The sequence below is a fragment of the Trichormus sp. NMC-1 genome (genome assembly GCF_001858025.1).
Classification (GTDB): domain Bacteria; phylum Cyanobacteriota; class Cyanobacteriia; order Cyanobacteriales; family Nostocaceae; genus Anabaena.
In genome coordinates this window covers 115,763-173,433 of sequence record NZ_LZQD01000002.1, presented here as the reverse complement: position 1 = coordinate 173,433, position 57,671 = coordinate 115,763, and the positions used below count along the sequence as shown (strand labels likewise).

Here is a 57,671-nt window from a genome sequence, read left to right as displayed (position 1 = left end):
ACCAAGAATACGTACTAAGTCAGCTTGACGAATTCCGCTAGATTCCATGATGTGTTGTAAAATTTCATGAGGTGTAGACTTATCCATAGGATAATTTTCTTCCTCATAATCTTCAATTAGTTTGACAAGCAATTTGTCCAAAGCTCGCTCCTCTGGAGTCAGATTTTTTTTAAAAGTTAGAAATTCAGCAACTTTTAAAAGACGTTCATACTCAGCTTCAGTTTCAATTACTTGAGGAGCGACTTCTGCTAGTAATTGACTATAACTTTTATTATCAAAAGTAATCGTCATTTTTCCATTTCTCTTTATTGTATTCCGCGTGAGTTAGCAAGTATTTGTAATAAACCTTTTTAGTTTCATAATTAATCCCTACAATTAAACGGTAATCATTACCTTTGATATTGAAAACTGTGAAATTACCAACCGCTTCAGCATCTCGGTAATTTTGACGCACATCTTCTAAATTTTGCCATTCAGCTTTTTTAACAGTTGCATACCAACTATCAATTTGTTTTTTGATATTGGGATATTTAGATGCATCTTCGCGGAGGTGGCGAATAGAAATTAAGTGCATATATCTCGATTTTTTTGTTGATGTATTGGGAATTATTCATTTCAATTGCTCCAGTGTTTTAAAACCCAGTAAGTATAGCAATTGTGCAAAACTAATCTACAAGTGAAAGTCAAAGCTTTACAAACACAATCAACTTTTGGTAGCTACATATCTAGCTAAATATATATCTAGCAAAAGTAGATTTTGTTTGTATAACGCTTACTTTTACATTGCAAGAAAGGTTACACATTTGAAATACTCATCTGGTTTATAAGAAATATTACAATTATGTAAAAATTTCGCACCAATAAAAGTCTAGGATACACAACACATAACTAACTTTTCCGATCTACATATTTAGCTTGATATCTAGTCTTCAAAAGTAGACTTTGCTTGTATATTCCTTACTTCTACTTAGCCGATAAATTTACATTTTTGGAATACCTCTTAATCTATACTCTCAAAATGAGAGCAAAATGTCAAGAGGTAATTATTGAATTTATAGGACTAACGCAAAATCTCTCTCAAACTTCTTCCCTTCGCGCTCTTTGCTACGCAACGCTACCGCGAACGCTTCTTCGCGGTTCATTTCTCTTGAATTCCCAAACCCTTGACACCCAACGAATATCAAGGTATAATTCGTATCGAATAGAAGGGGAGTAGCTGCTGGCGCGACATAAACAGCCAGTACATTTGAATCAACATACTGGCGATGAGCCTGGTTCAGATGGCGAATAATAAAGTATTTGAAAGCGAGACCTTCACTGAGTTCACACCAAACAATTGTGTGAGCTTCAGTGAGGTCTTTATAATCTCATTAGAAGCTCCACACAGGTAAAAAATCCTACAGGAGCTAGAGAGAGTGTTAACAGCATTTACCGCAGGTTTAGTTCTAATTACCATTTCCGAATTAGGTGATAAAACCTTTTTTATCGCTGTAATTTTGTCAATGCAGCACTCACGACGAGTTGTGTTCGTTGGTGTGACAGCAGCTTTAGCCGCAATGACGATTTTATCAGTGATATTTGGACAATTGCTGTCTGCTTTAACACAAGGCTCAAAAATTTATGTTCATTATGCGGAAATAGCTTTGTTTATTGCCTTTGGGTTGAAACTGCTCTACGATGCTAAAAAAATGCCTGCTAAAGCTGAAGAAGAAGTCATAGAAGAGGCAAAAGAAGCAGTAGAAAAGGCACATTTAGACAGTCAGCAAAAAAGCATTTGGTCAATGTTACTGAAGTCTTTCGTATTGACATTTATAGCAGAGTGGGGCGATCGCACACAAATAGCCACCATTGGACTAGCCGCAAGTAACAACCCCATAGGTATAACCATAGGAGCAATATTGGGACACGCCATTTGTGCAGCGATCGCAGTCATCGGTGGTAGATTAATAGCAGGTAAGATATCTGAACGACAAATCACCTTCATAGGCGGCTGTTTATTTATTCTCTTCGGTATCGTCGCCGCCATAGAAGGAAATTAGGTGATAGGAGTCAGGAGTCAGGAGTCAGGAGTCAGGAGTTAGAAGAAAGATAAATACTTTCTCTCATCTTCTCCATCTCCCTGTTTCCCTATGTCCCTCATGGACTGGATGTTGTTGCTGGAGATGGTGTAGTTTCTGGGGAAGAAGTAGGAGAAGCCGCTGGGCTGGGAGTCGGTAATCCTGCGGCTTTGTTAATCTCGTCTTTATACTCAGCAGGAGCTAAAGCAGTGGCACTTGCAAACAAAGGTTTTGCCTCATCAACTTTGCCCTGTTCTTTTAGTAACATAGCCTTTGCCAAAACAGGACGAAAATCCTTAGCATCTTTCTGAATTGCTTGGTCGTATACAGAGATAGCTTGAGTATCGTTTTTCTGAAAAGCGTATACACTACCCAAAAGCACCTGTACAGCGACAACATCCACACTTCCAGGCTGAATTGTATTCGCTTGGGTAGACGCAGATAGAGTATCTTGCAGCAAACCAATAGCAGCTTCAGGGCGTTTCTCACTGAGTTGGAGATTTACCATTCCTTGTAAAGCTTTGAGATCACCGGGTTTTGTTGCTAAGATTGAGCGATATGTTTGGGCTGCTCCTTCTTTATCACCAATTTGCTGCTTGGCTTGTGCCAATAACACACCATACTCTGTTTGTTGGGGATTCAACTTAGCCAGCTTTTCTAAAGGTTCAATTACTGCTTGAATATCAGCTGGTTTAACTTCACCTCTGCCTTGTTGACTAAGTAATTGCAGCCTTGCTTCTAAAAGTCCCTTGAGTGCAGTTTGATTTTCTGGTTCCCGTTGTAAAACTAATTCATAACCCCGAACTTGATCAGCCAGTTTTGACTTTTGATCAGACGAGGAAGAACTACTAGGGGTGCTGGTAGTATTTTGGGCTACCGATTCAGAATCATTGAAAGCCGTAATTATGGGTAAAATCGAAACCCCAATAAAAGCCAAAACTGCCAGACCTAACACGACCTGAACTATCCACCGATTGCGCGGTTGAGACACAATATTTTCCCTCTTCTGAATTTTAACGAGATTAACATTTACACAGATCGCAAAGTCAAAAATTTCTAAAACTTTGCGGAATACGGTCATTAGACTGTGAATTTTATAACAAATAACTATCTACACCGCTAAAGTAATTGATGACTTTAGGAGGAGCCTTCAGAATTGTAGCTATGCTATGCTTCCGAAACTAGTGTCAAGGCGCTAAATTACACATTTAGTCTCTAAATGCCAAATTTTGCGCCTTTCCGTTCGCTCTGGGCGCTCTAGAGCGGCTAAATTAAAAGGAAAGATACTTTTATCAGCCGCACCAACGCTCTTTCCAGCTACTTTTGTAAAATCCCATAATTGGGATGTGTCTCCGCCGCAAGGAGTTTTTATGAATTCCGACCTGATGCCGTCTCCTGAATCTGCTAACAGTACTGCCTCTAAAGAGGCTCCAACTAAAATCGACGCAGCCGCTCATGTGAAAACAGCAGCAGCCGAGTCCTCTCAACCTGATAATTTACCTGTTAACCCTAGTGATAATAACTCAAATGGGAATTTAGCCCATCGGCAACAACCGATTCCACCTCCCAGCGAAGCAATGCAGTATCGAGCTATCGGATTAGTCCGGGGTCGTTACTTTGCCAGCAGTGAACAATTTACTCAAGGAACATTGCTTACTGTCGATGGTGTAGAACTCAATACCGTCCTCTTAGGGCGGATTATGAGTTTGGTCAAAAATCACTTGGACTTAGAAACAGAGCATCTGTGGGTAGTTTATCCGCGCACCAGACAAGAAAATGACACATTACATATCCAAATTGTCGGAGTGTGGGAACCAGAAAATCTGGCTAAACATTTCCTAGAAGAAGATCACCAAGATTTTGGTTCACAAGAGTTACAGAAACCCGACGAAAGTTCTGAACCTCGAAAACCATCCTCAGAAATTCCTGATGGTTATTTTTCTGTACGTGGTGAAGTAGTTTACCAATCTTTTGACGATAAAAGTTTGGTGGTAAAAATTAAGCAAGCTCCCCGGAAGCCAACTGATAAACCTAAGTATTTTAAGTTGAAACTGCGGGGTGTGCTGACAACCAAAGCTGTCGGCAAGTTTTGGGATTTCAAAGTCAAGCGAGAAGTGGACGTATTAATAGTAGAAAATGCGGAAGCGATCGCTGATTTGCCCAAAAAACGCAAACCACCATTCAGAAGCGCCCCTCGTGGTGGTGGTGGTGGTGGAAGAAGACCATTCCCTCCCAGACGCAATGGGGAAGCGCCTCCACTTCCGATCAAAAAAACCAGCGGCGATGCTGCGTCTGCTACGCGAGCGGAGGTGTCTAAACCTGTACCAAAAACCCCTCTTCCTAAGCCTGTGAAGCGGACAAAACCAACCCAAGAGTAGGTAATGGGTAATGGGCAAGAATGTTATTTACCTTTTTCCCCATTACCAATCCCCCAAGATCAAAAATCAGTCCGACGGTCTTGGGGTAAAAAAGTCCGATCCATAGGAATAGGGGCAACAGGTTCTGTAAGGGTAAATGTGCCTGCTTCAATCCAGTGTTTTAACTCTAGAGCAACTTGTCGTGAGAGAAACATACTGGCTAAAGGAGCGACTCGCACCGCTTTACCCTCAATGGCGATTTTTCCAGATTTAAGTTGAGCGTAACTGACTAAACCAAAGGTGGGACGGACGCGACGAGGAATGGAAAAATCGACAATTGGCGCTACTAAGTCTTTATTTTGGACAGCGCAGCGTTCAATTACTGTTTCATTTAAAACCGGAAGTGGGACACCTACTCCCAACATTAAGGAAGGGCCATAACTTTTGAAGTAACAACCCCGCACCCAACGCGCATCCATTTGTTTGGCATCACCAATTAAGGCTAAAGTTGCTGAAGGGCCAATGGGTGTGCGATTAGCTAACCGCTTTTGTAAAGGGAAGTGCTGCGTACCTTCCCAAGCCACATAACCAATTCCACCACCTAAGAATATTCTTGTCCCAATCCCCACAAGTTGTAAATCGGGATCATTGAGAAGGGGGGAAATAGCACCAGGATTTGAGTAAACCGCATTACCTAAACGTGGTTGCAGGGGTCCCAGATAAGTGTGAAGAGGGCGATCGCCTCCATTTACCCCTACAATAAAATTTTGATAAAGATTGCGCGGATTAAATAAATAAAACTGATTGATAGTTTCACGAGTAACTGTCGTTTCAAAAGTGGCTCTTGGGTAGCAATCGGTAACTTGTCCTAATGCCCGTACTTGTACGGATTTACCTGCAATTAAATCTTGGATAACATGACCACCGCCACGTTCTCGGAGTTCTTCTCCGTCCATTGTTTCTACACCACAACTAGCACCTAAGTATAAATCTACAGCCCCAAAGCCGGGATATACTGGCACGCCATCTAACCAGCAACGGCGAATTTTGATGGGTGGATCTGTGTGTCCGAGGTTAATAATTGCACCGCTTGACTCCATTGGTTCAAAGGTGCCGGTGGTAATGACATCAACTTCTTTCGCGGCTTTGGTGACACCGATTTCTGTAACTCGTGCTTTTAATTCTTCAACCGTCCACACTACGGCGCGTTTCCGGTTGATTTTTTCGTTAATTTCCGCAATGGTTCGCATTTTTAAAGTAGCGGATTGACATCTTAATTATCGGGTGATATTGCAGCCAAGTAATTGTTTAAATCATCCAGACTGGAAAAATCTAACAGTGCGTCTCCTAAATCCTCTAAGTAGTAAGACTGAATAAAAAAAAAGTTAGTAGTAAGGGCTTTAGCCCTATCAAACCTAGCAAGAGAGCGATAAATCGCTCACTACGACAAAAATTTTATCTTACATTTAATTCTGTCTACCTGACTTGAGGCAGGAACAAAACCAATCAGTACCTGATTATGAGGGTGTGTGCGATAATCGCATTCTCAAAAAACTCAATGTAGGTAATTTACAGCAGATTGCAGATCAATGAGGTACAGAATCAAGATTGAAACCTAGACACATTCGCCTGTTTTACTCCTGACTCCTGAATTCTGCTGTATCTATTTATTAAAGAGCTAGACAGGAATGTTTAAAGTTCTGGTAAGTTTTACACTTTACTCCTCCCCGGCAACCTAAGCTTTGTTATATTTATTTAGCTGGAAACTTTATACAATTTGATACAGTATTTTACAACGTAGCCAGAAATCCTTATGGCTACAAAAACTTTGTTGGAGTTCTCATAAAAAATTAGTCATTGTATAACCTGACAAGCTTAAGTCCCAATGTACTACTTGTTAGTAAATTAAATCGGATTGCTATATCTAAATGTAGCATATATACAGGTATGAAAATGCATTTATTTTATAAACTAAAATTTACTCCTTCTCAGCTAGTAAGTGTGACAGTATTGCTGACATTACTATTGTTTATCCCTCAAGTTGGTCTTAATTGGCAAGCATATTATAATTTCAACAGTATTACTAAACAGGAATTTAACCTACAAAGACTAAGTGATGAAATTACTTATTTTGATGAAGTATTAACCATGTCTGCCCGCATGAATGCAGCTACAGGTGATATTTTTTGGGAAAAACGATATCGCCAATTTGAACCTAAACTTGATGTGGCGATTAAAGAAGCTATTAAACTTGCTCCTGAAACATATAAAAATGAGAATGCTCAAAAAATTGATGTTGCTAATCAGCGGTTAATTGCCATGGAATATGAATCTTTTGATTTAGTTAATAAAAATCAAAATCAGTTGGCACAGCAGCTATTATCCAGCCCAAAATACGAAATTAATAAACAGATTTATGCCGATGGTATTGCTAAAAGAAACCGTAATATATCACTAGGCTTGCAACAAAAAGTTGTTGAATATCGGCAAAGAATGATTTGGGCTATTTTAGGCTCTATTATCAGTTTAACAATACTTATTCCAGTATGGCTTTCAGTATTAGGTTTATTGCAAGAATACTTAAAAGCTAAAAAAAATGCTCAAGCTGCCTTAGAAGAAACTAATTATATGTTAGAAATGCAAGTTGCAGCTAGAACGGAAAAATTAAAACAGAAAAATATTCAATTACAACAGACATTACAAGAATTGCAGCAAACTCAAGTACAACTGATTCAAACTGAAAAGATGTCTTCACTAGGTCAGTTAGTCGCTGGTGTTGCTCATGAGATTAATAATCCTGTTAATTTCATTTCTGGCAACTTAATACATATTAGGGAATACAGTCAGATATTATTAACCTTGGTTAAGCGATACCAGCAAGAATATTCTAATTACAACCCAGAAATAAATATTTTAATTGAGGAAATAGAGTTAGATTTTATTATTGATGATTTGCCAAAAACATTATCCTCAATGGAAGTTGGCGCTGAACGTATCCGTGAGATTGTTTTAAGTTTACGGAACTTTTCGCGTCTTGATGAAGCAGAAATGAAACCTGTGAATATTCATGAGGGGATTGATAGTACGCTGTTAATTTTACAAGATATTCTTAAAGGTCAGCATAAAAAGCAAGAAATTGCAATTATTAAAAAATATGAAGATTTGCCTCTTGTTGAATGTTATGCAGGAGGATTAAATCAGGTATTTATGAATATTCTTATTAACGCCATTGATGCTTTACGCCAACAGGAAATAGATTCTTATAGAGAAACTAAACAACACTCCAGTTCAATTATTATCCAGACTCAAATAAAAAATAAAGAGAACGTAATTATTAGCATTAAAGATAATGGTATAGGAATAAGGGGACAAATTAAAAATAGATTGTTTGAACCGTTTTTTACTACTAAGCCTGTAGGTAAAGGTACTGGTTTAGGATTATCTATTAGTTACCAAATTATAGTGAAGAAGCATAGGGGAAAGATAGAGTATGTTTCTGAACCTGGAAAGGGAACAGAATTTTTGATTGAGATTCCTATTAAGCAAATAAAGCCAGATGGTACAACCCATGATTAGAATTTAATGTAGTTTATCAAAAAAGCGATCGCTACAGCAGCCATCGCTTTCAGATATGCTATTTACAATTAATCTTCATCCTTTCCTATAACTTCCGCTTCCTGAAAGTCTTTGATATCAGCAGATTCAGAAACCATCACCAACTCAGTCGCTTGTTGATGATTATGCCTCCACTCATCCAAAACATCTTTAACTAATACTTCTTGTACCCAAATTTTAGCGACAACAGTTAAAGGCAGTGCTAACAATAATCCTAAAAAGCCAAAGAAAGTCACAAAAAATAATTGAGAAATTAACGTTACTGCTGGTAGTAAAGATACCTGATGCGCCATAACTATCGGCGTGAGAAAATTACTCTCAGCTTGTTGAATAAAAAAGTAAAGAATTAAGACAAAAATAGGTTTCCAGGGATTATCTAAAAGAGCAATTGCCATCGCCGGCACTACACTCATAGTTGGTCCGAGATTAGGAATTAAATTCATAAATCCCGCTAAAACGGCCAATGCTAAAGCTGCCTTTACACCCAAAAATGATAAGCCCACTAAGCTCATCAATCCCACTACAAAGACAGCAATAAAAGCCCCTGTCACCCATCCTTCTAATGAACTTTCACACTGAGCTAAAATTCCCGCTACCCGTCGTCGATAAAATGAGGGAAATAACCGGATAAATACTTTTATATAAGCATCAGGATCAGCTAAAAACATCCCTGTCAACACTAACACTAATAAAATATTTAGAACAATTACCAAAGAGCCAGAAACAAAGGCAAAAGAGTTTCCCAATACGCGATTGAATAAAGGCTGTGCTTCTCCTATTAAAGTGTTAAAATCTGGGATGAAGGGTGCTAATTGATCAGGAATGTGAGTTCTTTGTTCGTCAATCCAACTATTAATGCGCTCAAATCCTTGGGGAACTCGTAAAGTTAGTTCTTGAAATTGCTGGGCAAAGGGTGGAACAATCAGCCAGAAAAAGCCAATCACACCAGCAAAAAAGAGAGTTACTGACAAGACAACAGCAAGGCCACGTTTCATCCCTAAGCTTTGCAAACGTTGAGCTAACCGATTTAAGGCCGTTGCTAAAACAACAGCAGCAAATATCAGTAACAGCACTTCACGCAGTTGCCACAATATATATATAGATAGAACTAAGGCGATTAAACCAATCCATTGACCAAGTTTCACAAACTGACTCCCAAAGCTTGGTGAGACGAAATTTTCCAGCTATGCAGATAGGTTAGCTGATTTTAGAGATTCCTACTAGAGATTTTCAGTTAATTTTGTTTTTGTGCTGGAATTCGCAGAAGTAAAATAGTTATCATAATCACAGTAGGCAACAAAACTAGAATTAGTGCATTTGTTGATGTTTCGGGAATTAAAAACGTCGGAGCGGCATACTTAATCAAGAATGATATTAAAGCCGAAAGTAAAAGTAGCTTAAGTAAGAAACCTAGTTGATTTTTCATCAAAGTACGGCAATACACATTTTTTGGGTAGGGTATACACGAATTTAGACTTCACTATCCAGTCTCTACAATAGAAAACAGATACAAAACTTTACTTCTTTAGATCCTGTATCTGTCAACATCCACAAAGTTGATTTCTGGAAAATGGTCGAATAAACGCATTTTATAGTTATTTACAGATTTTCAAAAGGCTGGATTTGAGGATCTGAGTGCCAAATTCATTCTATTTCTTTATTTCCATGATTTATCTACCAGTTTCATTACTATTATTTCTGGCTTTATTGCTGTTGCTGCCATTTATTTGGTTTGCTGTAGCAGTAGACGTGGTGGAAATTGCGGTAGCCAAGTTGGGTTTTTCTCCTAGTATTGCTTTTGTATTGTTGTTGCTAGTAATTATTACCAGCACAATCAATATTCCCATCTACCGATTAGAAGCTCCCGTCCAATTAGCAGATGAATTTGCGGCACTGTGGTTAAAGGAATTTTGGGGTATTCCATTAAGTAATGTGCAACGTTCTACCGTGGTAGCTCTGAATGTGGGGGGTGGATTAATACCTGTTGTGTTGGCATTATACCAATTTTATCAGGGAAATGTGCTGGCAATTCTGCTAGTTACTGCCATTGTGACTGTTGTCAGCTACTTTGCAGCCCAGGTAGTACCGGGAATTGGAATTCAAATGAATCCATTGCTTGCTCCTTTGACTGCGGCTGTTTCTGCAATGCTAATAGCCTCACCTCATGCTGCACCAGTGGCTTTTGCTGGTGGTGTTCTAGGTACTTTAATTGGTGCTGATTTGCTTCATCTCAAAGATATTCAAGCCATGAGTGCGGGTGTATTTAGTATCGGTGGTGCAGGTGTATTTGATGGAATTGCTTTATGTGGATTATTTGCTTTGTTATTAACTTGAAAAAAGGGAACAGAGATCTTGTCGTTACCTGAACCACCAAACAATAATTGACGTGAACCTTCAATTACTTGTAGTTCATCTGCGTCTGCGGCTCCAAACAGATTGTTAGTACCATTGGCTTCAGCTACAACTAGATTATCTTCACCATTACCACCATCAACAGTGGTATTGAGAGCAGGTCCATTTGCACCAACAATGACGGTATCGTCACCATCTCCAGCGGAAACAGAAGAGTGGCTATTGACTGTAACAACATCATTACCATTACCTGCAAAGATGTCATTATCGTCGGTGGAATTTATTGTATCGTCTCCGTCACCTGCAAATAATGCTTGTCCTGCTTCAGGGCTGATTTCTTCGCTATTGGTTGTCCCGAAGATGAATGGTGTTTGAATCTGAATAGAGAAGGTATCTGTTGCGATCGCTCCTTCTTTATCTGTAGCGATCACTTTTACATCCAGTTGACCTGCATCTCCATATGCAGGAGTACCACTAAATGTTTGAGTTATGGGATTAAAACTCAACCAATCTGGTAATTCACTTCCATCTGCTAATGTTGCTGAATATCTAATAGGGAATAGGGAATAGGGAGAGATGGGAAGGTTAATAAACCAATGACTAATGACCAATGACTAATGACTAACAAATAAATTTTATTGAGGTGACATTATGCCTGTGGAAACTAATAATAACAAACAGATGAAAACGCCAAAAATACGACAGTTTGGTAGTAGTTTCCTAATTTTATTGACTCTTTTGTTATTGCTGAACTTGATAGTTCCCAGTTTGTTCGGGACTCGATTGCAGCAAGTTCCCTATAGTGATTTTATTGCTCAAGTACAAGCTGGTAAAGTAGATAAAGCAATTGTGGGGAGCGATCGCATTGAATATTCTATCAAAACCCAAACCCCCGAAGGTAAAACCGTTGAACAGGTATTTAGAACTACACCTGTAGCCATCGACTTAGATTTACCGAAAATTCTCCGCGAGAATAATGTCGAATTTGCCGCACCACCACCCAACGAAAACGCCTGGATTGGCACTTTATTGAGTTGGGTAGCACCTCCGTTGATTTTCTTTGGGATTTGGGCATTTTTAATGAATCGTCAAGCTGGTGGTCCTGCAGCGTTGACAGTAGGTAAAAGTAAAGCTCGCATTTATTCTGAAGGCAGCACAGGTGTAAAATTCCTAGATGTAGCAGGTGTAGATGAAGCCAAAGCTGAATTAGAAGAAATCGTTGATTTTCTCAAAAATGCGACCAAATACACCAACTTAGGGGCAAAAATTCCCAAAGGTGTGTTGTTAGTCGGACCTCCAGGTACAGGTAAAACATTACTAGCAAAAGCGATCGCAGGTGAAGCTGGTGTTCCCTTCTTCAGTATCTCCGGTTCTGAATTTATCGAACTATTCGTTGGTGTTGGTGCTGCGCGAGTCCGCGATTTATTTGAACAAGCAAAACAACAAGCACCCTGTATCGTCTTCATTGATGAATTAGACGCTTTAGGTAAATCTCGCGGTGGTGCGGGTGGTTTCGTCGGTGGTAACGATGAACGAGAACAAACCCTCAATCAATTACTCTCCGAAATGGATGGTTTTGACGCTAACACCGGTGTAATTATCATCGCTGCTACCAACCGTCCCGAAGTTCTTGATCCAGCTTTACGTCGTCCCGGTCGTTTTGACCGTCAAATTGTCGTCGATAGACCTGATAAAATTGGTCGGGAAGCAATTCTCAAAGTCCATGCTAGAAACGTTAAACTTGCGGAAGATGTGGATTTAGGAATTATTGCCACTCGCACACCTGGTTTTGCAGGTGCAGATTTAGCTAACTTAGTTAATGAAGCGGCGTTATTAGCAGCGAGAAATAATCGTCAAGCAGTACTAATGGCAGATTTCAACGAAGCCATTGAACGTTTAGTTGCAGGTTTAGAAAAACGCTCTCGTGTATTAAATGAACTTGAGAAAAAGACCGTTGCTTATCACGAAGTTGGACACGCTATCATTGGTGCTTTAATGCCTGGTGCGGGTAAAGTTGAGAAAATTTCTGTTGTTCCCCGTGGTGTCGGTGCTTTGGGTTATACAATTCAAATGCCAGAAGAAGACCGTTTCTTAATGATAGAAGATGAAATTCGCGGACGCATTGCCACTTTATTAGGTGGACGTTCTTCCGAAGAAATTGTTTTCGGTAAAGTCTCTACTGGTGCTTCTGATGATATCCAAAAAGCCACCGATTTAGCAGAAAGGGCAATTACAATTTATGGCATGAGCGATAAACTCGGACCAGTTGCTTTTGAAAAAGTCCAACAGCAGTTTCTCGAAGGTTATGGAAATCCTCGACGTTCAATTAGTCCGCAAATGACGGAAGAAATTGACCGGGAAGTGAAAGAGATATTGGATAATGCTCATCATATGGCTTTAAGTATTCTCCAATATAACCGCGACTTACTAGAAGAGATTGCTCAGGAACTATTGCAAAAAGAAATTCTGGAAGGTAGTTATTTACGAGAAAGACTTACTCAAGCACAAGCACCAGATGAAATGTCTGAATGGTTGCGGACTGGTAAGTTAGATGCTGACAAACCTTTGCTGCAAACTTTATTGGTTTAGGGTTTTTTAAAACGCAGAGGAACACGGAGGTTAGCGCAGAGTAACGCAAAGGTTTTTACCTACGTTACTCTGTTTTGAAAAAGGGTGTTATTTAAACGATGCTGGCAGAAAAAGCAAAGTCATTAGCTGTGAGACTGTTAGCGGTAATTCCCACTAACAAAGCTATTTCAGTTGTTCCGTTTTTGAGTAAAGTATCAGCACCTGTTTGTTCTCTGGTTACTTGACCAAAGTTGAGGACACTGACTCCACCAAAGCCGATTTTGTCAACTCCAATAGTGAAATCTGTAATGGTATTTTTGCTAGTTGGTAAACTACCGTTAGCAACCCAAAATTGCTCATTACCACTACCACCGGTGAGTTTATTCCCTCCTGCTTTTCCAGCAAAAAGAACATCATCACCGTCACCACCAGAGAGAAAATCATTCAGGTTGGAGACTAAAACATCAATTCCAGAACCACCAAAAAGACGGTTGTTGCTACCCGCACTGGTGATCTTGTCGTTACCTGAACCACCAAACAATAATTGACGTGAACCTTCAATTACTTGTAGTTCATCTGCGTCTGCGGCTCCAAACAGATTGTTAGTACCATTGGCTTCAGCTACAACTAGATTATCTTCACCATTACCACCATCAACAGTGGTATTGAGAGCAGGTCCATTTGCACCAACAATGACGGTATCGTCACCATCTCCAGCGGAAACAGAAGAGTGGCTATTGACTGTAACAACATCATTACCATTACCTGCAAAGATGTCATTATCGTCGGTGGAATTTATTGTATCGTCTCCGTCACCTGCAAATAATGCTTGTCCTGCTTCAGGGCTGATTTCTTCGCTATTGGTTGTCCCGAAGATGAATGGTGTTTGAATCTGAATAGAGAAGGTATCTGTTGCGATCGCTCCTTCTTTATCTGTAGCGATCACTTTTACATCCAGTTGACCTGCATCTCCATATGCAGGAGTACCACTAAATGTTTGAGTTATGGGATTAAAACTCAACCAATCTGGTAATTCACTTCCATCTGCTAATGTTGCTGAATATCTAATTAAATCAGGAATAATTCCTTCATCCAGTAGTGTATTCTCAAATGTTTGGGAAATGTATTGATGAAGCTTGGTAGTGGGATGGGCTTCATCCCAGTATGCATATTCATCAGGGTTAACAGTCCCAGGGGTGATATAAATCAGAGGTTCGGTAAGATTAGTGAAGTCGTAATTTTCAGGATTAGCTTGAACTTCTTCATTAAAACTAAAGATATCTACTACAGATAAATCAATGTTGAGAGATGATTCTAAATCATTTACTTCTTGACTTAAAGCATTGTTAAACTCAATAGAAAATTCTCTACCATCGGCAGTAGGATTTGCTGGATTTATGTAGGGTCTAGCTTTTAAATCTTCTAAATTAGCAACAACAATTTCCTTTGCCCCTAAACTACTTAATGTCGTAATTGCATCACCAATACTTGTGGCTGCATTCTTAGCAACTTCGACAGGATCAGCCGTAGCAGCGAGAAAATTAAAATCATTATGACCAGCCCAGATTATGTATAGTGTATCTTCACTAACCGGAGTATTTGTATTTTCAGTTGTAAATTGTTGAATTTGTGTTAATACTGATGGGATAGGATTATTCTCAAAACCCGGAAAAACAACATCTTCGCCTGCCTTTGCTCCACCATGAGCGAAATTTATGACTGATTCTTCGCTAAAGGTTAATTTAGATCCAAGATAATCTACCCAATTCGGTCCGTCAGAAAAACGTCCTTGGTAATAATAGGGTGATGCGGGATAACCAAATGGTTGGGGATCAACGTTCTTGAATATTTCAAAAACATTTCCAGTATCAGAAAGGCTATTACCAAAGACTACTAAATTATCAAAGGGGTTGATAGCGTCTGGATCTGAAAAAATATCGTTAGAAATCGTAAATCTAAACTGGGAATTTGCCTTAGCTTTTTGATCTAAAACTGGATTATTGAGGATAGGTGATTGATTCATGGTAGATACTAAGTTTGCGTTTTCAGAATTGTTGATAATTTATTGCACAACTTATAGGAAAATCTTATGAATTTTCCTAAAGAAATGTTTTTGAGTTAAAAGGGTAAAATTATGATATTCTATTGAGTCTAATTCAGAGAATATAGGCATTTACCCAAAAAATGAGGATGCTTGTAAAAGCATCCTCAAGAAGTATAAAATTTATTGTACAAATCTGCAACCCCAAAAAATCTATTATGGTATTTGGGGTAATTATTTATTTTCATTTAACCAAAACTTAACCAACCAAAAACTTCTTTCACTGTTAGTTCTAATTCAATACTCTCAAGAATTGGTAACTTATCATCACCTTCATATAATTCAATTTTTTGACCAGGAAACACTGCTAATACAGTTTCTTCTTCTGGGTTCATCAACCATCCTAATTCTGTGCCATTGCGGGAACAATGTAATAATTTAGTTAGCACCTTTTTCTGTTGCTGATCTGGAGAAAGTATTTCAATTACCCAGTCAGGATGAATTTCAAAGCGGTTGCTGATTTTCCCTGATGCCGTTTTCGGTATTCTTTCCCAACGGAACACTGCTACATCAGGTACAATAGTGTCACCACCAAAAGTACAACGTAGTTCTGGGAAAGCATAGGCAATTTTTTGATCTTTGGTTTTGGCATTGATAACTTCAATTAAATTAGCCTGAAGTAAGCTGTGTTCACCCTGTGGCATAGGTTTCTGTGTTATTTCCCCATTAATAAACTCTGATGCTGGTTTAGTTTCTGGTAATTTAAGAAACTCATCTAGAGTAATTTGGCGATCGCTGGCTATAGTCATAATCACTAATGATAAAGCTTATACCAATTCTAAATCATTCTTGAATAATAAGATCCCCTACTTCTCAAGGAAGTAAGGGATCTGAAAATGATGAGTTTAATATTAACTCCGTTGCCAAATTTTAATCGTCTTATCCAAACTCCCACTCACCAACATTTCCCCAGAAGCAGTAAACGCTAAAGCTGTAACTGTGTGAGAGTGACCTGTAAAAGTACCTAACAATTCCCCTGTTTCTAAATGCCACAATTTGATAGTTTTATCCGCACTACCACTAGCAATTATTTGTTCATCTGGACTCAAAGCAACTGTATTGACAATATCTCTATGTCCCTTGAGAGTGTGTAGTAATTCTCCATTTACTAAATTCCAAACTTTAATAGTTTTGTCTTGACTCCCGCTAATCAAAAATTTAGCCTTAGCACTAATTGCTAGAGAATTAACGATATGAGAATGACCCATTAGGGTATGTATTGGTTTAATTTCTTGCTGGCGTTTCTTATTGAGTGAAGATGTTAAACGCCAAACTTTGATTTTACGATAGCTACCTGTAATCAAAATTTTGCCATCTTGACTTAACACCATTGAATGGGCTGCTGTATCATCTAAACATAGGGTATTTTCTACTTGGCGATCGCGCAAATTCCAAAACAGAATTTTTCTGTCATCACCACCAGTTGCTATCATTTTTCCATCTGGTGTAAACGCAACACAACGAACACACCCATTATGTTTATGCCAAATATCAATTAAATCTAGTGCGCCAGTATGCCAAATTTTAATTGTAGAATCTGCACCTACACTAACTAAAATTTGTCCATCTGTACTAAAAGCTAAGGAATTAACTTCATCTACCAAACCAGAAATAGACCAAGGCGATTCTGATAATGTCTCGATTAATTCACCTTTAGCTAAATTCCATAATTTTGTCTCACCACGACTTCCACTAGCTAAAATTGGGACAACTTCTACATTGTTATACTCAGCATCTTTTCCTCTTAAAGTCTTTAGAGAATAGGCTAAACAGTTAATGCCTTTAGTGTGTCCTTTTAATGTTTGCCAGCATTCCCAATCACCAATAATCTTCTTTTTTGGATGTTCTGATGGCAATGTTTGAATTATTTCTGCCACCATTTTATCATCAATTATGGGCAGATTATCTTTTTGTACAGATAAGGATTGTAAATACCAATCTAATCCCCCAGCATACAATAAACTACTAGGAGTAAGATATAGTTTTGGTTCATGAAATTCTAATTGATTGCTGGGTAAAAAACCAGTAATCACAGTTTGCTTATGGTATCCTAATTGGGTAGTTCCTGGATAAAATAAAGATAGGAAAATTAAGACTTGGTGGTTTTGAACATCTTCTTGATTAATTGACCAACGTATTTTGTCTTTTTTAATCCCGTTAAAACTTTCTCCATCAGCAACATTAATTTGAATACTCACTTTCGGGTTATTAGTCAATCGATAAATAAATTTACTTTCACCACGTAAATTTCCTTCATCATCTAACACCATATTATCTAAGGTGTCCTGCGGTACTTTTCTCACCAATTTACCCAATCGTTCCGTAATGATCCGATCAACAATTTTTTCACGAACAAGATAATCTTCTGCTTGACGCTGAAAATATGTAGGAAAGGGAATTGTCCAATCAGGTGGTTCAGGATATTCTGGTGGGGTTGGTGGCGGGTTTTTGGCAATAATTTCGGCTTGTTGGCGAGAACATTCAAGAATGTTTGCCAATGAATCGCCCCAAAATGCCATAATTTCACTGTGACAACCTTTGACTTGACCTTCTAAGAGAGATAGATCAGTAGTTTTAGGTTTTTTTACTCGTTGAAGAAAGTCAGCTTGTTGAGCTTTTAGTAAACTAATCCAATCCATCTGCATGATAGCGGCACACTATTGCATACCCAGGGTAACTTATACCAACGCAATTACTCAATTTTATAACCTCTAGTTAAGTAAAAATTCAGTAATTCTAACAATCTCATAGAAGACAAACCAATTTTTATGTTTATGCTCAAGATACATCTGGATAATAATCAAATGTTTGATCAACTGATTGAGCAGGATATAGAGATTTAGATGATTTCCATAAATTCTAACTAACTTGACGAACTAGTTACTGTTTCTAGAGAAACAGTTATCCAGACAAATCAGGTGTATGGTTTGCCAGTCAATCAATTTTTTTCGGGAATGTAATTTCTAAAATTGAGCAAAGCAAGATATATTAATTATTTGTGTAACCCATGCATCTATCTGAGAAAATATCTATGTCAACTACATCTTACATTTTTGTAGCTGGGGCTAGTCGCGGTGTTGGACAAGAAATTGCCAAATATTTGACAGCACAACAAATCCAGGTAAAAGCACTATTGAGAACAGAAGTTGCCGCTAAGGAACTAGAAGCTATTGGTGTTCATCCGATTTTGGGAGATGCTTTGAATGTGGATGATGTCGAACGGGCAATTTTAGGAGATGAACCTATCCAAGCTGTTATCAGTACCTTGGGTGGTTTACCTACGGATGATGTAAAACCTGATTATCTCGGTAATAAAAACCTGATTGATGCCGCAGTTAAAGCCGGAGTGCAAAGGTTTATTCTTGTAACTTCGATTGGTAGTGGTGATAGTGCAGTTTCTATGCCTCCCCAAGCATTAGCAACTCTCAAACCAGTTTTAATTCTCAAAGAACAAGCTGAACAATACTTAATTAATAGCGGACTGAATTATACAATAATTCGTCCGGGCGGTTTAAAATCGGAACCAGCAACTAATAATGGCATCTTAACTACCGATCCACGTATTGTTGGTAGTATTCATCGCGCTGATGTTGCCCAATTAGTTTGTCGGTGTTTAAATTCTGATCATGCTCATCATCAAGTGTTGTCAGCACTGGACAGAAATATGATCTATCCCGGTTTACCAGAATTTGTAGAATTTAGTTTGGGTTAATTTGTCTGTAGGGTGGGCAATTCCCACCATTCACAGAAAATAACGAACGGCACGGAAGCCACTTGGCTTTAGGCAGTGGAGGAAGTGCCAACGGCGAATTTATTCGCTGTGATCTGATAGAATTAAATCGCAAGTAGGAATAACCATCAACGCAAAGAAGTGTTTTATTAAGGAGAAACCCCTGATTTATCTCGTCTCGGTATAGCCGCAGCCTGGGTAAACAAGTAATGGTAAGATACGGAGCGTTTAACATTAAAAATTGATGGACTCGGAAAGCAATAAATGAATCTAAAAGTAAGCGCAATTGCAATACCTGTCGTAGTGGTAGTTGCCTTGAGCGTCTAGGAGGATAATTGACTATCCTTTTTAAGCAGGTCTTAAAGAATCTGCGTGTCTTTAGACCGCAGAGTGTCAATTCTATATTCCCTATCCTGAGGAACAACTTTTTCTATAACCCCTAAGTATGGCAAATATTTATAACTAAGTATTAAAGTTTCTTAAAAACAAGATTAACATTTATAGTCAAAGTACGTAATAATGCTAAGTGCATAGAAAAAAGCCAATCGGCAACTTCTCTATCAGCCAACTGCTCATTCTCGGAAACGGGCAACACATATCTGAACAATTGCTGATATAGTCATATATCGCTGTAGTCAAGACTATTGTTTTCCCTGGGAAAAGGCACTTTTTGCATCGATTGAGCAAATTATCTAGCCTCTCCACCGACAAATTATTTCTCGACTGATTAAAATAACCTTGTATACAATAAGAACAGTTTGTCAAGTTGCATAAGGCTGAAATCTCAGCCTTGCGCTAATGTGTTAATAAGGCAGAATTGAGTGAAATCTAAATTCATCTGTCACCCTGTTGCTTATGCTACAACCTCAACTCCTAAGTTCAGGTTATTGGCACAGCATCTACAAGGTCAAGCGCGACCACTGAATCCACTACTAAGAGTTCTACCGAGCAGTTAGCCCTGCTCAACTCTGGTAAACTAACTGCTGGATGAAGGAAATGTAAATATGGGTGCATTAATCCTGCTGACTTAAGTTAACATTCAACGTTCTGTTGCCAGGGAATTATTGGAAGTCCCTAATATCTAGAAGCTTTTAGGAGCCAGTGTGCCTACCTTTTAATCTAATGAGAATGCCACTGCAAAACCAAAAAGTTTTCGACAAGATTTAATGGTGTGACTACCGTTTTTAATGTCTTTTTGATAAAAGTGGCTTCACCTTTCTGAATGAGTTGGCGATTAACACACAAAAAGAGTGCAATTTCTGTGAAACAGGCTACAATCGGAACAGTCTTTACAGGTAAATCTGCCAGCAGTCATAATCCATTGGACTGAAATGGTAAATTTCTTGATTAAAGTCCGTCTGGTTTTAGACCAGTCCACCAGAAGTTGTATACAACGGCGACAGCGACGAAATTTACTTTCCTAAAAGCAAGTCACATAAGAGTGATAGTTGCCACTAAAGTAAAAAACTCCGCCTCCTAAGAGGGGCAATAACGCCAAAAATATCACCGGCAATTAGCCAAAAGTCTATTTTCGGTGAATAATTAGCTCGATTAAAAGAGCAGTAAACACATCTTGAGTAATTGATTCTGCAAGGAGCATGAGGAACGCGGCATGAACCAGGCTAACAACGTACTCGATAGCATTTATCAGCCTGACCTAGAAATGATAAATCCGCCTGAGATCGAAGAAGAACTCTTATTAATTGAGGATGAAGAGGACTTGCTGCTTACCGATGACGGCGAAATTGATGATTTTTTAGAGCCTCAGTCTGATGAGGACGACGCAAAGTCTGGAAAAGCCGCTAAATCGCGTCGTCGGACACAAACGAAGAAAAAGCATTACACCGAAGATTCAATTCGCCTTTATTTGCAAGAAATTGGTCGAATTCGGCTGTTGCGAGCGGATGAAGAAATTGAATTGGCGCGGAAAATTGCCGATCTGCTGGAATTAGAACGGGTAAGGGATCGGCTGTACGAACAGTTAGAACGCGAACCTGAATTTAAAGAATGGGCAGAAGCAGTTGCACTACCATTACCAACCTTCCGTTATCGTCTGCACGTTGGACGCAGGGCGAAAGATAAAATGGTGCAATCAAACTTGCGCCTGGTAGTTTCAATTGCCAAAAAATACATGAATCGTGGCTTATCCTTCCAAGATTTAATTCAGGAAGGCAGTCTGGGCTTGATTCGCGCTGCTGAGAAGTTCGACCACGAAAAAGGCTATAAGTTTTCTACCTACGCTACATGGTGGATTCGTCAGGCAATTACTAGAGCGATCGCTGATCAATCTCGCACTATCCGTCTACCGGTTCATCTCTACGAAACCATATCACGGATCAAGAAAACTACCAAACTGCTCTCTCAAGAAATGGGTCGCAAACCCACTGAAGAAGAAATTGCTACTCGCATGGAAATGACCATCGAGAAACTGCGGTTTATTGCTAAATCTGCCCAGTTACCAATTTCTTTAGAGACACCGATTGGGAAAGAAGAAGATTCTCGATTGGGCGATTTTATTGAATCTGACGGAGAAACGCCAGAAGACCAGGTTTCTAAAAATCTTCTGCGCGAAGACCTAGAAAAAGTACTCGACAGCCTTAGCCCCCGCGAAAGAGATGTTTTGAGACTACGCTATGGCTTAGATGACGGTCGGATGAAAACCCTCGAAGAAATTGGCCAGATTTTCAACGTTACCCGCGAAAGGATTCGTCAAATTGAGGCTAAGGCACTCCGCAAGTTACGTCACCCCAACCGTAACAGCGTTCTCAAGGAGTATATTCGGTAGTCATTGGTCATTGGTTATTGGCTGATGAAACAGGATAAATGACAAGAAACCAAAAATAAAAAACCTGGTAGTTTTAAGTAACCACCAGGTTTTTTTGTTTTACAGATAATTCTTAGATATCAACGTTTACAAAATTTACAGGATACCCCAAAAGTGTAGGAAGCCTTGGCCAGAAATAACTTCAATTAAAGTAGCTGCTAAAAAGCCAATCATTGCCAAGCGACCATTCCAAATTTCTGCTTGAGGAGTAAAGCCCCAACGCCAAGCGTTGCGATCTTCAGGTATGGAAGTAATAGTTTTTGTTGCGTTAGCCATGGTTCGCACTCCAAGATAAATTTACTAAGCTTTATTGCCTTATGTAAACTAATATAACAAATATTTTCAATAATGCAAGGCCAGTTTATTTTTTTGTAGAGATTTATTAACTTAAGTTGACAAATCTCCTAAATCGGCAAATCTACTCAAACTTGAAGCTGGGCAAGCAAGACACTTACAAAATAAGGGAACAGGGAACAGGGAATAGGGAACAGATAAGAAACTTTAGTTCTGAGTTTAAAGCTCAGTCAAAAAAAAGGATGTTTTTTGAAGGACAGTGGCACGAAAAAAAACAGTGCGGAGCCGGAGCCGCTCCGCCTCCGGTCATTATTTCAATCTCATGTTTTTAAACATGAGTTTTCCCTGTTCCCTCTGAACTCACAAGAGTTTGATTAAATGAGGATCTGCCAATTAGATGTGTTTGAACTTGTCTAAACTCGCACTTCCACAACTGAGATAATTTTCTCATCGCGGTTGATTTGCAAGACATTCTCACCTTTCGCATCTCTATCTAAGATTGGCACTGTGTCTACAGGAATTCTCACCACGCGCTCTTTATTCGTCAACAGAGCTACTTCTGTACCTGGGATGGCGCGTACCATCGCTGCTAGATTGTCAGTTTTGTTGTTAAATTTCAGCATTTGGATACCTAAATCGCCACGATTAGCAGCCCTTAAGTTACTTGCAGGCATTCGTTTGGCGTATCCTTCTTGAGTAACTAGCAATATCTGGTCATCTTTAGCGACAGTTACACAACCCACCATTTGCTGATTTTTCAACAACCGAAATGCTTGTAAACCCATTGCGGCACGTCCCATTACAGGCAATTGTTCATCATTAACTGCAAAGCGCAGCAAACGCCCGCCTGAACTAGCTAAAATTAGATGCTCTCCGGTTTTGGTGAACTGGGTAAAAGATAATTCATCATCATCTTTCAACTTCAAAATCGTAATTCCGCGCCGAGTCAGGTTTGTGAATTCTTCCAGAGACAGACGCTTAATTCTCCCTTGTTTAGTGAGGAGAATCATCTCAGTCGTTGCGGGTGTTTCGGGCAGTACAAAGCGGCTAACAACAGCTTCTGCATTACCTTGTGCCGTACTTGTGAGCATGGTAATGAGTGGTGTTCCGCGTGGAGAACGTCCAGTTGTAGCGGGAATTTCTCCCACTTTCACAGGGTAGACTTTACCACCACTATTGAGGATCAATAAATCTTTATCAGTATCAGTTGACTCGGTGTGGATAATGAAGTCGTTCTCATGCAAACCATTTTCCGTTTTCGGCTTTTTCCCTGTCGGAGAAATGCGACGCACATAACCCCGCTGGGTAAACTCTAGAACTGCTGCTTCTGGTGGTTGTTCCGATTTGGGATTGTGGATTGTGGATTGTGGATTGTCCTCTGTTTCTGTTTTTCCCTTTTCTGGTTTGATCGGGGTTTCGCAGGGCGCTAAAATTTTTGTCCGTCGAGAATCACTATATTTTCGCTTGAGACTACGTAAATCCTTTTTCAACGCTTTCAATAATTCCCGTCTGTCATCCAGCAATCTCCGCAATGAGGTAATTTGCTCGTTCAGTTGGTCAAATTCCTGCTGCAAATTTTGCTGTTCTAAACTGGTAAGGCGGCGTAATGGCATGGACAAAATGGCATCTGCTTGTACTTCGCTCAAATCTAGTCGGCTACAAAGGTTCAATTTGGCTGTACTACCATCAGCAGCTTGCCTTAAAATTGCAATTACATCATCTAGGTGAGACAACGCTTTCAGTAAACCGGCGACAATCTGCACTCGGTTTTCGGCTTTACCTAACTCATAACTGTAGCGACGATTGAGAGTATGTTCTCGGAAATTCAAAAATTCCTGCAACAGTTGACGTAAACTTAACTGTCGGGGTTGTCCATTTACCAAGCCTAACAGAATTGCTCCAAAGGTAGTTTGTAAAGCGGTTTGGTGATACAAGTGTTGGAGGATTTCTTGCGGGTTGGTATCGCGTTTGAGTTCAATGACTACTCGCATCCCTTCGCGATCGCTCTCATCCCGCAAATCAGAAATTCCTAGTAAGCGTCCTTGATTGACCAAATCTGCTACTTTTTCAATCCAACCCGCCTTATTCACCTGATAAGGTAATTCAGTAATAATAATTGCAGTTCGCCGCTTACTGCCTCTCGTGGCAGGAATCTCTTCCATTGTCGCCACACCCCGCAACAAAATCCCACCCTTACCTGTGGTGTATGCTTCCCGAATCCCCCCATTACCAACAATTTCTCCCCCGGTAGGGAAATCTGGCCCCGGAATTAGCTCAAATAATTTTTCATCCGTTACGTCTGGGTTGTCAATTAAAGCAATCAACCCATCGACTATTTCCCCTAAATTATGCGGGGGAATATTCGTCGCCATCCCCACAGCGATACCAGAACAGCCATTGAGCAGTAGGAACGGTAACTGAGCAGGTAATACAGTAGGTTCTTGCTGGGAATTATCGAAATTACCGCTAAATTCCACGGTTTCTTCGCCAATTTCCGTTAGCATTCCCTCATGGCCAATGGGTGAGAGGCGTGTTTCTGTGTAACGCATCGCCGCTGGTGGGTCGTTATCCACGCTACCAAAATTACCATGTCCTGCCAGTAAGGGATAGCGGCTGGAAAATTCCTGTACTAGCCTTACCAAAGCATCATAAACTGCTTGATCACCGTGAGGATGGTACTTACCCAACACGTCTCCAACTACACGAGCGCATTTACGATAAGGTCTATCTGGTGTCAGCCCAAGTTCATGCATGGCATATAAAATCCGTCGATGGACTGGTTTTAAGCCATCACGCACGTCTGGTAACGCTCGCCCAACTATGACACTCATGGCATATTCTAGATAAGACCGTTGCATCTCGGTGTGTAGGGCGGTTGTGATCACCTGTCCCGTTGAGAGAAGGTTTAACTGTTTGGCCATGAGCTTTTTCCCTGAATTTTAACTACACAAAAGTCGGTGGAACTTAACACTGTAGAAACCACAGCATAACGGATCAAAGGGGATTCATAATAAAATCTTGATCCTCAGAGGATAAAAAACAGTAGTATTATCCTTGATACTGGGGATACACATTGATTAATAAATAAGGTAGCAGACATTATTTGCTGCTTATGTCTTATACCAGATTGGGAGAGGTTGTCTTATTTCATCGCGTTGAAACACACTAACCATCCATGTTCCCAATCCAAAATCCAAAATCCAAAATTTGTTTTAATCCTCCTTCACCCTTATAGATTAAATTCTCATGAAAACTGTATTAATTGTCGAAGATGATCTGATTAACGCTCGTGTTTTTTCCAAAATTCTGACCAAGCGTGGTGGCTTGGGTGTGAAACATACGGAAAATGTGGAAGAGGTGATAAAAATTGCTCAAGCAGGGGAAGCTGACCTGATTTTAATGGATGTTTCCCTATCTCGTAGTGTTTACCAAGGTAAGTCTGTTGATGGTATCAAAATTACACAAATGTTAAAATCTGACCCGCAAACAGCCAACTTACCTATTATTTTGGTGACAGCACACGCGATGGAAGGCGATCGTGAGAACTTTCTCAAGCAAAGTGGTGCTGATGGCTACATCTCTAAACCCGTTGTTGACCATCAACAATTTGTTGACCAGATTGTGGCTCTTCTCCCTACACAAGATTCTTGAGAACTGACGAGTGATGTCAGAAACCTAAATTCATCACAATTTTGGACTACTTCTGTTATTCCTTAGTTTATATGTACTACAGATAGGTAAAGTTAGGCAAGTATTAATAGGTAACGGGTAATAGCAACACTAATTACCAATTACCAATTACCAATTAATAAAGTTACTACTTTGTCGGCTGTTGTATTGGTTCTGCGGTCTCTTCTGGTGTTTCTAGACTTGTTAGAATGCTAGGTAATTCTAAGAATTTTTTCGTATCAGACAGCAGGCGCTCACCCCAAAGGTTTTGCTTGAGAAAATCCAAATCAGCATAGCGCTGATCGATGCGGAGTGCCGCTATTCCCATTGCTACTCCTTGTTGGGTATCGCCTTTAGTATACAAAGCTACAGCAAGTGCTAATAAGGGTTCTGCAGCTTGCTTATCAATCGCAACTGCCTCTCGCCATTGCTTAATCGCACCTTGAACATCACTTTGTTCGTATTTGATTAAGCCAATGTTGTTAATTGCTGGCCAGAATTTTTTATCTTGGGAGACAGCTTGATTAAATTGAGCGATCGCATCGGGTAAGCGACCTAACATATAGTAAGCATTACCCAAATCAAACAAACCCTCTGAGTCATTGGGTTTTAACTTCAACCCTGTTTGGTAATGGGCAGCAGATGCTTGATAATTTTGTTTCTGAAAATTAGCTGAACCCAAAGCAAAGAGAATATCAGCATTTTTGGGATTGAGGGTTTGGGCTTTTTGTAAGACAGCGATCGCTGCATCAAACTCTTTCATTTGCAAATGCAAGCCACCCAAGAGCAACCATACTTTATCATTTTTAGGAACCAATTGAGTAGCCAGCCGCGCTCGTGGCAAAGCCAAATCAAGTTGCTGAAACTGTGCTAATTGAGCAGCTTCTTGAGCAAAGATCAACCCCTGCTTCTCCAACTTGGCTGTATCAAGTTGCAGTGTATGAGGTATCAATGCCTGTGCGTGGACAGATGAGGGCATATTCCACAAACTACAGACAACCAGAAGAGAAATCAAACGAAGGTGTTTTGGCACACTACCGCCTCTAAACCACAAATCAAAGAATCTTTCAGATAGCTTAGACGATCTCCGCTCTAGACGAAAGGTAAATTTTACCGAAACAGTGCTGAGTGCTGTTAGCTTTGTTCGCGGCGTTTAGCCCGTACTGAGTGCTGAGTACTAACTACTCTCTCAAAATTGACAACAGAATCACTCAGGACTTGTGCAACTGGTAGATTATATCGTGTCTGGTTCAAGACTTATCGTTGCCGCCCTGTCCGTTGCTTTTAGCACAATTTTACCTAAGAGTGTTCCAAATAAAAAAATCCCCAATTTGTATGGTGGGTTACGGACTACCCTCCTAACCCACCCTACGATTTTTGGGTAATTTATTTTTTTGTGTTCCCTAAATCCAGACAGCAGCCGTTTGCTTGGTAGCCGGAAATACTCCAAACATCTATAAGATTGCTGAATAAATCTTCATCTTGACATTACGATCAATACGGATTAAATTAATAAGTGACCACACACTTATTTATGGCACGTACACCCAAAATCACCAATCAGCAAATTTTAGATGCAGCCCGTGAAATTTTTCTCGAACAAGGGTTTGGTGCTTCAACCTTAGAAATTGCCCAAAAAGCCGGAATTTCTGAAGCGTCTATTTTCAAGCGCTTCTTAACCAAAGAAAAACTATTTTTTGCGTCAATGGGAATACCGGAAAGACCACCTTGGGTGCAAGAACTTGATTCTTTATCTGGAAAAGGAAATCTCAAACAAAACCTAATTAATTTGTGTCTACAAACTTTAGAATTTCATCGTCAAGTGATGCCACGATTGATGATGTTGAAAGCGTGCGGTAATCTACTTCCAGAAACGGCAAGTATGATTAAGTCGAAACCTATCCGCGATGTCAAAGTATTCACTAAATTCCTAGCCCAAGAAATAGAACAAGGACGGCTGCGCCCCAGCGACCCTCAAACTATTGCTATGATATTGCTAGGCTCACTAATGAACTATGTTTTCCTAGAACAAATGCACTCTGGAGAAGTTATAAAAACAGCAGAAACAATATTTGTCGAAAATCTCGTGGATATTGTTTGGCAAGGTATTGCACCCATTCAAGATTAATTGCACAATTTAACTAAAACCTTTTTTTGGGAAATTAATAAGTGATTACTTACATTTTATCATTATTACTTAGCAAAATTAATTTTCTAGTTCAAATTTTTTAGCACAACTAGCAAAATTAAACCAATCAAGTGATGACTTATCCTATATTTGATTGCTAGTATAAAAGTAAAAATAACAATCAACAATGTATTGATTTTATTGATGATTCCCATAAATAGTATTCTTGAGTATTTAGTTCAAAAAATTAACAACGTTCAATTTTAGTAAATACTGCCAAATAATATGACCACTCACATAGAAATTCCGCTAATTGGCAAAAAAATTAAGTACCCATTTCGCTGGTTCATGGGGTTGATAGCATCTGGTGTTTTAATAGTTGGGACAACCACAGCCTTAAAAATAGCAAATCAACAAAATAGTAAACAAGATATTACTAAACTTACTGTTCCAGTTGCAGCCAAAAGCATCACGGTGCGGATTACCGCTAGTGGGAAAGTGCAACCAGTACAAAGCGTGAATATTAGTCCCAAAAATCCGGGAATTATCACCGATTTGGATATTGAACAGGGGGAAAAAGTCCAAAAAGGGCAAATTATTGCTCGGATGGATAATTCCGAAATTAAAATGCGAATTCTCCAATTTCAAGCTAATTTAGAGCAAGCCAAAGCACAATTAGCAGAGAGTCAAGCGGGGAGTCGTCCTGAAGAAATTGCCCAAGGAAAAGCGCGTGTAGCACAAGCTGAGGCTCAGTTAGCTATCATTCGAGCGGGGAATCGTTCTCAGGAAATTGATCAAGCCAAAGCTGCTGTAGACTCAGCTAAAGCGCAAGTAGAATTAACCCAAGCTAGGGTAAAACGTTATCAGGGATTAGCTAAAGAAGGCGCTATTTCCCAAGATTCCCTAGAACAATATATCAGTGAAAATAAAAGAGCAAAAGCCAGTTTAGAAGAAGCTCAACGGCGATTATCTCTGCAAAAAGTGGGGAACCGCAACGAAGATATCAAAAAACAAGCAGCCGTAGTTGCTCAAGAACGGGAAGCACTACGACAGTTGGAAAATGGTAATCGTCCCGAACAAATTGCTCAACTTAAAGCCTCTGTAGCGGCGGCTGTAGCTCAGTTAAAGCAGCAGCAAGTGCAATTGGAAGATACCATTATTCGCGCTCCTTTTGCAGGAATTGTGACTCAAAAATATGCGAATATAGGAGCTTTTGTCACCCCAACAACTTCGGCTTCTACGAGTACGTCAGCAACTTCTAGTTCAATTGTGGCCTTAGCAACAGGTTTAGAAGTTTTAGCTCAAGTTCCCGAAGCTGATATTGGTAGAATTAAGCAAGGACAGGAGGTGGAAATTGTCGCTGATGCTTATCCAGATCAAGTATTTAAAGGGCGTGTCCGGTTGATTGCTCCTGAAGCGGTGGTGGAACAAGGTGTGACATCTTTTCAGGTGCGGGTGGTGATTGATAGTGGTGCAGATAAATTGCGTTCTGGGTTAAATGTGGATTTAACGTTTTTGGGCGATCGTATTAACGATGCTATAACCTTACCCACTGTCGCAATTCTCACCGAAAATGGCAAAACTGGCGTATTGATACCAGATGCGAATAATAAACCTCAGTTTCGAGAAATCACAATTGGAGCGCAAATCAAAAACGAAACTCAAGTTTTAGAGGGTGTAAAACAGGGTGATTTGATATTTGTGAACCCACCCCAAGACTACAAAATTCAAAAATCTAAAGAAAAGAACAATTCATGAACTTCCTAGAAAGCGTGCAAATGGCGGGTAAAACCTTACTCTCTAACAAGTTACGTAGCGCCCTGACAATGTTGGGTATTATCATTGGTAATGGTTCAGTAATTGCGATGATTGGGATTGGGGAAGGGGGACAAAAGTTTGTAGCCAATCAATTAAATTCCTTGGGACCAAACGTTGTATTTGTGATTCCCGGTAATGAAGAAACTCAACGGGTTTCTAGAAATGTGACCAGAACTCTGGTTTTAGAAGATGCTAATGCGATCGCAACTCAAGTACCCACAATAGCAGCAACCACAGCGGAATTGAATAGTAGACAGGTGGTGACTTATAAAAACAGAAATACCGATGTTAATATTATTGGTACAACTCCCAGCTTTTTGAAAGTGCGTGATTTTGAAGTAGCGACAGGAAGATTTTTCACCGATATCGATATGAAACGCAGCAACCAAGTTGTGGTGTTAGGTGCAAAATTGAAAGAAAAACTTTTTGGTAATACTAATCCTATTAGTCAGCAAATCAGAATAAAAAACGCCAGCTTTCAAGTAATTGGAGTGTTAACAGATAAAGGTTCAAATTTGGGTGTAGATTATGATGAATCAGCATTAGTTCCGATTCTCACATCAGCAAATCGTTTAGTAGGAAGAACTTCTCCCTATGGATTAGAAGTAACCTATATTGTTGCTTCTGCAAAAGATGCTGATAGTGTGGATGCAGCACAATTTCAAATTACAAATTTACTCAGACAAAGACATAAATTAGTTGGTGAAAATGACTTTACTATTCGTACACAAAAAGATGCTTTGCAAACAGTAGGTCAAATTTCTAGTGCTTTGACAACCATGCTGGCTGCAATCGCTGGAATTTCTCTCTTTGTCGGTGGTATTGGGATTATGAATATTATGCTCGTTTCTGTCACCGAACGCACCCAAGAAATTGGATTAAGAAAAGCAATTGGTGCTACCCAGCAAGACATTTTACTTCAGTTCATTATTGAAGCAGTCATTGTTTCTGTAATTGGCGGTTTAGTTGGTACTGGAGTTGGTGTCGGTTGCATAATCTTAGTATCAGCCCTGACTCCTTTAGAAGCGAGTATTTCCATTGTGTCCATTACAATGGCTGTTGGTATATCTGGTGGAATTGGATTATTTTTTGGCGTAGTTCCTGCCCGTCGTGCAGCACAACTTGACCCAATTGTGGCATTAAGAAGCGCATAAATAATTCGTAATTCGTAATTCGTAATTCGTAATTCGTAATTCGTAATTCCGAAAAGGCGGTGCTGTGAGGAGAAAAATAGAATATTTTTTCTACATCCTACATTTTTTTATCACTTACATTGATAACTGGCAATGTAGTTTATTAACGCAAGTTTTGACAAAGCTAATATTGTATTGTACAATAATGTTGTACAAGTTTGAGAAAAGATAATGTTGAACAAAGAAACCACTTACTCTCAAGCAAGGTTGAATTTAGCAAGTATCTTAGATCAGGTGTGTGATCAGAGTGAAATTATGGTCATTAAGCGTCGTAATCATAAAAATGTGGCGTTAATTGCAGAGGATGAACTTTCAAGTTTATTAGAGTGTGTTTATTTATTAAGATCACCTGAAAATGCCAAACGTTTATTTCGGGCTTTAGAATGGTCTGAGACAGAAACAGAAACTCCTCAAACATTGGCTGAATTAAAAGAGGAATTAGGAATTGAATCGTAAGCACAAAAAAAAGCCAGATGAGAATGAAGAAAAACAATTATCTGGTTATATTCCTATTTTCAGTCCTGATTTTAAAGCAGATTTAGCTTGGTGGTATAGTCACGATCCCAAAAAAGGCAATAAGATTTTGGATTTAGTAGAGGATATTCTTGATGGTAAACCGTTTACGGGTTTAGGTAAACCAGAGCCTCTTAAATATATTGCTGCTGATACTTGGTCACGACGCATTGATTTGGAACATCGTTTAGTTTATAAAGTTACCGAAAATAAAGTTTATTTTTTACAAGCTCGTTATCATTATGAATCAGATTAAAATTAAAATTAATCAATCGCACTTTTTTGTTAATGTGTGCGAGTCGTAGTTTTAAAAAAAGGATATAATTATTGTGGCAAATACTCTGACCTTAACTGATTCAAACATTCCTAATTCAGCACCAAAATCAGGAATTATTTGTTTAGAGAACATCTTTAAAATTTATGGTAGTGGTGAAACCGAAGTAAAAGCCCTAAATGATATTAACTTAGTTATCGAAGAAGGCGAATATTGTGCAATTATGGGGCCTTCTGGTTCTGGAAAATCTACCGCGATGAATATTATCGGCTGTTTAGATCGTCCTAGTTCAGGAAATTATTATTTAGATAGTCTGAATGTAGCCCAAATCGGTGATACAGAATTGGCACATATTCGCAATAAAAAGCTAGGGTTTGTATTTCAACAATTCCATTTATTAAACCAATTGACAGCAATGGAAAATGTGATGCTGCCAATGGTGTATGCTGGTGTTAAGCCTGGGGAAAGAAAAGAACGGGCAATTGAAGCATTGATAAAAGTAGGTTTAGAAAAACGTCTCAATAATAAACCTACCCAATTATCAGGGGGACAACAACAAAGAGTAGCGATCGCACGCGCCATTGTCAACCGTCCCGTTGTTCTCCTTGCTGACGAACCCACCGGCGCACTTGATTCCCGCACAACTCAAGAAGTTTTAGACATTTTTGGTGAATTAAATGCTAGTGGTATCACTGTCGTTATGGTGACACATGAAACAGAAGTTGCGCGTCAAACTAAACGCATTGTTTGGTTTCGTGATGGTGAAGTGCTACATTCTCACCTGACACCAAGTGAATTACATCAGCTTGTAGTTTCTTGATTAGAATATCGACAGTCAAATCGAAGGATTATCATCAAAGCGGGATCAACATCAAAGGTATTAAAAAACCATCATGCTGCAAATCACCAACAAAACCACCATCCCGATTAGCGAAATCAGTATTAGTGCAATTCGTTCTCAAGGTGCAGGTGGTCAAAATGTCAATAAAGTTGCGACAGCGATTCATTTGCGCTTCGACATCAACGCCTCTTCTCTATCACCACTTTACAAAGAACGTCTGCTCAATTTGGGAGATCAACGTATCACCAAAGATGGAATAATTGTCATCAAAGCCCAGCAACATCGTACTCAAGAACAGAACAAAGAAGACGCGCTCAACCGTCTGCAAACCTTAATCAAAAGCGTCACTGTTATCCCCCCAAAACGCAAGCCCACAAAACCCACACGCAGCGCTAAAAATAAACGCATTGACAGCAAAACAAAACACGGCGAAATTAAAACCCTACGACGCAACATCACAGAATGAGCAGCGCAACTAATACATCTCAGGTAAAGTGATACATTTTCACCTCAACCGAGTTGATTTAAATGAAATTATACCATTTATTTATCGTTGTAAAGACGTTACATGGAACGTCTCTACGGTATTTATTTGGTGATTGTTAATTCCCAAGTCAAAATTCTGAATTTTGAATTTTGAATTGGATTTTCAATTAATTATAAACTCGATGTTTTTCCTGTTTCTGCTTGCGTCGCAATTGGTTTAACATCGCTATAACCCATCTCCCCAGCAATTGTCCGCAAAATAGAAATTTGCTCTTGAAATTCTATTTCTTCAATTCGAGCAAGTAAATCATTAATTTCCTCAGTTGATTCATAATTATCTGGCATTCCTACCACTGTATCCCCCATAGCTTCTGCCCAAACATACCAAATGAACAACTGGTTATTTTCTTTTAATGCCCCATAAGCACGAGAATAGGCTGTATCCTTACAGTTAACTATATCCCGCATAATTTCTAGTTGTTCCTCATCTGATAATTGCAAATAGTCTCCTACCAACATGGGAGCTAATTCTGGTTCAGCTGCTGAGGGAGCCGCTGGAGTAACAGTATCACCCATTTTTTCATAAACAAAATATAGCCAAGCTAATTTGGCATCGGTATCTAAAGCATTAAACTCTGCGACTAAATTTTGAGTTGACTGGCTCTGAGCTTGATGAGAAATAGTTTTATTGTAACTAGCGGTCATAATTAATCCTCAGCCTAATTTAACAGTTAAGACTTATAGGATTATCAGATTTTAATAATTATTATCTACCTCCAAGAGAAGGATGTTTATTAAATAGCTAAACTAGATATTATCTACCCTGTAATAGAGGGTAATATCTCTCTTGTGGAACAAGATTTTAGTAAATTATTTTGATAAACTCGCTCCAGCAACGTAAATGTTAATTAAGGTTTTAATTATGTCTGATAAAGTGCAGCCTAATCCCAGTGAAGCTCCCACCCATGATGCACAATTAGCTGCTGAACAAATAGTTAGTGGTGAAAAAAAAGCACCAAAGGTAGATTTTGAAGCTGATTATGCATCTGCACAGCAATTCAGTGTCAGCGAAATTGACCGTACAGGTGAAGGAAAAACTGCTGCGGAAACTGCCACTGCACCTAAATATGAAATCCCTGAACAAGAAGAGACAAAAACTGAAACACAGTCCACAGGTAATCCTGATGATTATGTAGAGATGGCTAAGGAAATTGGTGCTTCTAAGATTGAGGCTGTCACTATTGTTAGTGATGATTTAGTACAACAAGCTTTGCAAAAGGGTGAAGCCGCTAAGAAGTAATTCCAATTATTTAACATCAAAAACTTATTTTTTGCCCAAGCTCAATCTTTAATGAGGTTGAGCTTTTAACTAATTCTGGGGTCTAAATCTCCGTTACAGAAGAATTCAGGAGTCAGGCGTATTGCAATACGCCCGTACAGGAGTCAGGAGTAAAACTGGCTTGCTGTCTAGGTTTCAATTTTGATTCTGTACCGTATGGCTACGCCACGCAAGCTATCGGCTGACGCTCACGGCGAAGCCTCATTGATCTGCAATCTGCTATATAAAACTTAATTACGAATTATTTTTTATCACTTCTAATAATTTACTTGGATGATCAATTAAAAAATTTGGATTTTCTTTGGCTAGTGCTTCTGCTGAATTAAACCCCCAAGTCACTGCAATTACCTTGATATTAGCTTTTTTTGAAGCTTCGATATCTCTGGTTTCATCCCCTACATAAATCACTGATTGAGGTTTAATTTGCTTCTGCCTTAATACATTATTAATAATGGTGGTTTTACCAAAAATTGTGACTCCTGAATGGATAAATTCAAAAAGATAACCTAAATCATGACAATTCAGAAATTCGGTAACATTCTCTTGAGAGTTAGAAGTAATAATTCCCAGTCGAAAATCTTGACTTTTAAGTTCTATTAATACTTCTTTCATTCCAGGTATAGGATGAAAATCTTTGATTTTGTCCTTTAATTCTGATTTTACTTTTTTAACTAGAAAAGGTATCTTAAACAGAGAGATACCGGAATATTTAATAATTTCTCTAGAGGTTAAATTCCTCAACAGAGCAAGTTCATTGGGCGTGATTTGTATATAACCAAACTCTAAAGCTAAACGATTAGCAAGAGTTACAAGGGCATCTACAGTATCAGCAATTGTGCCGTCGAAATCAAATATTATTACTTTCTGAGTCATTCTTTAGCCTAGATGCATCAAGATTAGCACGCGCATTCCGTCGTAACATTTCTGGTTTAATCCGTCGTAAGGCTGATGCGGTAAATTGTCTATCCCACTCCTGATCTGAGATTTGCGCTAATTCTACCAGCTTGGGTGCTAAATTCCCAGGATAAGGGCGAAAATCTGTGACATCACTAACCTTAGCAAAACGCTGATTCCAAGGACATACATCTTGGCAGATATCACAACCTGCAACCCATCCCTGTAAATGAGGTGTCAGGGTTTCCGGCAATGTTTCTGCCCGGTTTTCAATGGTATGATAAGCGATACAGCGATTGGCATCTACTACAAATGGTTCGGTAATTGCACTACTAGGACAAGCCTCGATACAACGGGTACAAGTTCCACAATGTTGTGTGGCTGGGCGATCGCTCTCTAGTTCTATATTAGTGAATATTTCTCCCAAAAATACCCAAGAGCCATACTCTCGCGTAATTACATTACCATTTTTGGCAATCCAACCAATCCCCGCTTTTTGCGCCCAAACTTTATCTTGCACTGGGCCTGTATCTGCGTAATATCTAGCTTTTACACCTTCACCTAATGATTCTAACCAGGTAGCTAATTGCTTGAGTTTCTTGTGCAGAACCTTATGATAGTCCCGTCCCCAGCCATAACGAGAAATTTTGGCGTATTCTTCACCTTCTGGACGTTGATCGGGTGTGTAATAATTTAGCGCCACACACACAAGCGATCGCACTTCTGGCATGACTAAACGAATATCTTGGCGCTTGGGATTAGCCATCCATTCCATATCAGCATGATAACCAAGTTCCATCCAAGCTTGCAGTCTTTGTACTTCTTTTGCATCTATCTCATTTACAGATGCAATACCAACTTGATGAAAACCTAACTCCCTGGCTTTTTCTTTCACCACACTGCTGCTGGTTGAGACACAATCATTCATTTTTCTGATTCCGAATTCTGCCAGTAGGTTGATGTTAATTATACATCATTAATTTAATATATTTATGAGATTTCGTTAATAAAACTATATGTGAATATTAATGTAAAATTATTAAGAAATAATGCACAATAGTTTTCAAGAGGTCAAGCAACCCAGAGTGATGCAAACCTCCCACTAGTTAACAGCTGATTGAGTTAATAGATTGTGGTGACAATATGACATTCACTTCTGATTCAGCTTCAACCCGCTTTCCTAGCACTTTTAACTACGGCATCCAACCGGGTGATGCTGTGGCTGCAACCACTGCTGTATTCAAAGCCCTCAGCGTGGATGACCAACTAGCTGTACTTTGGTATGCGTACACAGAGATGGGTCGTTCCATCACCCCAGCAGCTACAGGCGCAGCACGTTTGCAACTAGCCGAAGGTCTTTTGAATCAAATTCAACAGATGTCTCATGCCGAGCAGTTAGAAGTAATGCGGGACTTGGCGGCTCAAAGAAATTCACAAGTTTCTCGTGCTTACGGTATTTTCAGTGTCAATACGAAGTTAGCTTTCTGGTATGAGTTATCAGAATTAATGGCGAAAGGATTGGTTATTCCTGTACCAGCAGGTTATCAAATCTCTCGTGACGGCGCACAAGTTTTAGAAACTCTCAAGGAATTAGATTTTGGTCAACAAATCACAGTACTGCGGAAAGTAGTTGCTGACATGGGCGTTGATATTTTCGCTGACTAAGCAAGTTTAAAAAATTCGTAATTTTTCGGATTTAATTACCCCTTTTCCATACCTAATTTTTTTACATGGGTCTAAATCAATACCTTTCAGAGGGAACTCTTAACTCTTAACAGTGAAACCCACCCTTAAAAGAGTGAGATTGAAAACTTGGACGTTTTGTTGTTCGGGCTATGTCAAAACAAATTTTCTTTTCTGACTGAGCTTTAAACTCAAAACTAAAGTTTTAGGGAATAATACACTTTCTATTAAGAGTTGCCTATTCCCTATTCCCTATTCCCTGTTCCCTTTGGTTTGTAAGCCTTTAGCCTCCCATAAGGCCTTACTTTCTGAAATTACGAATTATTTTGATATCCTTCCAACCTCAATGTCTCAATGAATAGTTCTCAGGTACTTCTCTGGGGACTATTCTTTATTAAAAATCCCCAATCCCATAAAATGGCTATGACATCTGCTGAATTTTCGCTGTCAACAGAATTTAAGATTGAAGGAATTACAGAAACCAGTATCCTACGTTATTTTTCTACTTTAAACGCTGGAGACTTTACAGCTACTGCTGCGTTATTTGCTGAAGATGGTGTGATGCACCCACCATTTGAGTCTGGTATTGTAGGAAGAGATGCGATCGCTGCATTCTTACAACAAGAAGCCCAAGACATCAAAGCTGAACCCCGTCAAGGAATTACTGAAAACCTGCCAGATAACTATATCCAAATCCAAGTAACAGGAAAAGCACAAACTTCTTGGTGCGGTGTCAATGTTCTCTGGCTGTTTATCCTTAACCAACAAAGGCAAATTTTAGACACTCACATCAAGCTTTTAGCCTCTAGGAAAGAGTTACTTTCTTTACGTCCACCTAATTCAGAAAATATTTAACCTTTAGTACCTTTAGTAGCAATAGTTTGCTCTAAAGAACGCAATAACAATCTTCTTCCTAGCTCAACGTCTGATGGCGAACATTGCCAATCTGGATGTGCTGTCATTAACAGACTATCTAAAGTTTCTTGATCAAAAAGATGCCATACAGGAGCATCATTAATTCGGCTTTCTAGAGCAAAACAGTTAGGAGAAATGCAGCGAATCATACAACGGCTGGAAACTCTAGCCAAACTCATCATCTGCCCAGGTTGTAGAGAGCGAAATTTGCGGATCACTTCTTTGAATTCATCAAAAGAAGACACTATTAATCCAGGAAGAGCCAATGTAACCTTCTTGTCTCCATTCACCGCAATCCAGTAATGACGACTCGGATCAATTCCTTGTAACCAGGGTGATTCATCATCAAGACGATAGCGAGGCGACAAACAAAATAAAGGTTGCATAGTATAAATTTGGTATTAATTTCAAGATTTTTATTACCCAAAAGGGCTTTCAAGACTATGGAATTTAGCCTTTAATAGCCTTTATTAAATTATTTGATAAATAACACTGATAAAGCAAATAAATTTAGCAAAAGTTATTAAATCACTTAATATTTCTTAATCTATTTCTTAAATCTACACAAATAAATTAATCAGAAATTAATCGGATAAATCGATGATTTTTCCATCTTTCACTCTACTTTGACAGAAGAGGGTAATCACCCTGGGTAAAAATATATAGATTTTGGGCTATAGTTTCGGGCTAATTTTGGGCTATTTTACTAATTTTGGTAGAGTAGCTTCTAGCTTGAGACAGTTAGCACCATTCACTTGCAATTTATACTCTACCTTATCCATTAGGCGATTCATAATTAGCCACCCATAACCGCCTTCTTGCATTTCTGTGGGATTGGGCGCAAAATAAGTGGACATATCAAAGCCTTCACCGTAGTCCCAAACTTCGATGGATAGCTCTCGGTCTTTTAGTTCCAGACGTAGTAAAACTGGCAGATTTGGCTTGTCTTTATGAGCATGACGTACTACATTAGAGTATGCCTCTACTAACGCCAGCCGCAAACGACCTGATTGCGCTGACCAATCCACAGATTCTCCCAGTTGGATTTTCAAGCATCCCAGTAACCAAGTTTCGACGATGTTTACGAAACTCAAATGACTTGGTACGTGAAGCTCACTTTTCATTACTTACAAAACCTCCAAAGAAAGTATAGTTTGGTCATCTTCTTGGACATGATTATCTGCTTGGATTACTCTTAGTAAATTTTCAAGAGACAGTGGTTCAGGTTGGTTTTGTATGAGTAGCCACAAACCTTCTTGATTTAACATAGAACCATTTATTGTCCCAGAGATCTTATCGGCTTTTACATAGTTTTTTATTTTATCTAATACTCTAACTTCCGTAATACCATCACTAGATAGTAGTAATGTGTCCCCTGAAGCAAGTGTCAATCGTCCCGACTGTGCCTGCCAGTTCGGTAAAATTCCTAAAGGTACGCTGCGGACTTTAAGATACTCAGGTTGAGTGACTAAATTTGCTGGACTTGACCACAGTAGAGGATATATGTGACCAGCATTAGCATAGACAAGTTCTTTAGTAGCAGGGGTGTAAGATGCAATAACAAGAGTAATAAAATAATTGTTACTGATTAAGTCATCAGCGAGAGCGTAGTTGAGATTTTGCATAACAACATTCGGCTCGGCTGGTGATTCTTGCGATAATTCCCGACGCAATAAAGAAATAGCGCTGGCCATGAATAAAGCCGCTGGAACACCTTTACCGGAAACATCACCTACTGCTATCCACAAGTCACCTTTAGGATGAACAAACACTTCAAAAAAATCTCCTCCCACTTCCCGTGCGGGGTGGCAGCAAGCTTGTATTTTTACACCTTCAAGATCAGGTAAGGTTTGACGGAGCAGGTTGTTTTGGATTTGGCGTGCTACTTGTAATTCAACCCGGATTTGCTGTTGTTTTTCTTGCAGGCTTTGGTAGAGTTTGGCTTGGGAGAGAGCTAAGGCTGCTTGTTCTGCCACACCTGTAATTAGTTGAATGTCTTCTTCTTGCCAAGGATGTTCACTTCCCCAATGATAAAGAGAGAGAATCGCTAGTAAGTTCTGCTGGTAGGTAAATGGTACAACTAAATATTGAAAGGGGTGTCCATTATGTTTGTCTTGAGTTAATTGATAATGCTGGGTTTGCAGGACTACTTCAACTAAATCAATGGGGTCGCAGGGTAGACTGACCGTTGGGGAGTTAGGATCTTCATAGAAAAATTGTTTTTGTGTCAGGCGATCATCTTCTACGAGTCTCAGTAGAGAACTAGTAGCAGCAAATGTATGTCCAATAGTAACAACAATATTCTGCAAAATACTGTCATAGTCTAAAGATTCCCGAATTACCTTTGTGACAGCGTTAAATAAGGATTCGCGTCTGAGGGCATGACGCAGTTCTTTTGTCCGTTTTTTTACTAGACGATATGTATCGCGGGCTTGCTCAACTAATGCCTTTAGCTGTTCAGGCTTCCAAGGTTTAGTGATGTACTTAAATACCTGACCAGAGTTAATTGCATCTACCAAATCTTCAACATCAGTAAAACCAGTCAGCAAAATCCGAATTGTATCGGGATAGCGTTCCACTGTGCGACTGAAAAATTCTGTGCCATTCATCTCTGGCATTCTTTGGTCAGAGATAATCACCGCCATTTCCCCTTCTTGATTTAAGATGGCCAAGGCATCATGGGCATTATCTGCTCTATATACTTTAAAGTCTCGCCAAAACGTGCGGTAGAGTAGATCTAAGTTGTCTGGCTCGTCATCTACCACCATCAGCTTGAGCTTTTCTACCTGTGGTTTAGTCATATTTGACTATAATTTTTAGTTCATTTTAATGGCACGATAATACCAAGTTTAGATTACTTGATTATCAACTAACCGTCAGACAGCATTCTTTTACACTTATGAAAAATTTAAAAAGCCAAAAGGCTATTTCAAATCTATCATGTGCCTAAATGGGGAAAATTATAGTCATCTATTCCACTAACCCAGAACGCAAAGCGTGTACTGCTGCCTGGGTGCGATCATCAGCACATAGCTTGTTGAGAATATTGCGAACGTGAGTTTTTACGGTGCCAATAGTGATGTAAAGTTTTTCCGCAATGACTGCGTTGCTACAACCTTCCACTATTAATTGCAACACTTCTAATTCTCTGTCTGTGAGGGAGTTAGATTGGATCGGCTGTTGATGTTCGGCTGATTCTGAAGAATCTACAAAAGGTTGATGATCTGAGGATTTAGATGCTGAGTTAGGTGGATTTTGTTGGGCTTGTTGTAATACTATACGAGCGATCGCAGGATCGATCCATGCATTGCCATTATAAGTGACTCGCACTGCTTCTAGTAAATTATCAAATTTGATATCCTTCATGCAGTAAGAGTCTGCTCCTGCTGCAAAAGCTGCCAACACTGCCTCTTTATTATCCCGTAGTGTCAAAATTAACACTTTTGTATCTAAATCTTCACTGTCAATAATAGCTTTTACCTCTCTTGTTAGCTCAATACCATCCTTATCTGGTAAACCGATATCGACAATCGCAATATCAGGTTGTAATTTTTTTAGCATTTTTAGCCCCTCAGCGGCATTGGTGGCTTCTCCTACAACTTCGATTTCATCCTTTTGTAGTAGTGCTGTCCGAATACCCACACGAGTGAGATCATGATCTTCAATTAGCGCGATCCGAATTTTACTCATAGTTAACTTACATCAGCTACACTAAGTTTTACACTGCTCACGCCTAAAAAGCATAAGACTCTTAACTTACAGTCAGTTTAACTAGTTTGCTCAACTTCTATGTCCGTAGTGTAGCGGGAATTTTCGCCATTATGAATACTTGAGGACTTACGCACCATTAGCAGTATCTATAGTTTCTGTATTTAAGCCATGATAAAACTTACAAGTTCATTGTTGCTGGGTTTGACGATGGGAGTAATCGCACTGACAGCTACCCCAACTTTCAGTCAGTCTAGCTCTACGAGTAAAGATGCATTTCAATGTGGAATGATAGATGGCAAAAGAACTACATTCGTTTATGATGCCAAAACACAGGAAAAAAAACCATTAATTCACTGGGAAAGCAAGTATATAGATTCAAATACTGACATTAATAAAGCTTGCAATAATGCTGTTGAAATATTAAAAAATCGCTCTGATATTTTAATAGGGGTTGAGATGAATGCCAACAATCCAATGCTTGTTTGCATAATTGATCAAGAGGGTGATACCTGTAGTAAAAACCCTAAGAATCAATTATTTGTTCTGGAAAAAACAGTGACAGAGAAAAGCTTCAAAACAGATATGTCTGAAATATTTAACAGCGCGTGGGTTACTTTAGATAATGTTGAGTTGGTTAGAGGCAGTGTTGGTCAAATGTACACACAAATTAAATCTAGAGCTTGGTGGGATCTGTTCTAAGATTTACTAAGTAACTCAGAAGTCTGAAAAAACCGCCTTAGCAATTCTGATTTGAGTTGTGAAAATAGAAATTCTTACATAGCCGACTTCTCCAAAAAGTCGGTTATATTTTTTTTCTGTTTAGATATAGTAGAACTCTTTTCTCGTTTCCATACAGACTATCAAAATGAATTATGGAAACCTTTGTTTTATGTGAGCATAAAAACAGCCCGTCTATGATAGCATTTTCTTGTTCTCTTTAACACCATTTATTGCCTAATTTATTAATGCATCAGTTATAAACTAGATTTTGGAGCTTCAACGGGAATAAAACCAAAAGTAAGCTGATATCTACAATCTGCCTGGGAAAAAATTTGATAAACTAAGCTTCAATATAATTTGGTGTAAATCTAATTAAGAATAAACTATGTATAAATCACTTAAGGTATCGTCAGTGTTAGGTTTACCAGTTCATGTAATGACAAATTATACAGACTGGTTACTAGAATGTCTACAACAAGGCCGAGGAACTCATGTAGTCACCCTCAATGCAGAAATGACTATACAGGCAGAACGAAATCCATCTCTAACAGAGGTAATTCAAAATGCTGACTTAGTAATTCCAGATGGTGCAGGGGTTGTTCTGTATTTGCAGTGGCTGTTAAGGCAAGAAGTAGAACGCTGTCCGGGAATTGAACTAGCCGAAAAACTATTACAAGAACTCGGTCAACAAACAACTGCACCTACGGTATTTTTCTATGGAGGAGCTACGGGGGTGGCCGCAAAATCAGCAGAGTTGTGGCAGCAGGAAGTTCCTAATCTAAGTATCGTAGGTACTTACTCTGGCTATCATAGCCCAGAAGAAGAAGAAATATTACAACAAACTCTGACTGAGTTGCAGCCACAAGTTATCTTTGTAGGTTTGGGAGTGCCACGTCAAGAGTTATGGATTGCCAAAAATCGGCATTGGTGTCCTCAAGCAATTTGGATAGGAGTTGGTGGTAGTTTTGATATTTGGTCAGGGATAAAAACTCGCGCTCCCCGTTGGTTAGCGAATAACAATTTAGAATGGCTGTATCGTTTGTATCAAGAGCCTTGGCGTTGGCGACGAATGCTGGCGTTACCGGAGTTTGCCCTGAAAGCCTGTATTTATCGTTTGACTGCAAGGAGCGTTAATAGTGTTGAGTGTTGATTAGAGATTAGATATTAGATATTGGTAATTAGGAAACAGGTGATTAGTAAACAACGGATAACTGATAACTTATAACTGATAACTAATAACTTCTAACTAATAACTTTAAGCGATGCCAATATTAAAAACTCCAGAAAAGACAGACACATCTGTTCATAACAAGGTAACAGATAGTCAACAGCAGGCTAGTCAAACCGAGACAATAGTAGAATTGCGCTCTGTAACTAAGACTTACAGTACAGGCTATCATGCTCTGTTGGATGTGAGCCTAGAAATCAAAAAGGGAGATTTTTTGTTTATTACAGGCTCTAGTGGTTCTGGTAAATCGACTTTTTTGAAATTATTGTATGGCCAGGAGTTGCCCACACAGGGAGAGGTAATTGTTGATGATTTGAATGTAGCAAACTTGCGGGGCGATCGCTTGTCATTCCTGCGCCGTCGCATAGGCATTGTCTTTCAAGATTATAAATTGATTCCCCAGCGCACAGTAGCGGAGAATATAAATTTTGTACTGCAAGCTCAAGGCTACACTCGTAAAGAAATTCAACGACGTTTAGAACCAACTTTAAAATTAGTAGGTTTATTATCTAAAGCTGACCGTTTTCCTGATCAACTTTCTGGGGGAGAACAGCAACGGGTAAGTATTGCACGAGCAATTATTGCTACTCCTCCCTTGATACTGGCAGATGAACCAACAGGGAACCTTGATCCTGATAACTCCTGGCAAGTAATGCAGATTCTGCAAAAGTTAAATACCTTTGGGGCGACAGTAATTGTCACTACCCATGATGAGCAACTAGTAAGACGGTGTAATCATCCAGTTGTACAGGTCAAAAATGGACGACTATATCGAAAATAGTCCAATTCAAAATTCAAACTAATACTGCTCTACCTGCTCAGAACTTGTATTAAACTCTTTAACTTTGGCAGATATAGGTACAAAAGGCTTGGCACTCCCCGATAGTAAAACCTGTAAACCTTCCAAGCTTTGTAAACTATTCAAAGCTGCCTCACGAATCACTGTTTCCTCTTCTTGATTTAATAAAAGTCGCAAGCATTCAATAACTTCTTGCTTTACTAAAGTATCAACTTGCTTACGAGTGAGAAATTTAGTGAGTTGACGCACGGCAATCAGTCGTTTTAAGGGGTCTGTTTCTGTTAAATTGTTCAATAACCGATCAAGATGGTCTTCTTCTCGATTGCCTTGAAGGCTGAAGATTTGCCAGACTAACAAGATTAGAGTTAGCAGCGTCCCAAAACCTTGAACAATAGTACCAGTAGCAATCCAATGACTTTGAGAATCAACCCAGATTGCCGCAGTCATGTAAGTAATGAGAGTAGCAATACCACCACTAGTAACTGCTAAAGCTAATCGAATGTTGGTACTGTTTAAAAACCTATATATTTTTAACCAACTTAGTTGCCAGTTCCATTTTGGTATTGAGTAAGCCAAGATCATTACCCCAATACCAACTGCAAGTGCTAACAGCAACTTCCAGTTCCAAAACAGCATGGCAACAAAGATTGTCAGAAAACCAAGAATGCCTCCAGGTTCAGAAAAACGTTGTAAAGTTTGCTGTTTTGGGCTGACTGTCTTGATCTCTGGAAGCCGCTTGATTAATTGCCGCCAAGAAGACGAAGCCTGATTCACAGTTTGTACCTACTTGATTACAAGATTGCTTAATGGATAAGTTTTATCTGATATAGGAATCCTATATCATTTGTGAAGAGTCTTAAGTACTGTAGCATTGTTCACCAAAACTAGGATATGTAATCCCGTTTTACTAATCACATAGAAATGGTCATATCCTGTCAGGATGAAAAACAAAACTTAAATTCATCAAGGGTGAAGTGACCGTCAAAGGAATAGAATTTAACCCTCTTGATGTTATTTATGGTTACGGATAGTAGCTGATTGGGGGGTATCCCGGAGTCAGAATTGACAAGATTAGCTGTGGGTAAAATTGATTGGGTCAGCAATTGATCATCTTGGTCGTAGGCAGAAAGTACTAGCCGTTGGGAGCTAGTGACTAAGGTACTAACCAAGTTTACAGGATGTGAAAAAGTAGCTTCTAAAAATCCGCCCTTGGGAGATCCCATTAAAACTTTTAGCCCTGAGTTGCTGGAAAATACTGGATTTGATGGCTGTATCGCTAAGGAATTATGAAAAATCACACCCCACTGCTTATATTGAAAATCTACTGCTTCAAAGGGTTTTAGATTGTCCAAATTTAAACGAAAGCATCTATTTACATTTACTTGTTCAGCATCAATTTCTGCTGCCGACAGTTCCTGCCAAACTGAGGTGATGATTTGGTTGCGTACATCACCTGTGTGAGGCTGCAATTTAGTGTCTTCGAGCGTTTGGACTTGATCTGATTGAAGAGTAGCCTGATTTACCATCACACCCTGCTTTACCGTTACCTAGAGATTAATCACATCATTGAACAATTCAAAATTCAAAAGAGAACCAAGGAGTCAGGAGTAAAACTCGCTTGATAACTGATTTTTGGGATAAATTTTCTACTTTCTGCATACATAACCAGACTCAATAACTGATTTAGGTCAGTTTTGCGACTTTCTGTAATGAGCAAAATTGACCGTGATTTTTCTGGTAGATTAACATAAAAACTCCTGTTAGTCTTCATTTACTGGTGATTCTCACTATGATTAAAAAGCCTGATTGCATATTGGTTTCAGTATAATTTTTTTGAATCATAGGAAAAACAACACTAAATCTTCATAACTTATTTAGTATTTTTACATTTACTTAATCTAACGATAGTCAGAAGCTATCGTGTTACAGCAGATTGCAGATCAATGAGGTACAGAATCAAAATTGAAACCTAGACACATTCGCCAGTTTTACTCCTGACTCCTGTACGGGCGTATTGCAATACGCCCCTACTGACTCCTGACTCCTGAATTCTGCTGTATTAGTTAGCTGATAATAAATAAGTATGGGGCAAGTATGGAGAGTTTACACTGAATCCTCAGTAAAAAGTCAGTGGATTTTGGCATCTTTTTTCTTGTTCTGGAAGACATTCTTACTCTTTCAGGACACTCATATCTGGCTTAAAGTCAGGGTGTAATTCTTCCCAATCTTGCCACCACGTTTGTGAAAAAGTGCGATTCCTACGGAGCGCTTCGCTATCGCTAATTTCACTTCTTTATGACAGTAATTTAAAATCTCTGGTGATTGAATTGGGTCAAATACAATACCGACGCTTTGTTAAAGCTAAACAAGATGAGAAATATTTGCAAAAATGATAAATTTTATCAATTACTTGCTTTTATGATTAAATTCTGTTACTCTTGATACAGACAGTCCAAAAACTTGCAAAATCAGGTTGTCAGTATCTTAACGGTTGATGCCCTCTCAGTAAAGCACCAGAAATCAAAATTCTTATCTCTCTTCCTGTCTGTCTTCCGGCTGATTTGGACAATAACCTAGATAGGTTGAGGCTAAAGTTAAGTTAAATGATTTAATATTTAGTTGGTAAGTTCAATTCCTGATTGTTCTTTCAGCCTATCCTTTGAGATCCGATATTTTTTTAGTAATTAGTTGAGAATTATTAGCAATATGATCCTAAAAATTGATCAACTTCAAACTTGTCAAAATCTGCCGTTAGGTATACAGATAAAAGCCATTGCTAAGAGGGTCTTAATGAAATATAGGAATCCGGTTTGGTTTCTGTTCGCGGTAGCGTGCCGTAGGCATATTTACTCGTAGAGGTAGGGAACAGGGAACTCTTAACAGGGAACAGAGAAGAAGGAATCAAGGTATACGGAGTTCTGTTCAAAATTCAAATAGGAGTCCTATATAAGATTTGTTTCCAAACTTCTAGCCTAGAAGAAGAAAGGTTTTTAATCTCCTCTTTCTTACTAGGAAAGGGTTTGGGGCTGAGGTATATCTTACAGCAGGGAATAGGGAATAGGGTTGAAAGTCTTTTAGCATAAGGCTTTAGTCTTAAATTTTGTACCTCCTGCAACCTGAAATATGCTGTATCTTTAATTACGAAATTTTACGTAGCTTTCTAGTAATTAGATACTAATTTTAATTAATTACTACGTAAATGCTGTCTTGATAGAGGCCAAGTTTGGGGAATGAAGGATTTATTAACCGGAAAGACTTTAAAAAACCAGAAACTTATAAAGTGGCCACCTGTTTTTAGCTGGTAAACCTATTAGCCTCAGAACTGGTAGCTAGAAACACAATTTTATTTTTTCATTACCTTTGTCTATAAAATTGATTCTTGAGTAAACCTATATGGATACTTTTTTTTGCTCTGATTATTCTCGACAAATAGGAGAAGAAATTATTGGTAGTGCCACCCATTATCAAACTTATATTTTAGTTGAATGCCCGCAACCTTGGATATCAGAAGCATTTAAATCCAAATGGGTTCCAGATAATTTGCGTGTTTTAGTAGAAGAAGTACAGCATAGTAAATTACCGATTCGGTTTCTATTAATTGCTAATGATGAATCGCATAAAATAGAAACAACAACTTTGCTGATTTATCAAAAACAACAAGGTTTAAGTAATGGCTACAGCAAACAAGAGTTTAAGTTGCCGAATATTGAACAAGTGGCAGGAGTTGTGCGGAAATGGTTATCCGGGGGTAGTCCTGATGATCAAGTAGAAACCAGTATAACTAGAGATATTTTAGTATGTACTCACGGTAGCCATGATCAATGCTGCGCGAGATATGGCAATCCTTTTTACTTTTACGCTACAAATACTATTGCTGATTTACATTTAAATCATGTCAGGATGTGGAAATCGACTCACTTTGGTGGACATCGTTTTGCTCCCACAGCTATAGATTTTCCAGAAGCCAGATATTATGGTGTACTAGATCAAGATTCCTTCAAAGCAATTTTAACTAGGACTGGTGATATTCAATTTTTGAATAAAGTCTATCGTGGTTGGGGAATTTTGCCCTCTGCATTACAGATTTTAGAAAGAGAAATAATTCTCCAACAAGGTTGGGATTGGTTCAACTACAAAGTAGCCGGTAAAATTTTAGAGCAAAGTTTAGATAATAATACAATTTTAGCAGAACTAACTTTTGAACAACCCGCTGGTTCTCTCTACACATACCAGGCTAAACTTGTGAAAGATCCAGTTAAAACTCAAGCATTAAAAAGTTCTTGTCATGCTACACAAGAATCTGTGGTTGTTAAATATGCTGTAGCTAATCTTTGGCTTGCTGATAAAAAAGTAGCTACCTATGCAAGTAATTATTAGTGTAATCAATCAGCAGTTAGAAGTAATAAAAGTATGCTAGGGGTAAAGCACATTGTCCTTTCCCCCTACTTATAGAATCAAACGATTCAGAATTTCGAACAGGATTACACTCGAAATTAAGTTAAAGTATATTTAGTACTTTCCTTAAAAGTGCTTGATCTTCTAACTTAGGTTTAAGACGACCATTTTCCACATCACGAATCCAGCTTTGGCTTTTACCCGTAAGCTTGGCTAATTCTCTTTGGGAAATATTGATATTCTTTCGAGCTTGCAAAATCTGTTCACTTAATAAATCATCTGTACTTTTAAGAGTTTTTTTACTCCTAACATGACGCTGCTTTTTTTTCTCTGCTTCTGAACTTTTCTGTTCCCATTCTGGGGGAAGTTCAAAAGATAAAATGCGTGCATTCATCAACAAATTCCACTTTCCACGAGGTCCGCTATCGGTGAGACGATTATCATTACTACCGTCATTAATCCAAAATTCTAAAGCCTCATCTGGATCTTCGGGAATGTCAACTAATTTTGCCCACAAAGGTTGAATTTCTGGTGGGTAGGTAATCGGGTCAAATAATGCTTTAACTCCATAATGATTGAGAACTTCCAAATCATTTTCAAATGTTCGTAATAAGCGTTTACGCTCATCTCGTAATCTCGAAGCTAGGTTGACTTTTTCTTCCCCATAAGCAACGCGCAGCAAGGTAGGAATGGTGATGCGTTGTTCTCTACCCATTTTGGTTTTAAATAATAACCATAACATAAGTCTAACTGCGCCTTCATGCTGTTGCCAAAGACTCATAACTGTAGTTAATACGGTTTTGGGGAGACTACCATATTGATAGAATCCACTTCGCTCCTTGCAAGCTTGTTTATTTAAGAAATGCTGCGCCCAGATGCCGGCTTTGACTGTAAATGTCAGTCCAATCAAATATTTAGACCCCTGATCATCTTCTTGAAAATGGTGCTGAATATTTGTTAAATGCCATAAGCGACTATTTGTGATGGAAAATCCGGGAACTCTACCCCGTTCAGGCCAGTCAATGGAAACAATAAGTGAGCAAGCTTGCTGGACGATGTTCTTGATTAAACATAGCTTGGCTATTTTATTCAGGTCTTTGCGTTTCTCTAACCCCAAGTATTTTTCAATTTGTCGTTCATCAATGGTAAATTCCTGTTCCCACGATTGATCTAAGGCTGTAGCATGGGCAGCAAAAATCAGATGAATACAAGCGGCTCGAATATCTAGATTTTCGATTGCTTGTATATCTTGAGCTAGGTTGCTAACTTGAAATGGGTCTTGGATCTGAAAAGAAATTGCACCCCGACCTTGATTAACTTGTCGGCTATAATGTAAATTACCTTCTGAATCTGTTTCCCAATTTAATGATTTGCGTTGTGCGAGTAAATTGCAAGCTTCCCAGATAACTATTGCCGAAGCAAAAGGGTGATTCTTGCCATTAGAAAACAAATCAGGATTGGTAGGTTCTCTCGCATCAACTTTGCATCTGCCTTTTTTTACTTGCCAAGGTATAGGAGCATTTGTTGGACAAGCAATTACACATTGTGGTTCTGGATAATAACCCTCACAATTGTTGCAAAGACAAGGATCAATCCAATATTCATTATTTTCGATTTTGATTGCACCCGTAGGACATTGGGGGCGGCAGTTGTCACATCCAACGCAATTTTTGTTAGGAATTGTATAAGGCATTAGACTTCTTCCTAGTTTAATTGCTGAGATGTTTGGCTCAAGTCTCCCCTCGATGTCTCCTTTTGATTCATAACTTGCTACCAAAGTATCTCCATGACAAGAAAAGTTTTTTCTTGCCTGATTAACTACCCACATCCAAAGATGTATGTTGTTGTATCCAATGGGAAGCTATTTAAGTCCTTGAAACTCAGGCTTCATTGCTTCTTCATTAACTATACATTTCATAAAGATTTCAATAAGATTGTTCACAATGAGCCTGGAAAGATTTCTTAAGATTTGCCTAGAAATTTATCCTCATTAGTATTTATTTTTGACAATAAAATATTAGCAAATTGTTTTTGGTTAACATTTGAGACTATTATGAGTAGTTTGAATTTAACTTATTAATGTTATTAACCCTTAACTCAATATTATTTTTGCCATTAAAGGTACAGTATTTTTCAGAGAATAAGTTGTTTAATTATGATGAAATAATGTAAAAATATAACTTGTGTCTGAAGAGAATTTGTCTACTCATTTACCAGGAAGACCTATTAGTAATAATTACCAGATGAAACTCCTATATAGCAGGGAACAGGGAAGAGATTTTTTCATGAATGATTTAGCATTTCTATATAAATCAACACTGTTCAGTTAGAGAAATAGGAAATACTTACCCACTCAGCTTAAAAAACTCTTGTTTGACTTCGCACAGCTTTCAGGTTCTCAGCCTGCTTGAGTACACGTTCAGTAATGCGATCGCACACTAACTCACAAAGCTCAAAAATTATTGGGTCAGCAATCTCGTAAAAGGCACAGGTACCTTTGGACTGACGAGATAGAATTCCTGCCTGAGTTAACACTTTCAGATGCTTAGACAGATTTGCCTGCCCCAAACCAGTCACCTCCGCAATTTCCATCACATTCATCGAACCTGACTTGAGACAAGTCAAAATCTGTAACCGACTCACCTCTGATAGCACTTTAAAATAGTCAGCAACCGCCAAAAGAATGCCTGGATCAGTATTGGATAGCTTGGTTTTTGGCATAGAGAAAGTCAATCTTTAGTGCAATTATTGTTTAATAACTAATTAGCATTATAACTAACTGCCAATTAATAGCGGAAAATAGATTGTGTTGCACAGACTATCTATTTGAGCTAATTTTGGAGTTTGCTCTTCTATTCAACGATATCGCGGGAGTCCCCACATCAGAAGTAAAACTGATCTGCTAAAATTACTGTAGAGTTATTTAGTTAATTAGTGGATAGCTTTGTGATAGCCCTTATTCATCGAGTTGTAATTATTTATGGATGTAGATAAAATTTTAAGCCGTTATCTGGCGGGAGAACGCAGCTTTCAACAAGCCAATCTCCTAGAAGCAGAGCTAACTAATGTGAATCTCAGCGGTGCAGATTTTAGCTATGCTGATTTACGTCAAACACGACTAGGTAAGACCAATTTTAGCCAAGCTTGTTTACGGGAAACAGACCTGAGTGAAGCCATTCTTTGGGGAACTGACTTGAGTGAAGCAGACTTGTATCGTGCCATTCTGCGTGAAGCTGATTTGACTGGTGCAAAACTAATTCAGGCTCGTTTAGATGAAGCCAACTTAATCAAGACTAGTTTATGTGGTGCTAATTTGCATGGTGCAAAACTCTCTCGTGCGCTGCTAATTCAAGCAGATTTTCGTCCCAGTTCCGACCATCGCACAGATTTAGGATATGCAGTTTTGAGTGGAGCAGATTTGAGTTACGCTGACTTACGAGCCGCTTCACTACACCATGCTAATTTGGATAATGCAAAGTTATGTCGAGCAAATTTAGGTCGAATAATTCAATGGGGAGATTTAGCGACTGATTTAACAGGTGCTAGTTTGCAAAGAGCCGATTTAAGTTATGCAAATCTCACTAATACAATATTGCGAAAAGCAAATTTACAAGGAGCAGATTTAACGGGAACAATTCTCACCGATGCTGATTTGGAAGGAGCGATTATGCCTGATGGTAGAGTGTCTGGATAATTTTTTTTAACGCAGAGTCACGCAGAGGTTAACGCAAAGTGACGCAGAGGTTTTTTGGTGTTTTAGGTTAAGTTGGGTTGATGTAAAAAACCCAACATACATTTTTATTTATGGTGCTGCAATGTTATTAGAAAATATCAATTTATCTGAACTACCATCAGTTTATCTACTAGAGAAAGATAGTCTTCCTCATTGTGCAGCTATCTACTTTATCTCTGATAGTCAAGGTCAGATTATTTATATAGGTCGAACTGTCAACTTATGTGAAAGATGGAAAGCACACCATAGATTTCATCAACTAAGAAGATTTAATAAAAAGAATAGGCTCAATATTTGTTGGTTGACTTGTAACCGTGATTTAGAAACTCTCGCAAATCTCGAAAATGAGTTTATTAGGTTATACAAACCACCGCTAAACTGGTCAAAAGTAATAGCACCAATTAAAAAAATAACTCCAGCCGAAATTGCATTACAGCAAAGTCTTCAGCAGTTAGCCAAGTTCAATGTTATGATATTTGGGTTTGACCCAATTTTAGACAAAGAACCGCCAACAATATACTTACTTTATCCTGTTTATGGAATGAGAGGATTTTCTGGAAGTATTAGAACTGTAGGCACAATGTTTACTGGTGGATAATGCACGGACGTAAAAATCCTGACCCTGTACGTAATAATATAATACTTAATTTCCAGAATGAGGTGGATAGACTACCTACTATTAGATGGTCTGGCTATAGGTTTAGGTTCGAGACTATTAGGTTTATTGAGGATGATGTAGAAGTTGAGAGTGTTCTACTTCCACTAGCTATGTTTGAAGACCTCATAAAAGATAAGTCAAGGTTTAGGAGTCAAGTTCTAGAACAAATTCTCAAGGGTGAATATCAACCATCTCCCGAAGAGATGGGAAGTATCAAACTATTTGTGTGGCTACAATCTAATTCTATATCTTCTCTACTTCAAAGCGAAAATAGCGAATAAAGATGGCGTGGCTAAATTCAGGTATGAAATTCACTGGCTTTAATTGTGAAAATTCTTACCTTTGCGCCTTTGCGCCTTTGCGTGAGACATTTAATAGGTTGGGTTAAAAGCAACCCAACCCAAATCATTTAACTATTACGCCGTAAGTTCACCGCACCGTTCCCCGCAAAGCTTCAGTATCAATCGGTTTAATCAAATAGACAAGCAGGAGATTCCAGACAATTGCTGCTATTAAAGGTAGTTTGCGGATAAGTTTCACGACTTTGTTACTAGAACTGCGGGAAATCTCCGATATTTTCAAGTTGTAATCTGAGCATTGTTGTAGAAGTGGGAAAAACTGAGGATGTTCGGTATTTAACATCACTGGAAAAGCGCGTCCAGCAGTTTCGTTGGTGTTGCGAACCACTTCGTGATCAAATTCTGTGGGTTCAAGTCCCAGCAAATGGTAAAAACTACCTCGTTCGTGAACTGTCAAAGTGTGGGTAGCAAATACCGATAACAAGAAAAACCGACTCCAAAGTCTTGATTTCCAGTTGTTCCAAAGTTTGGGTTGCGATCGCAATAATGCCTTGAATATATCCCCATGTCGGTTTTCATCTTGACACCAACTCTCAAATTTACGGAAAATTGGGTAAAACTGATGCTCTGGATGTTTTTGTAAATGGTGATAAATAATGATGTAACGCCAATAACCAATTTTTTCTGATAAATAAACAGTATAAAGCACCCACTCAAGGGGGAAAAATGTATAGGTGCGGGTTTTCGTAACCTCACCCAAGTCCAGAGAAAGTTTAAAATCACCCATTGCTTTGTTGAGAAATCCCGCATGACGAGCTTCATCACGCGCCATCAGTTGAAATATTTCCGCTAGTAGGGGACTACGTTGTTTCAGCTTCCGTGATAATTCTTTAAATAGCAAAAACCCCGAAAACTCGGAAATACAAGAGCGTTCCAAATACTCAATAAAGGCTCGGCGTGCTTCACCATCAATATGTTCCCAAGACTGCTCAAACTCTTCATCCCGGAGGAAATGGTGGCGGTTGTAGTCTGCCCGCATTTCTGCCAACATTGCCTGTAACTCTGTTTCTTGGGCGGAAAGATCCAAATTAGCAGCGGTTTCAAAATCTGTGGTGTAAAACCGGGGAGTAAGTACGGTTTCTTGAGTTGGGGCTTTAATTCCTGGTTTGGGTAGGGTATTAACCATGATTCCTCTAGTAGTTTGTTTAATACTTACATAGCTATCAAGTTATGATTACTATAGTTCTTTGACTAGATTCTGTAGTTAAAGCTTTACAATTTTTAAGCATAGAGCGATTTGTGATGGTTTCAAGGCCTATCCTTGCACCTGCTTCACCTTTTATCCCCTTGAATTTCTTGATTTATCAAGGTTTTTCGGTTTATATGGCTTACGCCACGCTATCAGCAAGCCCTAATTAAGTTTTGTAACCACTTAATATCTTATTGGCTTAATAGCTATAAAGTTATGAATCGAAGTAACTACTCTTACCAAGAGATTAAGAGGTATTCAGCATGGGTCGTCATTCAGAGAATCATCTGCGGGAATCTACAAATCAAACAATATTGCGCGCCACTCCAAATTCAGTCAATCCACCTGTAGATTCCCGCCAACGGGCGAAGCAGTTGATGCAGGACATACAGGATGAAATTTGTGCTGGTCTAGAACAACTTGATGGAGAAGCTCGTTTTCGGGAAGACCTCTGGGAACGAGCCGAAGGTGGTCAAGGACGCACCCGTGTGATTCGGGAAGGGCGGGTATTTGAACAAGGTGGTGTTAATTTTTCAGAAGTTTGGGGAGATAGCTTACCTCCGGCAATTTTGACTCAACGCCCAGAAGCAGCCGGACATGATTTCTTTGTGGCTGGAACTTCGATGGTGCTACATCCTCGTAGTCCTTATATTCCAACCGTACACCTTAACTATCGTTATTTTGAAGCAGGTCCAATTTGGTGGTTTGGTGGTGGGGCTGATTTAACGCCATACTATCCTTTTGCGGAAGATGCTGTTCACTTTCACCAAACTTTAAAAACTGCTTGTGATGCTTCCCATCCAGAATATTATCCGGCCTTCAAACGCTGGTGTGATGAATACTTTTATTTAAAGCATCGTCAGGAACAACGAGGTATTGGCGGTATATTTTTTGATTATCAAGATGCTAGTGGGAGACTTTACGTAGGTTCTCAAGCCGATAGTCAAGCGGCACTTTACAGTCAGCAAGTGGGAAATGTATCTCGTAATTGGGAAGATATGTTTGCGTTTGTACAACGCTGTGGTCAGGCATTTTTACCTGCTTATTTGCCCATTGCGGAACGAAGACAAAAGATGGAATATAGCGATCGCCAGCGTCAATTTCAATTATATCGTCGGGGTCGTTACGTTGAGTTTAATCTAGTGTATGACCGGGGAACAGTTTTCGGGCTGCAAACCAATGGCCGGGCGGAATCTATTCTCATGTCTCTACCACCGCTGACTCGCTGGGAATATGGCTATGAACCAGAACCAGGAAGCCCCGAAGCACAACTTACTGAAATCTTTCTTCAGCCCCAGGATTGGGCGAATGGTTTGATAGAACCGGAATACAGCATTTAGTAAGCAACCGTGAGGAGAAAGAATTAATTTCTAATTTTTAATTCTTTCCCCTATTCCCTATTCCCTGTTCCCTATTTATGACATTGAATTTTTCATCAAATCAGCTAGAGAACCCCCAACCGCTGCGGCTTCATTGGGTGTCGGTGGCATTTTTCGGTATTATTCATGGACTAGCATTGCTGTCCCCCTGGTTTTTTTCCTGGGGTGCTGTGGGTGTAACTGTGTTACTTCACTGGCTATTTGGCAGCATAGGAGTTTGTTTAGGTTATCACCGATTGCTGAGTCATCGCAGTTTTAAAGTACCTAAGTTTTTGGAATATGCGATCGCTATTTTAGGTGCATTATCCATCCAAGGTGGTCCGATTTTCTGGGTGGCTGGACATCGGTTGCATCATGCTTACACCGAAGACGAAGAAAAAGATCCCTATTCTGCCCGTAAAGGTTTTTGGTGGAGTCATATGCTATGGATTTTTTATCCCCGTAGCGACTTCTTTGATTATGATTGCTACCAGCGATTTGCACCTGATTTAGCGCGAGATCCCTTTTACGTCTGGCTGAATCGTTACTTCCTACTGCTACAAATTCCCGTTGCATTGCTACTGTATGCCCTTGGAGGCTGGTCATTTGTGATCTATGGTGTGTTTTTGAGGTCTGTGATTCTCTGGCATACCACCTGGCTGATTAACTCAGTAACGCATATGTGGGGATACCGTACCTTTGAAAGCGATGATAATTCCCGTAATCTCTGGTGGGCAGCTATTCTCACTTATGGTGAAGGTTGGCACAACAATCATCATGCTTATCCTCATGTAGCAAGATGTGGTTGGCGTTGGTGGGAAATTGATATTACTTGGTGGATGATTAAATTGTTGACAATAGTGGGTTTGGCGAAAAATGTTAACCTCCCACCCAGCGGTTATTTATAAGTCACGGAATAACTAGGAAAGGGAGAATTTTTGTGTAAGTTTTAAGTTTTCACGGTGGTTTACAAAACTCAACATACATTGGTTTTATCGTGCCCACCTACTTACCTGACTTGAAAATAAGACCCCACCCTTAACCCCTCCCCCGCAGTCGCCTCAACGGGGGGAACCCCCGCACAGCGCTGCTCTCCGCAAGCGATGAGGGGAATAAGAAGTTTTTCATGTGTCCTGGTGTACGCAGTTCATGATGGCTACTTAATAAAGTAAAAAAAGTGTAGAGATGTTTTATAGAACGTCTCTATTTTTGCATTTTACCTGTGTAATTTATTTACAAATAACAAAATCTCCGATTTTTTGAAGAAGTTTGTGATCTTAACTTTTTTATTTTCACTAGTTAAATATGACTGCTATAGCCATATAAGATCATTTTAAAACGATTGTTTTTGTGATTGTTCTTACAATTATATTTATTAGAAAAAAATGTCATTTAGGCTAAAAAATAGCCATAAAAAATGGTTTATCAAGTCATCGAAGTTTGATAAAAAAATTAATTTTTATTTGCAAATTTAAAAAATATTAGGCTAGTATGAAGATTAAATCACCCACTAATTTGTAAGCAAAATTGCTGAGGATAAATTCATGGCAACATTAACAGGAGTGACTTTTGGCGGTAAGGCTTGGACACCTAAATTTGCTCAAGAAATTGACAAAGATAAATGTATCGGTTGTGGCAGATGTATTAAAGTATGTGGTCACAATGTTTTAGGCTTGAAGGCGCTAAATGAAGAAGGCGAATTTGTTGAAGACGAAGATGATGAAGAAATCGAACGTAAAGTAATGGCAGTAATGACTCCAGAAAACTGCATTGGTTGTGAAGCTTGTTCTCGGATTTGTCCCAAGAACTGTTATTCTCATACAACAGTAGACAACTAAGACTTTGAGGAATTAGCTAAAGTTATTATCCT

The 57,671-nt window shown here is 39.0% G+C and carries 54 protein-coding genes (1 of these 54 cut by a window edge); 28 read left to right on the top strand and 26 right to left on the bottom strand.

Annotation, left to right across the window (positions count from 1 at the left end; translation table 11 throughout):
• Both A9Y75_RS07675 and A9Y75_RS07670 read right to left on the bottom strand, forming a co-directional pair.
• Positions 1–291, bottom strand: the 5' portion of a protein-coding gene (locus A9Y75_RS07675; RefSeq protein WP_071188984.1) for a helix-turn-helix domain-containing protein. Its footprint begins 111 nt before the window's first position; 291 of the gene's 402 nt are visible here — the first part of the coding sequence; its start codon is at positions 289–291; its stop codon lies off the left edge, out of view.
• Positions 275–574: a type II toxin-antitoxin system HigB family toxin gene (locus tag A9Y75_RS07670; RefSeq protein WP_071188983.1), complete on the bottom strand. Its 300-nt coding sequence runs from the start codon at positions 572–574 to the stop codon at positions 275–277. Before A9Y75_RS07670 ends, A9Y75_RS07675 begins: the two co-directional genes overlap by 17 nt.
• 841 nt (positions 575–1,415) lie before the next feature.
• On the opposite strand from A9Y75_RS07670, the gene A9Y75_RS07665 reads away from it, so the two are divergent.
• Positions 1,416–2,039 carry a TMEM165/GDT1 family protein gene (locus A9Y75_RS07665; RefSeq protein ID WP_071188982.1) on the top strand — a complete coding sequence of 208 codons (624 nt, stop codon included), beginning with the start codon at positions 1,416–1,418 and terminating at the stop codon, positions 2,037–2,039.
• Between the two features lie 97 nt (positions 2,040–2,136).
• Here the strand turns inward: A9Y75_RS07665 and A9Y75_RS07660 are convergent, their stop codons facing one another.
• Entirely contained in the window at positions 2,137–3,048 is a 912-nt protein-coding gene (locus A9Y75_RS07660) for a hypothetical protein (protein ID WP_071189643.1), read from the bottom strand.
• Positions 3,049–3,427: 379 nt separating this feature from the next.
• Here A9Y75_RS07660 and A9Y75_RS07655 point away from each other — a divergent pair, with 379 nt between their 5' ends.
• Positions 3,428–4,435 (top strand): hypothetical protein, encoded by a 1,008-nt coding sequence (locus A9Y75_RS07655; RefSeq protein WP_071188981.1) that lies wholly within the window; start codon positions 3,428–3,430, stop codon positions 4,433–4,435.
• Positions 4,436–4,494: 59 nt separating this feature from the next.
• On the opposite strand, the gene A9Y75_RS07650 is transcribed toward A9Y75_RS07655, so the two are convergent.
• Both A9Y75_RS07650 and A9Y75_RS30060 read right to left on the bottom strand, forming a co-directional pair.
• Entirely contained in the window at positions 4,495–5,664 is a 1,170-nt protein-coding gene (locus tag A9Y75_RS07650) for a homocysteine biosynthesis protein (RefSeq protein WP_071188980.1), read from the bottom strand.
• 23 nt (positions 5,665–5,687) lie between these two features.
• Positions 5,688–5,789, bottom strand: coding sequence for a DUF4351 domain-containing protein (locus A9Y75_RS30060; RefSeq protein ID WP_269086291.1), 102 nt, complete (start codon positions 5,787–5,789; stop codon positions 5,688–5,690).
• Between the two features lie 578 nt (positions 5,790–6,367).
• Here A9Y75_RS30060 and A9Y75_RS07645 point away from each other — a divergent pair.
• Positions 6,368–7,990 (top strand): ATP-binding protein, encoded by a 1,623-nt coding sequence (locus A9Y75_RS07645; RefSeq protein WP_071188979.1) that lies wholly within the window; start codon positions 6,368–6,370, stop codon positions 7,988–7,990.
• Positions 7,991–8,058: 68 nt separating this feature from the next.
• Here A9Y75_RS07645 and A9Y75_RS07640 read toward each other — a convergent pair whose 3' ends face one another.
• Both A9Y75_RS07640 and A9Y75_RS29445 read right to left on the bottom strand, forming a co-directional pair.
• Entirely contained in the window at positions 8,059–9,174 is a 1,116-nt protein-coding gene (locus tag A9Y75_RS07640; RefSeq protein WP_071188978.1) for an AI-2E family transporter, read from the bottom strand.
• 89 nt (positions 9,175–9,263) lie between these two features.
• On the bottom strand, positions 9,264–9,455 hold the full coding sequence (locus A9Y75_RS29445) for a hypothetical protein (protein WP_083389520.1): 192 nt from the start codon (positions 9,453–9,455) through the stop codon (positions 9,264–9,266).
• Between the two features lie 239 nt (positions 9,456–9,694).
• Here A9Y75_RS29445 and A9Y75_RS07635 point away from each other — a divergent pair, with 239 nt between their 5' ends.
• Positions 9,695–10,363 (top strand): DUF1614 domain-containing protein, encoded by a 669-nt coding sequence (locus A9Y75_RS07635; RefSeq protein ID WP_071188977.1) that lies wholly within the window; start codon positions 9,695–9,697, stop codon positions 10,361–10,363.
• Here A9Y75_RS07635 and A9Y75_RS07630 read toward each other — a convergent pair.
• Entirely contained in the window at positions 10,270–10,992 is a 723-nt protein-coding gene (locus A9Y75_RS07630) for a putative Ig domain-containing protein (RefSeq protein WP_071188976.1), read from the bottom strand. The two genes, A9Y75_RS07635 and A9Y75_RS07630, sit on opposite strands and share 94 nt — an antisense overlap.
• A 40-nt stretch (positions 10,993–11,032) precedes the next feature.
• Between A9Y75_RS07630 and ftsH the strand changes: the two genes are divergently transcribed.
• Complete coding sequence (gene ftsH, locus A9Y75_RS07625) at positions 11,033–12,970, top strand: ATP-dependent zinc metalloprotease FtsH (protein ID WP_071188975.1); 1,938 nt, start codon at positions 11,033–11,035, stop codon at positions 12,968–12,970.
• A 91-nt stretch (positions 12,971–13,061) separates the two neighbouring features.
• Here the strand turns inward: ftsH and A9Y75_RS07620 are convergent, their stop codons facing one another.
• The 3 genes from A9Y75_RS07620 to A9Y75_RS07610 all read right to left on the bottom strand — a co-directional run bounded on the left by A9Y75_RS07620 (position 13,062) and on the right by A9Y75_RS07610 (position 17,695).
• The gene (locus A9Y75_RS07620) at positions 13,062–14,972 is read right to left on the bottom strand and encodes an SGNH/GDSL hydrolase family protein (RefSeq protein WP_071188974.1); all 1,911 of its coding nucleotides are present in this window, start codon (positions 14,970–14,972) and stop codon (positions 13,062–13,064) included.
• 266 nt (positions 14,973–15,238) lie between these two features.
• Positions 15,239–15,799 (bottom strand): Uma2 family endonuclease, encoded by a 561-nt coding sequence (locus A9Y75_RS07615; RefSeq protein ID WP_071188973.1) that lies wholly within the window; start codon positions 15,797–15,799, stop codon positions 15,239–15,241.
• Between the two features lie 102 nt (positions 15,800–15,901).
• Positions 15,902–17,695 carry a WD40 repeat domain-containing protein gene (locus A9Y75_RS07610; protein WP_071188972.1) on the bottom strand — a complete coding sequence of 598 codons (1,794 nt, stop codon included), beginning with the start codon at positions 17,693–17,695 and terminating at the stop codon, positions 15,902–15,904.
• A 386-nt stretch (positions 17,696–18,081) separates the two neighbouring features.
• Here A9Y75_RS07610 and A9Y75_RS07605 point away from each other — a divergent pair, with 386 nt between their 5' ends.
• Both A9Y75_RS07605 and rpoD read left to right on the top strand, forming a co-directional pair.
• Positions 18,082–18,762, top strand: a complete 681-nt coding sequence (locus A9Y75_RS07605; protein ID WP_071188971.1) for an SDR family oxidoreductase — start codon at positions 18,082–18,084, stop codon at positions 18,760–18,762.
• A gap of 1,630 nt (positions 18,763–20,392) precedes the next feature.
• Positions 20,393–21,565, top strand: a complete 1,173-nt coding sequence (gene rpoD / locus A9Y75_RS07600) for an RNA polymerase sigma factor RpoD (protein ID WP_016950148.1) — start codon at positions 20,393–20,395, stop codon at positions 21,563–21,565.
• A 135-nt stretch (positions 21,566–21,700) separates the two neighbouring features.
• Here rpoD and A9Y75_RS07595 read toward each other — a convergent pair whose 3' ends face one another.
• Together A9Y75_RS07595 and gyrA are read right to left on the bottom strand one after the other, a co-directional pair.
• Positions 21,701–21,880, bottom strand: a complete 180-nt coding sequence (locus A9Y75_RS07595) for a chlorophyll a/b-binding protein (protein WP_071188970.1) — start codon at positions 21,878–21,880, stop codon at positions 21,701–21,703.
• A 431-nt stretch (positions 21,881–22,311) separates the two neighbouring features.
• A complete protein-coding gene (gene gyrA / locus A9Y75_RS07585; RefSeq protein WP_071188968.1) occupies positions 22,312–24,819 on the bottom strand; it encodes a DNA gyrase subunit A in 2,508 nt (835 codons plus the stop codon).
• Positions 24,820–25,144: 325 nt separating this feature from the next.
• Here gyrA and A9Y75_RS07580 point away from each other — a divergent pair, with 325 nt between their 5' ends.
• Positions 25,145–25,549 carry a response regulator gene (locus tag A9Y75_RS07580; protein WP_016950152.1) on the top strand — a complete coding sequence of 135 codons (405 nt, stop codon included), beginning with the start codon at positions 25,145–25,147 and terminating at the stop codon, positions 25,547–25,549.
• Between the two features lie 166 nt (positions 25,550–25,715).
• Here the strand turns inward: A9Y75_RS07580 and A9Y75_RS07575 are convergent, their stop codons facing one another.
• Positions 25,716–26,600, bottom strand: coding sequence for a tetratricopeptide repeat protein (locus A9Y75_RS07575; protein WP_071188967.1), 885 nt, complete (start codon positions 26,598–26,600; stop codon positions 25,716–25,718).
• Positions 26,601–27,101: 501 nt separating this feature from the next.
• On the opposite strand from A9Y75_RS07575, the gene A9Y75_RS07570 reads away from it, so the two are divergent.
• The 7 genes from A9Y75_RS07570 to arfB all read left to right on the top strand — a co-directional run bounded on the left by A9Y75_RS07570 (position 27,102) and on the right by arfB (position 32,800).
• Entirely contained in the window at positions 27,102–27,695 is a 594-nt protein-coding gene (locus A9Y75_RS07570) for a TetR/AcrR family transcriptional regulator (protein WP_071188966.1), read from the top strand.
• Positions 27,696–27,980: 285 nt separating this feature from the next.
• On the top strand, positions 27,981–29,453 hold the full coding sequence (locus A9Y75_RS07565; protein WP_071188965.1) for an efflux RND transporter periplasmic adaptor subunit: 1,473 nt from the start codon (positions 27,981–27,983) through the stop codon (positions 29,451–29,453).
• The gene (locus tag A9Y75_RS07560; RefSeq protein WP_071188964.1) at positions 29,450–30,667 is read left to right on the top strand and encodes an ABC transporter permease; all 1,218 of its coding nucleotides are present in this window, start codon (positions 29,450–29,452) and stop codon (positions 30,665–30,667) included. Before A9Y75_RS07565 ends, A9Y75_RS07560 begins: the two co-directional genes overlap by 4 nt.
• A gap of 210 nt (positions 30,668–30,877) precedes the next feature.
• Complete coding sequence (locus A9Y75_RS07555; protein WP_071188963.1) at positions 30,878–31,162, top strand: type II toxin-antitoxin system Phd/YefM family antitoxin; 285 nt, start codon at positions 30,878–30,880, stop codon at positions 31,160–31,162.
• Positions 31,152–31,475: a Txe/YoeB family addiction module toxin gene (locus A9Y75_RS07550; protein WP_071188962.1), complete on the top strand. Its 324-nt coding sequence runs from the start codon at positions 31,152–31,154 to the stop codon at positions 31,473–31,475. Before A9Y75_RS07555 ends, A9Y75_RS07550 begins: the two co-directional genes overlap by 11 nt.
• 73 nt (positions 31,476–31,548) lie before the next feature.
• Positions 31,549–32,313 (top strand): ABC transporter ATP-binding protein, encoded by a 765-nt coding sequence (locus tag A9Y75_RS07545; protein WP_071188961.1) that lies wholly within the window; start codon positions 31,549–31,551, stop codon positions 32,311–32,313.
• Between the two features lie 73 nt (positions 32,314–32,386).
• The gene (gene arfB / locus A9Y75_RS07540; RefSeq protein ID WP_071188960.1) at positions 32,387–32,800 is read left to right on the top strand and encodes an alternative ribosome rescue aminoacyl-tRNA hydrolase ArfB; all 414 of its coding nucleotides are present in this window, start codon (positions 32,387–32,389) and stop codon (positions 32,798–32,800) included.
• 191 nt (positions 32,801–32,991) lie between these two features.
• On the opposite strand, the gene A9Y75_RS07535 is transcribed toward arfB, so the two are convergent.
• Entirely contained in the window at positions 32,992–33,525 is a 534-nt protein-coding gene (locus A9Y75_RS07535; RefSeq protein WP_071188959.1) for an orange carotenoid protein N-terminal domain-containing protein, read from the bottom strand.
• A gap of 217 nt (positions 33,526–33,742) precedes the next feature.
• Here A9Y75_RS07535 and A9Y75_RS07530 point away from each other — a divergent pair, with 217 nt between their 5' ends.
• Positions 33,743–34,120 carry a hypothetical protein gene (locus A9Y75_RS07530; protein ID WP_071189642.1) on the top strand — a complete coding sequence of 126 codons (378 nt, stop codon included), beginning with the start codon at positions 33,743–33,745 and terminating at the stop codon, positions 34,118–34,120.
• Between the two features lie 273 nt (positions 34,121–34,393).
• On the opposite strand, the gene A9Y75_RS07525 is transcribed toward A9Y75_RS07530, so the two are convergent.
• The gene (locus A9Y75_RS07525; protein WP_071188958.1) at positions 34,394–35,032 is read right to left on the bottom strand and encodes an HAD-IA family hydrolase; all 639 of its coding nucleotides are present in this window, start codon (positions 35,030–35,032) and stop codon (positions 34,394–34,396) included.
• Positions 35,007–35,981, bottom strand: a complete 975-nt coding sequence (queG, locus tag A9Y75_RS07520; RefSeq protein WP_071188957.1) for a tRNA epoxyqueuosine(34) reductase QueG — start codon at positions 35,979–35,981, stop codon at positions 35,007–35,009. Before queG ends, A9Y75_RS07525 begins: the two co-directional genes overlap by 26 nt.
• A gap of 215 nt (positions 35,982–36,196) precedes the next feature.
• On the opposite strand from queG, the gene A9Y75_RS07515 reads away from it, so the two are divergent.
• Entirely contained in the window at positions 36,197–36,718 is a 522-nt protein-coding gene (locus A9Y75_RS07515) for an orange carotenoid protein N-terminal domain-containing protein (protein WP_071188956.1), read from the top strand.
• 441 nt (positions 36,719–37,159) lie between these two features.
• A complete protein-coding gene (locus tag A9Y75_RS07510) occupies positions 37,160–37,591 on the top strand; it encodes a nuclear transport factor 2 family protein (RefSeq protein ID WP_071189641.1) in 432 nt (143 codons plus the stop codon).
• Here A9Y75_RS07510 and A9Y75_RS07505 read toward each other — a convergent pair.
• The 4 genes from A9Y75_RS07505 to A9Y75_RS07490 form a co-directional block, all read right to left on the bottom strand.
• The gene (locus tag A9Y75_RS07505; protein ID WP_071188955.1) at positions 37,588–38,037 is read right to left on the bottom strand and encodes a hypothetical protein; all 450 of its coding nucleotides are present in this window, start codon (positions 38,035–38,037) and stop codon (positions 37,588–37,590) included. The genes A9Y75_RS07510 and A9Y75_RS07505 overlap by 4 nt on opposite strands.
• A gap of 312 nt (positions 38,038–38,349) precedes the next feature.
• Complete coding sequence (locus A9Y75_RS07500; RefSeq protein ID WP_071188954.1) at positions 38,350–38,775, bottom strand: anti-sigma regulatory factor; 426 nt, start codon at positions 38,773–38,775, stop codon at positions 38,350–38,352.
• Positions 38,776–38,778: 3 nt separating this feature from the next.
• The gene (locus A9Y75_RS07495) at positions 38,779–40,452 is read right to left on the bottom strand and encodes a SpoIIE family protein phosphatase (RefSeq protein ID WP_071188953.1); all 1,674 of its coding nucleotides are present in this window, start codon (positions 40,450–40,452) and stop codon (positions 38,779–38,781) included.
• A gap of 169 nt (positions 40,453–40,621) precedes the next feature.
• Positions 40,622–41,341: a response regulator transcription factor gene (locus tag A9Y75_RS07490; RefSeq protein ID WP_071188952.1), complete on the bottom strand. Its 720-nt coding sequence runs from the start codon at positions 41,339–41,341 to the stop codon at positions 40,622–40,624.
• 189 nt (positions 41,342–41,530) lie between these two features.
• Between A9Y75_RS07490 and A9Y75_RS07485 the strand changes: the two genes are divergently transcribed.
• The 3 genes from A9Y75_RS07485 to ftsE all read left to right on the top strand — a co-directional run bounded on the left by A9Y75_RS07485 (position 41,531) and on the right by ftsE (position 44,091).
• Positions 41,531–42,061 carry a hypothetical protein gene (locus A9Y75_RS07485; protein ID WP_143046378.1) on the top strand — a complete coding sequence of 177 codons (531 nt, stop codon included), beginning with the start codon at positions 41,531–41,533 and terminating at the stop codon, positions 42,059–42,061.
• Positions 42,062–42,467: 406 nt separating this feature from the next.
• Positions 42,468–43,232: a WecB/TagA/CpsF family glycosyltransferase gene (locus tag A9Y75_RS07480; RefSeq protein WP_071188950.1), complete on the top strand. Its 765-nt coding sequence runs from the start codon at positions 42,468–42,470 to the stop codon at positions 43,230–43,232.
• A gap of 112 nt (positions 43,233–43,344) precedes the next feature.
• A complete protein-coding gene (gene ftsE, locus A9Y75_RS07475) occupies positions 43,345–44,091 on the top strand; it encodes a cell division ATP-binding protein FtsE (RefSeq protein WP_071188949.1) in 747 nt (248 codons plus the stop codon).
• Between the two features lie 18 nt (positions 44,092–44,109).
• Here the strand turns inward: ftsE and A9Y75_RS07470 are convergent, their stop codons facing one another.
• Together A9Y75_RS07470 and A9Y75_RS07465 are read right to left on the bottom strand one after the other, a co-directional pair.
• On the bottom strand, positions 44,110–44,883 hold the full coding sequence (locus A9Y75_RS07470; RefSeq protein WP_071188948.1) for an armadillo-type fold-containing protein: 774 nt from the start codon (positions 44,881–44,883) through the stop codon (positions 44,110–44,112).
• Positions 44,884–45,044: 161 nt separating this feature from the next.
• Entirely contained in the window at positions 45,045–45,635 is a 591-nt protein-coding gene (locus A9Y75_RS07465; protein WP_071188947.1) for a hypothetical protein, read from the bottom strand.
• 1,867 nt (positions 45,636–47,502) lie between these two features.
• Between A9Y75_RS07465 and A9Y75_RS07455 the strand changes: the two genes are divergently transcribed.
• Positions 47,503–48,486 carry a sucrase ferredoxin gene (locus tag A9Y75_RS07455; RefSeq protein ID WP_071188945.1) on the top strand — a complete coding sequence of 328 codons (984 nt, stop codon included), beginning with the start codon at positions 47,503–47,505 and terminating at the stop codon, positions 48,484–48,486.
• Positions 48,487–48,607: 121 nt separating this feature from the next.
• On the opposite strand, the gene A9Y75_RS07450 is transcribed toward A9Y75_RS07455, so the two are convergent.
• Positions 48,608–50,197 carry a helix-turn-helix domain-containing protein gene (locus A9Y75_RS07450; protein WP_071188944.1) on the bottom strand — a complete coding sequence of 530 codons (1,590 nt, stop codon included), beginning with the start codon at positions 50,195–50,197 and terminating at the stop codon, positions 48,608–48,610.
• Between the two features lie 665 nt (positions 50,198–50,862).
• A complete protein-coding gene (locus tag A9Y75_RS07445) occupies positions 50,863–51,225 on the bottom strand; it encodes a metalloregulator ArsR/SmtB family transcription factor (RefSeq protein ID WP_071188943.1) in 363 nt (120 codons plus the stop codon).
• A 259-nt stretch (positions 51,226–51,484) separates the two neighbouring features.
• On the opposite strand from A9Y75_RS07445, the gene A9Y75_RS07440 reads away from it, so the two are divergent.
• The 3 genes from A9Y75_RS07440 to A9Y75_RS29025 all read left to right on the top strand — a co-directional run bounded on the left by A9Y75_RS07440 (position 51,485) and on the right by A9Y75_RS29025 (position 53,176).
• Positions 51,485–52,198, top strand: a complete 714-nt coding sequence (locus A9Y75_RS07440; protein WP_071188942.1) for a pentapeptide repeat-containing protein — start codon at positions 51,485–51,487, stop codon at positions 52,196–52,198.
• 121 nt (positions 52,199–52,319) lie between these two features.
• The gene (locus A9Y75_RS29030) at positions 52,320–52,835 is read left to right on the top strand and encodes a GIY-YIG nuclease family protein (protein WP_071188941.1); all 516 of its coding nucleotides are present in this window, start codon (positions 52,320–52,322) and stop codon (positions 52,833–52,835) included.
• Between the two features lie 62 nt (positions 52,836–52,897).
• The gene (locus tag A9Y75_RS29025; protein ID WP_201788398.1) at positions 52,898–53,176 is read left to right on the top strand and encodes a hypothetical protein; all 279 of its coding nucleotides are present in this window, start codon (positions 52,898–52,900) and stop codon (positions 53,174–53,176) included.
• 148 nt (positions 53,177–53,324) lie between these two features.
• Here the strand turns inward: A9Y75_RS29025 and acsF are convergent, their stop codons facing one another.
• Entirely contained in the window at positions 53,325–54,380 is a 1,056-nt protein-coding gene (gene acsF / locus A9Y75_RS07425; protein WP_071188939.1) for a magnesium-protoporphyrin IX monomethyl ester (oxidative) cyclase, read from the bottom strand.
• A 326-nt stretch (positions 54,381–54,706) separates the two neighbouring features.
• Between acsF and hemF the strand changes: the two genes are divergently transcribed.
• The 3 genes from hemF to fdxB all read left to right on the top strand — a co-directional run bounded on the left by hemF (position 54,707) and on the right by fdxB (position 57,639).
• A complete protein-coding gene (gene hemF / locus A9Y75_RS07420) occupies positions 54,707–55,783 on the top strand; it encodes an oxygen-dependent coproporphyrinogen oxidase (RefSeq protein WP_071188938.1) in 1,077 nt (358 codons plus the stop codon).
• Positions 55,784–55,860: 77 nt separating this feature from the next.
• Entirely contained in the window at positions 55,861–56,709 is an 849-nt protein-coding gene (locus A9Y75_RS07415) for a fatty acid desaturase (protein WP_071188937.1), read from the top strand.
• A 636-nt stretch (positions 56,710–57,345) separates the two neighbouring features.
• Positions 57,346–57,639, top strand: a complete 294-nt coding sequence (gene fdxB / locus A9Y75_RS07410; RefSeq protein ID WP_071188936.1) for a ferredoxin III, nif-specific — start codon at positions 57,346–57,348, stop codon at positions 57,637–57,639.
• Positions 57,640–57,671 lie beyond the last annotated feature (32 nt).

What these genes read in the sequence shown, in the direction of transcription:
- A9Y75_RS07670 (WP_071188983.1), bottom strand. Translation starts at nt 574, where the DNA reads ATGCACTTAATTTCTATTCGCCACCTCCGCGAAGATGCATCTAAATAT.
- A9Y75_RS07655 (WP_071188981.1), top strand. Translation starts at nt 3,428, where the DNA reads ATGAATTCCGACCTGATGCCGTCTCCTGAATCTGCTAACAGTACTGCC.
- A9Y75_RS07650 (WP_071188980.1), bottom strand. Translation starts at nt 5,664, where the DNA reads ATGCGAACCATTGCGGAAATTAACGAAAAAATCAACCGGAAACGCGCC.
- A9Y75_RS07645 (WP_071188979.1), top strand. Translation starts at nt 6,368, where the DNA reads ATGCATTTATTTTATAAACTAAAATTTACTCCTTCTCAGCTAGTAAGT.
- A9Y75_RS29445 (WP_083389520.1), bottom strand. Translation starts at nt 9,455, where the DNA reads ATGAAAAATCAACTAGGTTTCTTACTTAAGCTACTTTTACTTTCGGCT.
- A9Y75_RS07635 (WP_071188977.1), top strand. Translation starts at nt 9,695, where the DNA reads ATGATTTATCTACCAGTTTCATTACTATTATTTCTGGCTTTATTGCTG.
- ftsH (WP_071188975.1), top strand. Translation starts at nt 11,033, where the DNA reads ATGCCTGTGGAAACTAATAATAACAAACAGATGAAAACGCCAAAAATA.
- A9Y75_RS07620 (WP_071188974.1), bottom strand. Translation starts at nt 14,972, where the DNA reads ATGAATCAATCACCTATCCTCAATAATCCAGTTTTAGATCAAAAAGCT.
- A9Y75_RS07615 (WP_071188973.1), bottom strand. Translation starts at nt 15,799, where the DNA reads ATGACTATAGCCAGCGATCGCCAAATTACTCTAGATGAGTTTCTTAAA.
- A9Y75_RS07610 (WP_071188972.1), bottom strand. Translation starts at nt 17,695, where the DNA reads ATGCAGATGGATTGGATTAGTTTACTAAAAGCTCAACAAGCTGACTTT.
- A9Y75_RS07605 (WP_071188971.1), top strand. Translation starts at nt 18,082, where the DNA reads ATGTCAACTACATCTTACATTTTTGTAGCTGGGGCTAGTCGCGGTGTT.
- rpoD (WP_016950148.1), top strand. Translation starts at nt 20,393, where the DNA reads ATGAACCAGGCTAACAACGTACTCGATAGCATTTATCAGCCTGACCTA.
- A9Y75_RS07595 (WP_071188970.1), bottom strand. Translation starts at nt 21,880, where the DNA reads ATGGCTAACGCAACAAAAACTATTACTTCCATACCTGAAGATCGCAAC.
- gyrA (WP_071188968.1), bottom strand. Translation starts at nt 24,819, where the DNA reads ATGGCCAAACAGTTAAACCTTCTCTCAACGGGACAGGTGATCACAACC.
- A9Y75_RS07580 (WP_016950152.1), top strand. Translation starts at nt 25,145, where the DNA reads ATGAAAACTGTATTAATTGTCGAAGATGATCTGATTAACGCTCGTGTT.
- A9Y75_RS07570 (WP_071188966.1), top strand. Translation starts at nt 27,102, where the DNA reads ATGGCACGTACACCCAAAATCACCAATCAGCAAATTTTAGATGCAGCC.
- A9Y75_RS07565 (WP_071188965.1), top strand. Translation starts at nt 27,981, where the DNA reads ATGACCACTCACATAGAAATTCCGCTAATTGGCAAAAAAATTAAGTAC.
- A9Y75_RS07560 (WP_071188964.1), top strand. Translation starts at nt 29,450, where the DNA reads ATGAACTTCCTAGAAAGCGTGCAAATGGCGGGTAAAACCTTACTCTCT.
- A9Y75_RS07555 (WP_071188963.1), top strand. Translation starts at nt 30,878, where the DNA reads ATGTTGAACAAAGAAACCACTTACTCTCAAGCAAGGTTGAATTTAGCA.
- arfB (WP_071188960.1), top strand. Translation starts at nt 32,387, where the DNA reads ATGCTGCAAATCACCAACAAAACCACCATCCCGATTAGCGAAATCAGT.
- A9Y75_RS07535 (WP_071188959.1), bottom strand. Translation starts at nt 33,525, where the DNA reads ATGACCGCTAGTTACAATAAAACTATTTCTCATCAAGCTCAGAGCCAG.
- A9Y75_RS07530 (WP_071189642.1), top strand. Translation starts at nt 33,743, where the DNA reads ATGTCTGATAAAGTGCAGCCTAATCCCAGTGAAGCTCCCACCCATGAT.
- A9Y75_RS07525 (WP_071188958.1), bottom strand. Translation starts at nt 35,032, where the DNA reads ATGACTCAGAAAGTAATAATATTTGATTTCGACGGCACAATTGCTGAT.
- queG (WP_071188957.1), bottom strand. Translation starts at nt 35,981, where the DNA reads ATGAATGATTGTGTCTCAACCAGCAGCAGTGTGGTGAAAGAAAAAGCC.
- A9Y75_RS07515 (WP_071188956.1), top strand. Translation starts at nt 36,197, where the DNA reads ATGACATTCACTTCTGATTCAGCTTCAACCCGCTTTCCTAGCACTTTT.
- A9Y75_RS07510 (WP_071189641.1), top strand. Translation starts at nt 37,160, where the DNA reads ATGACATCTGCTGAATTTTCGCTGTCAACAGAATTTAAGATTGAAGGA.
- A9Y75_RS07505 (WP_071188955.1), bottom strand. Translation starts at nt 38,037, where the DNA reads ATGCAACCTTTATTTTGTTTGTCGCCTCGCTATCGTCTTGATGATGAA.
- A9Y75_RS07500 (WP_071188954.1), bottom strand. Translation starts at nt 38,775, where the DNA reads ATGAAAAGTGAGCTTCACGTACCAAGTCATTTGAGTTTCGTAAACATC.
- A9Y75_RS07495 (WP_071188953.1), bottom strand. Translation starts at nt 40,452, where the DNA reads ATGACTAAACCACAGGTAGAAAAGCTCAAGCTGATGGTGGTAGATGAC.
- A9Y75_RS07490 (WP_071188952.1), bottom strand. Translation starts at nt 41,341, where the DNA reads ATGAGTAAAATTCGGATCGCGCTAATTGAAGATCATGATCTCACTCGT.
- A9Y75_RS07485 (WP_143046378.1), top strand. Translation starts at nt 41,531, where the DNA reads ATGATAAAACTTACAAGTTCATTGTTGCTGGGTTTGACGATGGGAGTA.
- A9Y75_RS07480 (WP_071188950.1), top strand. Translation starts at nt 42,468, where the DNA reads ATGTATAAATCACTTAAGGTATCGTCAGTGTTAGGTTTACCAGTTCAT.
- ftsE (WP_071188949.1), top strand. Translation starts at nt 43,345, where the DNA reads ATGCCAATATTAAAAACTCCAGAAAAGACAGACACATCTGTTCATAAC.
- A9Y75_RS07465 (WP_071188947.1), bottom strand. Translation starts at nt 45,635, where the DNA reads ATGGTAAATCAGGCTACTCTTCAATCAGATCAAGTCCAAACGCTCGAA.
- A9Y75_RS07455 (WP_071188945.1), top strand. Translation starts at nt 47,503, where the DNA reads ATGGATACTTTTTTTTGCTCTGATTATTCTCGACAAATAGGAGAAGAA.
- A9Y75_RS07450 (WP_071188944.1), bottom strand. Translation starts at nt 50,197, where the DNA reads ATGCCTTATACAATTCCTAACAAAAATTGCGTTGGATGTGACAACTGC.
- A9Y75_RS07445 (WP_071188943.1), bottom strand. Translation starts at nt 51,225, where the DNA reads ATGCCAAAAACCAAGCTATCCAATACTGATCCAGGCATTCTTTTGGCG.
- A9Y75_RS07440 (WP_071188942.1), top strand. Translation starts at nt 51,485, where the DNA reads ATGGATGTAGATAAAATTTTAAGCCGTTATCTGGCGGGAGAACGCAGC.
- A9Y75_RS29030 (WP_071188941.1), top strand. Translation starts at nt 52,320, where the DNA reads ATGTTATTAGAAAATATCAATTTATCTGAACTACCATCAGTTTATCTA.
- acsF (WP_071188939.1), bottom strand. Translation starts at nt 54,380, where the DNA reads ATGGTTAATACCCTACCCAAACCAGGAATTAAAGCCCCAACTCAAGAA.
- hemF (WP_071188938.1), top strand. Translation starts at nt 54,707, where the DNA reads ATGGGTCGTCATTCAGAGAATCATCTGCGGGAATCTACAAATCAAACA.
- A9Y75_RS07415 (WP_071188937.1), top strand. Translation starts at nt 55,861, where the DNA reads ATGACATTGAATTTTTCATCAAATCAGCTAGAGAACCCCCAACCGCTG.
- fdxB (WP_071188936.1), top strand. Translation starts at nt 57,346, where the DNA reads ATGGCAACATTAACAGGAGTGACTTTTGGCGGTAAGGCTTGGACACCT.